General features: G+C 63.9%; 54 protein-coding genes (2 of these 54 cut by a window edge). 29 read left to right on the top strand and 25 right to left on the bottom strand.

Annotation, left to right across the window (positions count from 1 at the left end; all coding sequences use genetic code 11):
* From MTX23_RS17200 to MTX23_RS17175, 6 genes are all read right to left on the bottom strand, one after another.
* On the bottom strand, nt 1-144 hold the 5' portion of the coding sequence (locus MTX23_RS17200) for a pyruvate dehydrogenase complex dihydrolipoamide acetyltransferase (RefSeq protein ID WP_280977852.1). Its footprint begins 1206 nt before the window's first position; 144 of the gene's 1350 nt are visible here — the first part of the coding sequence; it begins with the start codon at nt 142-144; its stop codon lies off the left edge, out of view.
* 2 nt (nt 145-146) lie between these two features.
* Nucleotides 147-452: a DUF5076 domain-containing protein gene (locus MTX23_RS17195; RefSeq protein WP_280977851.1), complete on the bottom strand. Its 306-nt coding sequence runs from the start codon at nt 450-452 to the stop codon at nt 147-149.
* Nucleotides 453-459: 7 nt separating this feature from the next.
* On the bottom strand, nt 460-1863 hold the full coding sequence (locus MTX23_RS17190) for a pyruvate dehydrogenase complex E1 component subunit beta (RefSeq protein WP_280977850.1): 1404 nt from the start codon (nt 1861-1863) through the stop codon (nt 460-462).
* A gap of 46 nt (nt 1864-1909) precedes the next feature.
* Nucleotides 1910-2929, bottom strand: coding sequence for a pyruvate dehydrogenase (acetyl-transferring) E1 component subunit alpha (gene pdhA, locus MTX23_RS17185; RefSeq protein WP_280977849.1), 1020 nt, complete (start codon nt 2927-2929; stop codon nt 1910-1912).
* Between the two features lie 159 nt (nt 2930-3088).
* Nucleotides 3089-3406: a septum formation initiator family protein gene (locus MTX23_RS17180; RefSeq protein WP_280977848.1), complete on the bottom strand. Its 318-nt coding sequence runs from the start codon at nt 3404-3406 to the stop codon at nt 3089-3091.
* 81 nt (nt 3407-3487) lie between these two features.
* The gene (locus tag MTX23_RS17175) at nt 3488-4039 is read right to left on the bottom strand and encodes an NADPH-dependent FMN reductase (protein WP_280977847.1); all 552 of its coding nucleotides are present in this window, start codon (nt 4037-4039) and stop codon (nt 3488-3490) included.
* Nucleotides 4040-4332: 293 nt separating this feature from the next.
* Between MTX23_RS17175 and MTX23_RS17170 the strand changes: the two genes are divergently transcribed.
* On the top strand, nt 4333-5448 hold the full coding sequence (locus MTX23_RS17170; RefSeq protein WP_280978102.1) for a D-alanine--D-alanine ligase family protein: 1116 nt from the start codon (nt 4333-4335) through the stop codon (nt 5446-5448).
* A gap of 9 nt (nt 5449-5457) precedes the next feature.
* On the opposite strand, the gene MTX23_RS17165 is transcribed toward MTX23_RS17170, so the two are convergent.
* Complete coding sequence (locus tag MTX23_RS17165; RefSeq protein ID WP_280977846.1) at nt 5458-6597, bottom strand: zinc-binding dehydrogenase; 1140 nt, start codon at nt 6595-6597, stop codon at nt 5458-5460.
* Nucleotides 6598-6645: 48 nt separating this feature from the next.
* Nucleotides 6646-7929, bottom strand: a complete 1284-nt coding sequence (gene eno, locus MTX23_RS17160) for a phosphopyruvate hydratase (protein WP_280977845.1) — start codon at nt 7927-7929, stop codon at nt 6646-6648.
* A gap of 124 nt (nt 7930-8053) precedes the next feature.
* On the opposite strand from eno, the gene queF reads away from it, so the two are divergent.
* Complete coding sequence (gene queF, locus MTX23_RS17155) at nt 8054-8530, top strand: preQ(1) synthase (protein ID WP_280977844.1); 477 nt, start codon at nt 8054-8056, stop codon at nt 8528-8530.
* A gap of 10 nt (nt 8531-8540) precedes the next feature.
* Here queF and MTX23_RS17150 read toward each other — a convergent pair whose 3' ends face one another.
* On the bottom strand, nt 8541-9731 hold the full coding sequence (locus MTX23_RS17150; RefSeq protein ID WP_280978101.1) for an MFS transporter: 1191 nt from the start codon (nt 9729-9731) through the stop codon (nt 8541-8543).
* Nucleotides 9732-9765: 34 nt separating this feature from the next.
* Nucleotides 9766-10623 carry a 3-deoxy-8-phosphooctulonate synthase gene (gene kdsA, locus MTX23_RS17145; protein ID WP_280977843.1) on the bottom strand — a complete coding sequence of 286 codons (858 nt, stop codon included), beginning with the start codon at nt 10621-10623 and terminating at the stop codon, nt 9766-9768.
* Nucleotides 10624-10789: 166 nt separating this feature from the next.
* Between kdsA and MTX23_RS17140 the strand changes: the two genes are divergently transcribed.
* Nucleotides 10790-10963: a PAAR domain-containing protein gene (locus MTX23_RS17140; RefSeq protein WP_280977842.1), complete on the top strand. Its 174-nt coding sequence runs from the start codon at nt 10790-10792 to the stop codon at nt 10961-10963.
* 62 nt (nt 10964-11025) lie between these two features.
* Here MTX23_RS17140 and MTX23_RS17135 read toward each other — a convergent pair whose 3' ends face one another.
* Nucleotides 11026-11352, bottom strand: a complete 327-nt coding sequence (locus MTX23_RS17135; protein ID WP_280977841.1) for an NIPSNAP family protein — start codon at nt 11350-11352, stop codon at nt 11026-11028.
* Between the two features lie 185 nt (nt 11353-11537).
* On the opposite strand from MTX23_RS17135, the gene MTX23_RS17130 reads away from it, so the two are divergent.
* From MTX23_RS17130 to MTX23_RS17120, 3 genes are all read left to right on the top strand, one after another.
* Complete coding sequence (locus tag MTX23_RS17130; RefSeq protein ID WP_280977840.1) at nt 11538-12212, top strand: response regulator transcription factor; 675 nt, start codon at nt 11538-11540, stop codon at nt 12210-12212.
* Nucleotides 12209-13588 carry a HAMP domain-containing sensor histidine kinase gene (locus MTX23_RS17125; protein ID WP_280977839.1) on the top strand — a complete coding sequence of 460 codons (1380 nt, stop codon included), beginning with the start codon at nt 12209-12211 and terminating at the stop codon, nt 13586-13588. The genes MTX23_RS17130 and MTX23_RS17125 overlap by 4 nt, the downstream gene beginning before the upstream one ends.
* A gap of 102 nt (nt 13589-13690) precedes the next feature.
* A complete protein-coding gene (locus MTX23_RS17120) occupies nt 13691-14359 on the top strand; it encodes an rRNA adenine N-6-methyltransferase family protein (protein WP_280977838.1) in 669 nt (222 codons plus the stop codon).
* 214 nt (nt 14360-14573) lie between these two features.
* Here MTX23_RS17120 and MTX23_RS17115 read toward each other — a convergent pair whose 3' ends face one another.
* Nucleotides 14574-15017, bottom strand: a complete 444-nt coding sequence (locus tag MTX23_RS17115) for a cupin domain-containing protein (RefSeq protein ID WP_280977837.1) — start codon at nt 15015-15017, stop codon at nt 14574-14576.
* Between the two features lie 116 nt (nt 15018-15133).
* Here MTX23_RS17115 and MTX23_RS17110 point away from each other — a divergent pair, with 116 nt between their 5' ends.
* Entirely contained in the window at nt 15134-16681 is a 1548-nt protein-coding gene (locus MTX23_RS17110) for a winged helix-turn-helix domain-containing protein (protein ID WP_280977836.1), read from the top strand.
* A gap of 80 nt (nt 16682-16761) precedes the next feature.
* Here the strand turns inward: MTX23_RS17110 and MTX23_RS17105 are convergent, their stop codons facing one another.
* Together MTX23_RS17105 and secG are read right to left on the bottom strand one after the other, a co-directional pair.
* On the bottom strand, nt 16762-18393 hold the full coding sequence (locus tag MTX23_RS17105) for a CTP synthase (RefSeq protein ID WP_280977835.1): 1632 nt from the start codon (nt 18391-18393) through the stop codon (nt 16762-16764).
* Nucleotides 18394-18560: 167 nt separating this feature from the next.
* The gene (gene secG / locus MTX23_RS17100) at nt 18561-18956 is read right to left on the bottom strand and encodes a preprotein translocase subunit SecG (protein WP_280977834.1); all 396 of its coding nucleotides are present in this window, start codon (nt 18954-18956) and stop codon (nt 18561-18563) included.
* A gap of 205 nt (nt 18957-19161) precedes the next feature.
* Between secG and MTX23_RS17095 the strand changes: the two genes are divergently transcribed.
* Both MTX23_RS17095 and MTX23_RS17090 read left to right on the top strand, forming a co-directional pair.
* The gene (locus tag MTX23_RS17095; protein WP_280977833.1) at nt 19162-19728 is read left to right on the top strand and encodes an XRE family transcriptional regulator; all 567 of its coding nucleotides are present in this window, start codon (nt 19162-19164) and stop codon (nt 19726-19728) included.
* Between the two features lie 3 nt (nt 19729-19731).
* A complete protein-coding gene (locus MTX23_RS17090; protein ID WP_280977832.1) occupies nt 19732-20304 on the top strand; it encodes a GNAT family N-acetyltransferase in 573 nt (190 codons plus the stop codon).
* 33 nt (nt 20305-20337) lie between these two features.
* On the opposite strand, the gene tpiA is transcribed toward MTX23_RS17090, so the two are convergent.
* Nucleotides 20338-21090 (bottom strand): triose-phosphate isomerase, encoded by a 753-nt coding sequence (gene tpiA / locus MTX23_RS17085; RefSeq protein ID WP_280977831.1) that lies wholly within the window; start codon nt 21088-21090, stop codon nt 20338-20340.
* Between the two features lie 254 nt (nt 21091-21344).
* Between tpiA and MTX23_RS17080 the strand changes: the two genes are divergently transcribed.
* The 5 genes from MTX23_RS17080 (at nt 21345) to MTX23_RS17060 (ending at nt 28767) form a co-directional block, all read left to right on the top strand.
* Entirely contained in the window at nt 21345-23246 is a 1902-nt protein-coding gene (locus MTX23_RS17080; RefSeq protein WP_280977830.1) for a SurA N-terminal domain-containing protein, read from the top strand.
* A 93-nt stretch (nt 23247-23339) separates the two neighbouring features.
* Nucleotides 23340-24353, top strand: coding sequence for an anthranilate phosphoribosyltransferase (trpD, locus tag MTX23_RS17075; RefSeq protein WP_280977829.1), 1014 nt, complete (start codon nt 23340-23342; stop codon nt 24351-24353).
* Between the two features lie 63 nt (nt 24354-24416).
* Nucleotides 24417-25238 carry an indole-3-glycerol phosphate synthase TrpC gene (gene trpC, locus MTX23_RS17070; protein WP_280977828.1) on the top strand — a complete coding sequence of 274 codons (822 nt, stop codon included), beginning with the start codon at nt 24417-24419 and terminating at the stop codon, nt 25236-25238.
* Nucleotides 25239-25242: 4 nt separating this feature from the next.
* A complete protein-coding gene (gene moaC / locus MTX23_RS17065) occupies nt 25243-25761 on the top strand; it encodes a cyclic pyranopterin monophosphate synthase MoaC (protein WP_280977827.1) in 519 nt (172 codons plus the stop codon).
* A gap of 267 nt (nt 25762-26028) precedes the next feature.
* Nucleotides 26029-28767: an EAL domain-containing protein gene (locus MTX23_RS17060; RefSeq protein ID WP_280977826.1), complete on the top strand. Its 2739-nt coding sequence runs from the start codon at nt 26029-26031 to the stop codon at nt 28765-28767.
* A gap of 228 nt (nt 28768-28995) precedes the next feature.
* Here the strand turns inward: MTX23_RS17060 and MTX23_RS17055 are convergent, their stop codons facing one another.
* The 6 genes from MTX23_RS17055 to MTX23_RS17030 form a co-directional block, all read right to left on the bottom strand.
* Nucleotides 28996-30351, bottom strand: coding sequence for a S41 family peptidase (locus tag MTX23_RS17055; RefSeq protein WP_280977825.1), 1356 nt, complete (start codon nt 30349-30351; stop codon nt 28996-28998).
* A 592-nt stretch (nt 30352-30943) separates the two neighbouring features.
* Nucleotides 30944-31351, bottom strand: a complete 408-nt coding sequence (locus MTX23_RS17050; protein ID WP_280977824.1) for a cytochrome C oxidase subunit IV family protein — start codon at nt 31349-31351, stop codon at nt 30944-30946.
* Nucleotides 31352-31360: 9 nt separating this feature from the next.
* Nucleotides 31361-32083: a heme-copper oxidase subunit III family protein gene (locus MTX23_RS17045; RefSeq protein WP_280977823.1), complete on the bottom strand. Its 723-nt coding sequence runs from the start codon at nt 32081-32083 to the stop codon at nt 31361-31363.
* Between the two features lie 16 nt (nt 32084-32099).
* Nucleotides 32100-32804 carry a cytochrome c oxidase subunit 3 gene (locus tag MTX23_RS17040; RefSeq protein ID WP_280977822.1) on the bottom strand — a complete coding sequence of 235 codons (705 nt, stop codon included), beginning with the start codon at nt 32802-32804 and terminating at the stop codon, nt 32100-32102.
* Nucleotides 32801-34579: a cytochrome c oxidase subunit I gene (ctaD, locus tag MTX23_RS17035; protein ID WP_280977821.1), complete on the bottom strand. Its 1779-nt coding sequence runs from the start codon at nt 34577-34579 to the stop codon at nt 32801-32803. The genes MTX23_RS17040 and ctaD overlap by 4 nt, the downstream gene beginning before the upstream one ends.
* Before the next feature lie 74 nt (nt 34580-34653).
* Complete coding sequence (locus tag MTX23_RS17030; protein WP_280977820.1) at nt 34654-35487, bottom strand: cytochrome c oxidase subunit II; 834 nt, start codon at nt 35485-35487, stop codon at nt 34654-34656.
* A 529-nt stretch (nt 35488-36016) separates the two neighbouring features.
* On the opposite strand from MTX23_RS17030, the gene MTX23_RS17025 reads away from it, so the two are divergent.
* Nucleotides 36017-36913, top strand: a complete 897-nt coding sequence (locus MTX23_RS17025; RefSeq protein ID WP_280977819.1) for a DUF2189 domain-containing protein — start codon at nt 36017-36019, stop codon at nt 36911-36913.
* Nucleotides 36914-37085: 172 nt separating this feature from the next.
* Here the strand turns inward: MTX23_RS17025 and MTX23_RS17020 are convergent, their stop codons facing one another.
* Nucleotides 37086-38258, bottom strand: coding sequence for an NADH:flavin oxidoreductase/NADH oxidase (locus MTX23_RS17020; RefSeq protein WP_280977818.1), 1173 nt, complete (start codon nt 38256-38258; stop codon nt 37086-37088).
* A 318-nt stretch (nt 38259-38576) separates the two neighbouring features.
* Nucleotides 38577-39488, bottom strand: a complete 912-nt coding sequence (locus tag MTX23_RS17015) for an amino acid ABC transporter substrate-binding protein (protein WP_280977817.1) — start codon at nt 39486-39488, stop codon at nt 38577-38579.
* A 423-nt stretch (nt 39489-39911) separates the two neighbouring features.
* On the opposite strand from MTX23_RS17015, the gene MTX23_RS17010 reads away from it, so the two are divergent.
* The 12 genes from MTX23_RS17010 to MTX23_RS16955 all read left to right on the top strand — a co-directional run bounded on the left by MTX23_RS17010 (nt 39912) and on the right by MTX23_RS16955 (nt 51306).
* Nucleotides 39912-40148 (top strand): cation transporter, encoded by a 237-nt coding sequence (locus tag MTX23_RS17010; protein WP_280977816.1) that lies wholly within the window; start codon nt 39912-39914, stop codon nt 40146-40148.
* 45 nt (nt 40149-40193) lie between these two features.
* A complete protein-coding gene (locus tag MTX23_RS17005; RefSeq protein WP_280977815.1) occupies nt 40194-42650 on the top strand; it encodes a cation-translocating P-type ATPase in 2457 nt (818 codons plus the stop codon).
* Between the two features lie 72 nt (nt 42651-42722).
* Nucleotides 42723-43127: a heavy metal-responsive transcriptional regulator gene (locus MTX23_RS17000; RefSeq protein ID WP_280977814.1), complete on the top strand. Its 405-nt coding sequence runs from the start codon at nt 42723-42725 to the stop codon at nt 43125-43127.
* A gap of 106 nt (nt 43128-43233) precedes the next feature.
* Nucleotides 43234-43494, top strand: coding sequence for a thioredoxin family protein (locus tag MTX23_RS16995; RefSeq protein ID WP_280977813.1), 261 nt, complete (start codon nt 43234-43236; stop codon nt 43492-43494).
* Nucleotide 43495: 1 nt separating this feature from the next.
* A complete protein-coding gene (locus tag MTX23_RS16990; protein WP_280977812.1) occupies nt 43496-44191 on the top strand; it encodes a cytochrome c biogenesis protein CcdA in 696 nt (231 codons plus the stop codon).
* A 441-nt stretch (nt 44192-44632) separates the two neighbouring features.
* Nucleotides 44633-45387, top strand: a protein-coding gene (locus tag MTX23_RS16985) for an IS5 family transposase (protein ID WP_280972604.1) whose coding sequence is annotated in 2 segments (ribosomal slippage) — nt 44633-44966 and nt 44966-45387 — 756 coding nt in all. Because the reading frame shifts where the segments join, the coding sequence is not laid out codon by codon here.
* A gap of 78 nt (nt 45388-45465) precedes the next feature.
* Nucleotides 45466-46815 (top strand): IS701 family transposase, encoded by a 1350-nt coding sequence (locus MTX23_RS16980; protein WP_280972939.1) that lies wholly within the window; start codon nt 45466-45468, stop codon nt 46813-46815.
* A 587-nt stretch (nt 46816-47402) separates the two neighbouring features.
* The gene (locus MTX23_RS16975; RefSeq protein WP_280977811.1) at nt 47403-48029 is read left to right on the top strand and encodes an HAD family phosphatase; all 627 of its coding nucleotides are present in this window, start codon (nt 47403-47405) and stop codon (nt 48027-48029) included.
* Between the two features lie 28 nt (nt 48030-48057).
* Complete coding sequence (glp, locus tag MTX23_RS16970) at nt 48058-49269, top strand: gephyrin-like molybdotransferase Glp (RefSeq protein ID WP_280977810.1); 1212 nt, start codon at nt 48058-48060, stop codon at nt 49267-49269.
* A 224-nt stretch (nt 49270-49493) separates the two neighbouring features.
* Complete coding sequence (gene lexA, locus MTX23_RS16965) at nt 49494-50198, top strand: transcriptional repressor LexA (protein WP_280977809.1); 705 nt, start codon at nt 49494-49496, stop codon at nt 50196-50198.
* Nucleotides 50199-50499: 301 nt separating this feature from the next.
* Nucleotides 50500-50928 (top strand): hypothetical protein, encoded by a 429-nt coding sequence (locus MTX23_RS16960; protein ID WP_280977808.1) that lies wholly within the window; start codon nt 50500-50502, stop codon nt 50926-50928.
* Nucleotides 50929-51078: 150 nt separating this feature from the next.
* Entirely contained in the window at nt 51079-51306 is a 228-nt protein-coding gene (locus tag MTX23_RS16955) for a hypothetical protein (protein WP_280977807.1), read from the top strand.
* Here MTX23_RS16955 and MTX23_RS16950 read toward each other — a convergent pair.
* A complete protein-coding gene (locus MTX23_RS16950; protein ID WP_280977806.1) occupies nt 51303-53588 on the bottom strand; it encodes a ComEC/Rec2 family competence protein in 2286 nt (761 codons plus the stop codon). The two genes, MTX23_RS16955 and MTX23_RS16950, sit on opposite strands and share 4 nt — an antisense overlap.
* Nucleotides 53589-54099: 511 nt before the next feature.
* On the opposite strand from MTX23_RS16950, the gene MTX23_RS16945 reads away from it, so the two are divergent.
* Nucleotides 54100-54282: a hypothetical protein gene (locus MTX23_RS16945; protein ID WP_028339672.1), complete on the top strand. Its 183-nt coding sequence runs from the start codon at nt 54100-54102 to the stop codon at nt 54280-54282.
* Nucleotides 54283-54396: 114 nt separating this feature from the next.
* The gene (glnA, locus tag MTX23_RS16940; RefSeq protein WP_280977805.1) at nt 54397-55827 is read left to right on the top strand and encodes a type I glutamate--ammonia ligase; all 1431 of its coding nucleotides are present in this window, start codon (nt 54397-54399) and stop codon (nt 55825-55827) included.
* A 137-nt stretch (nt 55828-55964) separates the two neighbouring features.
* On the opposite strand, the gene MTX23_RS16935 is transcribed toward glnA, so the two are convergent.
* Nucleotides 55965-56193 carry the final stretch of a glutamine--tRNA ligase/YqeY domain fusion protein gene (locus MTX23_RS16935; protein WP_280977804.1) on the bottom strand. 1454 nt of this gene lie beyond the right edge of the window, so the window shows 229 of its 1683 coding nt (coding positions 1455-1683); its start codon lies beyond the right edge, outside the window; the stop codon is at nt 55965-55967.

The following is a 56193-nucleotide window of genomic DNA, read 5'->3' as shown; positions in this document are numbered from 1 at the left end:
GACCTCCATCGTCGCCTTGTCGGTCTCGATCTCCGCGATCACGTCGCCGGACTTGACCTTGTCGCCCTCTTTCTTGAGCCACTTGGCGAGGTTGCCCTTTTCCATCGTGGGCGACAGCGCGGGCATGAGAATATTGATCGGCATTGTCAGTGACCTTGTTGCGACCGCGGTTTGGTTTGACCCATGTCGGTCGGCCGGGCGATTTCGGCTTCGAACATCTCGACGATGCGCGCGAGCGCCTCGTCCTCGGTGTATCCGCTCTCGCGCGAATAGGCGCGCGCAGCGTGGCGGGCGATGTCGACGAGCATCAGCCCCCACATGTCCGGCTCCTCGAAGGCGCGCTGGAACGCGATCGAGAGTCCGCCGTCGACGACGAAGGCGCGCAGCACCTCGACGGCGTCGTCGCGGTCCATCACGTCAGGCGGCAGCGGCTGCTCCTTGGGACCGGCCATGGGCTTGTTACCGATAGGATACGGCCTTGGCGGCCTCGACCACCTCGGCGACGGAGGGAAGAGCGAGCTTTTCCAGATTGGCGGCATAGGGCATCGGCACATCCTTGCCGGAGACGCGCGCAACCGGCGCATCCAGGTAGTCGAAGGCGTGCTCCATGATCCGCGCGGCGACCTCGGCGCCGACGCCGCTCTGCTGCCAGCCCTCCTCCACCGTCACCGCGCGCCCGGTCTTCTTCACCGACGCGACGATGGTTTCAGTGTCCATTGGGCGGATGGTGCGGAGATCGACGACCTCGGCCTCGATGCCTTCCTTGGCGAGCTCATCGGCGGCCTTCAGCGCATACGACATGCCCATCGCCCAGGAGATGATGGTGACGTCCTTGCCGGCGCGCGCAATCCGCGCCTTGCCGATCGGCACCACGAAGTCGGGCAGCTTCGGCACCTCGCCGGTGTGACCGTACAGCACCTCGTTCTCGAGGAAGATCACAGCATTGGGATCGCGGATCGCGGCCTTGAGCAGGCCCTTGTAGTCAGCGGCCGAATACGGCGCGATCACCTTGAGGCCAGGGATCTGCGAATACCAGGCGGCGTAGTCCTGGCTGTGCTGGGCGGCGACGCGGGCAGCGGCGCCATTCGGGCCGCGGAACACGATCGAGCAGCCCATCTGTCCGCCGGACATATACAGCGTCTTGCCGGCGGAGTTGATGATCTGGTCCATCGCCTGCATGGCGAAATTCCAGGTCATGAATTCGACGATCGGCTTCAGCCCGGCCATCGCCGCGCCGATGCCGACGCCGGCAAAGCCGTGCTCGGTGATCGGCGTATCGATCACGCGCCGCGCGCCGAATTCCTGCAGCAGGCCCTGGGTCACCTTGTAGGCGCCCTGATATTCCGCGACCTCCTCGCCCATGATGAAGACGTCGCCGTCACGCCGCATCTCCTCGGCCATCGCATCGCGCAGCGCTTCACGGATGGTCTGCGTGATCATCTCGGTGCCTGCCGGGATCTCGAGATCGGGCGGCGCTTCGGTGGCGGGTGCGGCCGGCGCCTTCGCCTCGGGCTTGGGCTGCGGCGCTTCCGCCTTGGCTTCCGCCGGCGGAGCCGATTCAGCGGCCTTCTGCTGCGGCGCCGCCGCGGCCGGCGCCTTGGCGAGATCGGCGGCGCTTTCGCCGTCGGCCAGGATGGTGGCGATCGGCGTATTCACCGCGACGTCGGCGGTGCCTTCCGGGATCAGGATCTTGCCGAGCGTGCCCTCATCGGTGGCCTCGACCTCCATGGTCGCCTTGTCGGTCTCGATCTCGGCGATGACATCGCCGGACTTGATGGTCTCGCCTTCCTTTTTCAGCCATTTGGCAAGGTTGCCCTTCTCCATGGTGGGCGACAGCGCAGGCATCAGCACTTGAATGGGCATATCGGCTCCCGAAATCGGTCTTGAAGGTTCTTCTGCGCGGGTGGGATCAGCGGTACACGTCGGTGTAGAGCTCGGACGGGTCGGGCTCCGGATCGTGCTGCGCGAAGTCCGCGGCTTGGTTGACGATCTCGCGCACCTCAGCGTCGATCGCCTTGAGCTCCTGCTCGCTCGCACCACCGGCCAGCAAGCGGTTGCGCACCTGCTCGATCGGGTCCTGATCGTGGCGGACCTTCTCGACTTCCTCGCGCGTCCGGTACTTCGCTGGATCGGACATCGAGTGGCCGCGGTAGCGATAGGTCTGCATCTCCAGGATGATGGGGCCATTGCCGCCGCGACACCACGCCACAGCCTCGTCGCCGGCGGCCTTCACCGCACGCACATCCATGCCGTCGACCTGCTTGCCGGGAATGTTGAAGGAAGCGCCGCGCTTGGAGAAATCCTGCTGCGCGGACGCGCGCGACACCGAGGTGCCCATCGCGTAGCGGTTGTTTTCGACGACGTAGATCACCGGCAGCTTCCACAGCTCCGCCATGTTGAAGCTTTCGTAGACCTGGCCCTGGTTGGCCGCGCCATCGCCGAAATAGGTCACGCTGACGGCATCGTTGCCGCGATAGCGGTTGGCGAACGCCAGCCCGGTGCCGAGCGACACCTGCGCACCGACGATGCCGTGGCCGCCGTAGAAGTGCTTCTCCATGCTGAACATGTGCATGGAGCCGCCCTTGCCCTTGGAATAGCCGCCGCGGCGTCCGGTCAGCTCTGCCATCACGCCCTTGGCCTCCATGCCGCAGGCCAGCATGTGACCGTGGTCCCGGTACCCGGTTATGACCTCGTCGCCCAGCTTCAAGGCCATCTGCATGCCGACGACGACCGCCTCCTGGCCGATGTAGAGATGGCAGAAGCCTCCGATCGCACCCATGCCGTAGAGCTGGCCGGCCTTCTCCTCGAAGCGCCGGATCAGCAGCATGTCCCGCAGCGCCTTGAGTTCCTGCTCTTTGGTGAATTCCGGTGGAGAACCTGCCTTCTCCTGCCCTAATTCCTTTGCGACGCTTTTCTTGGGTGCGGCCATGGCAATTCCGGATGAGAGAAGTCGATGAACCCTCTCTAACCCAACTCAAATCGGCTTGGAAGGATTGCGTTCGCCCGATGGAATTTTGCTATGCCGCACTGCAACGCACCACGACATTTTTGTGATGCCCCGCGATCGAATTTGAAATTTGAGAACGCGTCAGTTCGGCTTGCTGATCCGAACGAGATCGTGCGGGTTGACGTAGTCGAGCTGGAAGCGCGCGCGCTCATCCAGCATGTCGGGATCGACGCGGTCCGAGCGCAACAGGGACACCCGCTGCTCGCCCTCGGCGCGCTCCTTCTTCAGCCGCGCCAGCTCCGAGGTCAGCGCGATGATCTCCTGATCGAGCTCCTGTCGCGCATTCAGGCCGTACTTGCCGGTATACGCATTGACTCCGAAATAACCGACCATCAGCGCCGCCAGCGTGTAAAGGGCGAGCCCGGTCAGGATCGATTTGAGTCGTGTGCGGGAAACCATGGCCGCCACCTTGCGGCGGCCATGTTAATGGACACTTAAGAGCAGGCTCTAAAGCAGCCTTGGCCGCTTATTACTGGCCGCTTACTTGTTGTGCGCTTCGACGTGGGCCGCGTACGCCGCGATGTACTGCTGCAACACGGTCTTCAGGGACTCCTTGACCAGTTCACCCTTCTCGTCGAAGGCGTCGCCGATGCCGTTCAGATAAATTTCCGGCTGCTGCAGGATCGGACCCGAGATGCCCGGCAGGATGTTCTGCAGGTGCTTGGCCGCGCTGACGCCGCCGAGCGGACCCGGCGAGTTGGAAATGATGCCGGTCGGCTTGCCGTTGAACGAGCTCTTCCCATAGGGGCGCGAGCCGACGTCGATGGCGTTCTTCAGCACGCCGGGGATCGAGCGGTTGTATTCCGGGGTCACGAACAGCACGCCGTGCGATTTCTGCAGCTTTTCGCGGAAGGCGAGCCAGTCCGCTGGCGGCGCCGCCTCGAGATCCTGGTTGAAGAAGGAAATGCCGTGGAGCGTCGTGACGTCGAGCTGCAGTGAGGCGGGCGCGAGCTTGGCCAGCGCGTTGGCGATCTTGAGCGACCAGCCCTCCTTGCGGAGGCTGCCGACGATGGTGACGATGTTATAGGCCATAGCATTTTCCTCGAATTGTGCGCGTGAAGCCGGACCGGCGGCCCTCACCTACCGGCGCGGCGAGAAGGATGCAAGTGCATGGATCATGCAATTCTGGAAACGCAGCGTTTTTGAATCTGCGCCGTCACGCTCCCCCGGCCTGCCCCAATTTGGCAAGGAGCCATGGTCGTGGACCTCATCGCTCTTGCGCAGAGAAAACGCGGCTGCGTCTGCGGCAAATTATCGACATGTTCGTCTCAATAAATTGCGAGCAGATTGTCGCATCATTCGGCCTATCGACGAGGCACGAGACAATGACAGAACACAAGACGCGGGTTGCGATCCTGTTCGGTGGACGCTCGGCCGAACATGACGTGTCACGGGCCTCCGCGGCCAACGTGCTGCGCTCCCTCGATCCGGATCGGTATGACGCCACGGCGATCGGTATCACCCGGGATGGTCGCTGGATTGTCGCCGGCGTGGGGAACGGTGCCGGCGCCGGAGGGGGCGCTCTGACCATTCCGGACGATGGTCTCCAACTGGCCCTGCTGCCGGGAGGACAAGGTCGCGCACTCGCGCTCGATGGTCATGCGGCCGGGGTTATGGAATTGCCGGCCTTTGATGTCGTCTTCCCGGTCTTGCACGGCCCGAACGGCGAGGACGGCACGGTCCAGGGCGCGCTTGAACTGTCCGATGTGGCCTATGTCGGCTCGCGCGTGATGGGGTCGGCGGCCGCGATGGACAAGGACGTCGCGAAGCGGCTGATGCGCGACGCGGGACTGCCGATCGTCCCATACGTCGCAATGTCGGCGGCAGACCCAATCACCTATGACGATGCGGTCGCTGCCGTTGGATCACCGGAGCTGTTCGTCAAGCCGGCCAACATGGGTTCATCGGTCGGCGTATCAAGAGCGCGAACCGCCGCTGAGTTCGACGCCTGCTGCAAATTGGCCTTTCGCTTCGACAGCAAGATCCTGATCGAGCGATGTATCGCACCGATACGTGAGATCGAGTGCTCGGTGCTCGAGGACGCCGCTGGCGCCATCCGCGCATCCCGGCTCGGCGAGATCGTGCCGTCCGACAAGCATGGCTTCTATTCTTACGACGCGAAGTACATCGACGCGGAGGGCGCCCTGCTTCAGGTGCCGGCCGATATTCCGTCGCCCGTCGCCGATCGCATCAGGGAGCTCGCAATCCGGACGTTTCGCGTGCTGGGCTGCGAGGGAATGGCGCGCATCGACTTCTTTCTGCACGGCGAGCAGGCGTTCGTGAACGAGGCGAACACCCTTCCCGGCTTCACCAATATCAGCATGTATCCACGGCTGTGGGAGGCCAGCGGACTGCCGCAGTCCGCGCTCATGGACGTCTTGATCGGCCACGCCCTGGAGCGTCACAGGCGCTCCAGGGCGCTCGCGTTCGAGCGCGAGTAACTTGCCGGCTCACGCCGCCTTGTTCGGATTGATCAGGAATTTCTCGCCGGTGGCGCGCTTGCCGTAGACGGCGATGTTGTCGAGCTGCAAGGCTTCCTGCAGCGACACCACCTTGGTGTAGTGGCTGGCGAAGGTGGTCTTCAATTCCGCCAGCACGCGCTGGCGCAGCTTGTTGCCCGCCTCCGGCCCGATCTTCATCAGGAACGGGAACAGCAGCCAGCCGCCGACGCCCCAGGCCATGCCGAAGCCGCGCGGCAGTTCGATCGGCCGGGTGTCGAGGCTGCCATAGACATAGACTTGCTTGTGCACGCTTGAGCCGTAGCGGCTGTAGGCCGTGGTACTCTTGTTGATCGCAGTCTCCATCGCGACCAGAATCTGGCCTGCGAGCTTGCCGCCACCGATCGCATCGAAGGCGATGGTCGCGCCGGTCTCCACCAGCGCGTTGGTGAGATCGTCCATGAAGCTCGGCACAGTGGAATCGACGACGTGCTTCGCACCGATCTTGTGCAGGATGTCGGCCTGCTCCTTGTTGCGCACGATGTTGACGAGACCAATCCCGTCCTTGAGGCAGATCTTGTTGAGCATTTGGCCGAGGTTGGACGCCGCCGCCGTATGCACCAGCGCCTTGTGACCCTCGCGCCGCATCGTTTCGGTCATGCCGAGCGCGGTCAGCGGATTGACGAAACAGGATGCGCCCTCCGCCGCCGTGGTGCCGTCAGGCAGTGGCAGGCATTCGTTGACTCGCAGCGTGCGGTATTGCGCATACATCGCGCCGCCGATCATCGCGACCGTGCGTCCCATCAGCGCCTTGGCGGCGTCCGAGGAGCCGGTCCGGATCACGACACCTGCGCCCTCGTTGCCGACCGGCATGGAATCATCGAGCCGCGCCGCCATGGCGGCTATCGCGGCCTCGGGGACCCGGGCGGTCACGACCGGCAACTCGCGCGTGCCGGAGACTTTCGCCGTCGACATGTCGGCCGGTCCGATCAGGAGACCGAGATCGGACGGATTGATCGGCGTCGCCTCGACGCGGACCACGACCTCGTCAGGGCCCGGTTCGGGGGTCGGGACGTTGACGAGCGATAGTTCGAGCTCGCCATTCCGCTTGAGCAGCGAGCGCAGCTGCAAACCGCTTTTGCCGTCACTCATCCCGACCTCCCTTTTTTGCGTTTATTCAAGTCTCGATCAGTTGGGGCGCTAGGCGAGCGCCTTCAAGGCCGACCTTCCCGCATATTTCGCCTGGGGGCCGAGCTGCTGCTCGATGCGCAGCAGCTGGTTGTATTTGGCGGTGCGGTCGGAGCGGGCCAGCGAACCGGTCTTGATCTGCCCGCAATTGGTGGCGACCGCGAGGTCGGCGATGGTGGAGTCTTCCGTCTCGCCGGAGCGGTGCGACATCACCGACGTATAGCCGTATTTGTGGGCGAGCTCGACCGCGGCCAGCGTCTCGGTCAGCGTGCCGATCTGGTTGACCTTGATCAGGATCGAATTGCCGCGGCCATTCTTGATGCCGTCGGCAAGGCGGGTCACGTTGGTCACGAACAGGTCGTCGCCGACGAGCTGGCACTTCTTGCCGATGGCGTCGGTCAACTCCTTCCAGCCGTCCATGTCATCCTCGGACATGCCGTCCTCGATGGTGACGATCGGATAGCGGCCGACGAGATCGGCGAGATACTTGACCTGCTCGGAACGCGAACGGGTCTTTTTCTCGCCGCCATAGACATAAGCCCCCTCCTTGAAGAATTCGGTGGAGGCGCAGTCGAGGCCGAGCATAACGTCGTTGCCCGCCTTGTAGCCTGCCTTGCCGATCGCGTTCATAATGAAGTCGAGCGCGGCATCGGCGGTCGGCAGATTCGGCGCGAAACCACCCTCGTCGCCGACATTGGTGTTGTGGCCGGCCTTTTTCAGTTCGCCGCGCAGCGTGTGGAAGATTTCCGAGCCACAACGCAGCGCTTCAGCGAAGGTGCTGGCGCCTACGGGAAGGATCATGAATTCCTGGAAGTCGATCGGATTGTCGGCGTGCACGCCGCCATTGATGATGTTCATCATCGGCACCGGCAGCGTCCGCGCCGAGGTGCCGCCGACGTAGCGGTAGAGCGGCATGTCGTGGGCTTCGGCCGCCGCCTTGGCGCAGGCGAGCGACACGCCGAGGATGGCATTGGCGCCCAACCGGCTCTTGTTCGGCGTGCCGTCGAGATCGATCATGATCTGGTCGATCGCAACCTGGTCCTCGACCGCGCAATCGCTGAGCGCCTCGAAGACCTCACCATTGACGGCCTCAACCGCCTTCTGCACGCCCTTGCCGAGATAGCGCGACTTGTCGCCATCGCGCAGTTCCACCGCCTCATGCGCACCGGTGGAGGCGCCGGACGGCACCGCCGCGCGGCCGATCGACCCATCCTCCAGCACGACATCGACCTCGACCGTGGGATTGCCGCGGCTATCAAGGATTTCGCGGCCGATGATGTCGATGATGGCAGTCATGAGAACCTCTTATGGCAGTGGTCGGGTCGGATGGCGGTGCTTCTAGCGCAATGCATCGGACCCGAAAAGGCCGGGTGACGGCCCCGCCGGCATTGGCTAAGAGAACGCCACGGAGACCACCCCAATGGCGAAAAAGTCCAGCAAATCGAAGCTCTCAGGCGACCTGCAACTCGGCCGCGCGGTGGAGTGGCCCGACGCGCCCGAGAAGGCGAGGCTCGACCGCGTCCCCAATCAGCAGGCTGATACCGATTATCTGGTGCGGTTCACCGTGCCGGAATTCACCTCGATCTGCCCGGTGACGGGACAACCCGACTTCGCGCATCTGGTGATCGACTATGCGCCGGGCCGCTGGCTGCTCGAATCCAAGTCGCTGAAGCTCTACGCCGCAAGCTTCCGCAACCATGGCGCGTTCCATGAGGACTGCACGGTCATGATCGGCCGGCGGATATCGGACGAGATCAAGCCGAAATGGCTGCGCATCGGCGGCTACTGGTATCCGCGTGGCGGCATCCCGATCGACGTGTTCTTCCAGACCGGACGATTGCCGAAGGGCCTCTGGGTTCCAGATCAGGGTGTCGCGCCTTATCGCGGGCGGGGCTAAGCGTTCGCGCTCACGGTTCCACGTCAGGCCGCGCCGCCGCATCGGCGGGCCGCCGCTGCTTCAGGAATTTGGCACAAACAAAGCCGAGCACGACCATCACTGTGGCGGCAGCGACCAACGTCGGTGTCTTGCCGGCGTGCTGGAGGCCAAAGCCGTAAGCGATCGGGCCGACAGTCTGCCCCATGAAAAAGAAGAACGAATGCAGCGACAGCGCCGTGGCGCGCGCCTCGACGGACAACTCGCTGGCGAATACCTGCAGGCAGCCGTGGATCATGTAGAAGCCCCACCCCATCACCAGGAGGCCGAGCATCTGCAACTTCCAGCCTGGTCCGAACGCGACGAAGCCGAGTTGCAGCCCGACCAGCGTGGCGCCGACGACCATCATCCCTCTGACACCGAGTCGCGGCAGCAGCCGCGACACCGTCAGCGTGTAGAACAGGCCGCCGATCGCGAAGCCGGCAATCACGATGCCGGCGATCGACAGCGAGGTTTCGCCGAGCTGGAACAGGAACGAGGCGATGAAGGGAAACAGCCCGAGCACGCAGCAGCCTTCAATAAAGACCGCCGAGTAGCAGAAGCGCGCGTTGGGGTTGGTGAAGATCGTGCGGTAGCCGTGGCGGAGCGTGGTGAGGCTCGTTCGCGCCGCATGGGTCAGCGCGGCACCGCGAAAGCCCGCGGCCACTGCAAGCGCGACGATGATCACGAGACCGCCGAGCACGGCGAGCACGCCGCGCCAGCCGAGCAAATCGCCGATCAGCCCCGAAGCCGTTGCACCGAGCAGGTTGCCCGTCATCGAGCCGGCGAGTGTCCGCCCGATCGCGATCTGCCGCTTGTCGGGCCCGACGAGATCGCTGGTCAGCGACAGCGCCACCGGAAACACGCCGCCCGAACCGATGCCGGCGAGCACACGGGTCACGAACAGGATCGGAAACGACGTCGAGAGCGCGCCGAGAACGTTGGCGAGGCCGAGCAGCATCAGGCAGATCGTCATCAGCCGCGCCTTGCCGAACAGGTCGGCGGCGGCGCCGATCGCCGGCTGGACGATCGCGAAGGTGAAGGCGAACACCGCAGCGAAGCTCGCAGCGGTCGCGATGCTGACGCCGAAATCCTCGGCGACGTGCGGCAGCACCGGATCGAGCGCACGCACCGACAGGCTCGCCGCGAACGTCGCCAGCGTGATGACGTTGAGAACTGGCGGCATGCCGCTCGTTGCGGTCACCTCGGCATCCGCCCTGTCAGGCTGTCGACTTCGCCAGCGTGTCGAAGGCCATCAGTCGCCTGACGAGGGATTCGAAATCGCGCAGCGGCACCATGTTCGGGCCATCGGACGGCGCATGATCCGGGTCCGGATGGGTCTCGATGAAGACGCCGGCGACGCCGACCGCGACGGCTGCGCGCGCAAGCACCGGCACGAATTCGCGCTCGCCGCCCGACGAGGTGCCCTTCCCGCCCGGCTGCTGCACCGAATGGGTGGCGTCGAAGATCACTGGCGCGCCAGTGGTGCGCGCAAGGATCGGCAGCGCGCGCATGTCGGAGATCAGCGTGTTGTAGCCGAACGATGCGCCGCGCTCAGTGACGAGGACATTGGCGTTGCCGGCGCCGGTGATCTTGGTGACCACGTTCGCCATGTCCCACGGCGCCAGGAACTGGCCCTTCTTGACGTTGACGACCTTGCCGGTCGCGGCCGCCGCCAGTAGCAGATCGGTCTGTCGGCACAGGAAGGCCGGGATCTGCAGCACGTCGACCGCCTGCGCCACTTCGGCGCACTGACCCGGCTCATGCACATCGGTGAGCACAGGCAACCCGAGCGAAGCGCGGATCTCGGCGAAGATCGGCAGCGCCTGCGCCAGCCCGATGCCGCGCGCGGCGGATGCGCTGGTGCGATTGGCCTTGTCGAACGAGGTCTTGTAGACCAGCCCGATCTTGAGCCTCGCGGCAATCTCCTTCAGCGCAGCGGCGACTTCGAGCGCATGCGCCCGGCTCTCGAGCTGGCAGGGACCGGCGATGATCTGTAGCGGCAGCGCATTGCCGAACTGGACCGATCCGACGGCAACGACGGGCGCGGCGGCCTGCGCGGAAACCTGATTAGTCAAAATGCAGCATCCTTTTGATCGGCGACCATGCAATCTCGTTCGTGATGGATCAAGTCACCTCCCGCGATGAAGGGGTTGCGCCGACGCCGTGGGTTGTCCCTGCTATCACAATCCTGCCTCAACCGCCCCTATACGCTTGATCTGGAACCGATACCATGAGGGAAGGATGCGCATATTGCTCCTGACGGCAGCTACAGTCGCCTTTTCCACGGTCTCAGGACTGGCCTGTGCGCAGAGCAGCAGCCAGCCCGGCGTGGTCACGAGCGGTGCCGCCGGCGTCTTCATCAACGGCAAGCCGATGGTCCGCGAAGGCGATCAGACATCGGGTTGCGCGAACTAGCGATTCTGTGGATTGGAGTGCGACGCGATCGGATCGCGTCGCACTCGTCCCTGAGCACCAGCTTACTTGACCGCAGAAAACGACGTCGGCACCAGGAGCTGGTTGACGATGTTGAGCACGATCTGGCCATCCTCCTCGGTCTTGGCGCGCGCAGTGATCCATTCCGGATCGTTCTGGAACGCGGTCCACTTCTTCTCGCGCTCGGCAAGAGACTCCCAGGCGAGCAGATAGGTCAGCTCCTGGTTGGATTCGCCGACCAGCGTCGTGAAGAAGCCGGCCTGCCTGATGCCGTGCTTGTCCCAGAGTTTGAGCGTGATGGTCTCGAAGCGCTTGAGCAGCGCCGGCAGCCGGCCCGGCAGGCAGCGATAGACGCGGGTCTCATAGATCATCGGCGATCCTCCCTGATGTGTTGCGCGGGCGGTTATAGCGAGCGGGTTCCCGGCTGTCTTGAGGGGTGGCAACATGGCACCCCTGCCGGCCGCAGCCGGACCATTTCCCGCAATGCTGCGGCAATGTTACTGGCCCTAAAACGGGCCGTTCGGGACATGCGGTTGAAGGTCTGGACCTTGAGGACATGCGGATTTTGCTGGTTGAAGACGAGGCGGAGATGGCGGCGGCACTGTCGCAGGCGCTGAAGGGCTACGACATGGTGGTCGACCATGTGCCGACCCTGGCCGAGGCCGAAGAGGCGATCTCCGCCGACGTCCACGGCGCGGTGCTGCTCGACCGCCAGCTCCCCGACGGCGACGGGCTTGCGCTGATCCCGAAGCTGCGCGCCCGGGCCGACGGCGTGCCGATCATCGTGCTGACCGCGCGTGGCGATCTCGCCGATCGGGTCGCAGGTCTCGACAGCGGCGCCGACGACTATCTGGCCAAGCCCTTCGCGGTGGAGGAATTGCTGGCCCGGCTGCGCGCCGTGCTGCGCCGTCCCGCCAGCCTGCAGCTCGACATCATCAGGGCCGGCCGCGTCGCCTTCGACACTGGCCATCGCGAGGTCAGCGTCGGCGGCCGCCCACTCGAGCTGCCGCGCCGCGAGCTGCTGGTGCTGGAGGCGCTGCTGCGGCGCATGGGCCGCACCGTGCTGCGCCCGGCACTGGAGGAAGCGGTCTACAATTTCGACGACGCGATCCAGTCGAACGCGCTCGATACCCACGTCTCGCGGCTGCGGCGAAAACTTGCCGACGCCGATGCCGGTGTCGAGATCCACAGCATTCGCGGCGTCGGCTATCTGCTCAAACAGACCTCATGAGCGAACAGCCGGATCATTATTGCCTCCGCTCGCAACTGAGCTGGCGGCTGGTCACGCTGCAGGCGGGGCTGCTGGCGGCGCTCGTCGTCGTCCTGATCGGCGCGCTGTGCGCCTCCGGCGTGCTGGTCGTTCCGCGCGACGAGGATCACGTCATCGCCATCGTGCAACGCGCGCTCGCACGTGACGCGCAGGGCGGCCTGCTGCTGCGCCCGACGGCGGAGCTGAAGGAGCTTCGCGAAGGCACGCCCGACCTCTGGTTCCTGGTGCGCGACCGCCAGGGACGTTCATTGTCCGAAGGCACAGTGCCGCCCGAATTTGCCAGGATCGGTGACGCGCTCGACCAGATCAGCCAGGCCCGGCTCGGCTGGCAGATGTTCGAGGACGATCCACGCAAGCAGCCGGCGCGATTGAAGCGCGTCAATTCCGACGCCGGCCCGGTGCAGGTGCTCACGGCAACGCAGGGGCCGATGACGGGCGCGAGGACGGTGCTCGCCACCGCGCTGGCTTTCCTCGCCATCGCCCTGCCCGTCCTGCTTCTGATGGCTGCCGCGACCTTCGTGGCGACGCCGATCGTGGTGAGGCGCGCCTTCGCCGGCCTCGACACGACGGCGGACCAGGCGCGCCAGATCGATTTCCGCGAGCGCGGAAGCCGGCTGTCGGCGGACCACCTGCCGCTCGAGGTCGCGCCGCTGGTCACCGCGATCAACGACGCGCTGAAGCGGCTCGATGACGGTTATTCGCGCCACCAACGCTTTGTCGCCGACGCGGCGCACGAATTGCGCACGCCGATCGCGATCCTCAACACGCGCCTGGAGTCGCTCCCCTCCGGTCCCGAGAAGACGCGGCTCATCGAGGATGCGGCGCGTCTGGCCACGCTGGCCGAGCAGTTGCTCGACATCCAGCGCTTCGACCAGTGCCGCAATCCGTTTGTACACGTCGATCTCGTCGCGGTCGCGCGCAACGTCGCGGCGGACCTCGCGCCGCTTGCAATCGCGGCCGGCTACGAGCTGTCGGTCGAGACCGACGGCGACCGCGTCGAGACGCTCGGCGACCGCGCCGCGCTGGAGCGTGCGCTGACCAATCTGGTGCAGAATGCGGTCCAGCACGGCGGCCGGCGCGGCGCCATCACCCTTCGTGTCGGCCGCCCCGCGACGATCGACGTGACCGACGAGGGTAATGGCATTCCACCGGACCAGCGTACGCTGATCTTCGATCCGTTCTATCGCCTGGCGCCGCTCGATCGCGGCGCCGGCCTCGGGCTCAACATGGTGCGCGAGATCGCGCGGCTGCATGGCGGCGATGTTTCGGTGCTCGACGGCCCGACCGGCGGCGCGTGCTTTCGCCTGACATTGCCTCCGGCTCCGAACACGAAGTGACGCTCTGCGCCATCACGCAATGCTGTCGCAATGCAGACCCTGCAAAACAGACCACGCCTCGCAATCGAAGCGGGGCGCGACGACACATTGCCGGGAATGCCCATGTCACACGATTTCCTCTCCTTCTTCACGGCCTGGATGGCGGCGCCTAGCCGCGTCGGCGCGATCGCGCCGTCGGGTGCCGCACTCGCCGAGCTGATCACCCGCGACATCACCGCCGACACCGGACCGATCCTGGAGCTTGGTCCGGGAACCGGCGCGTTCACCTATCAGTTGCTGAAGCGCGGCGTTCGCCAGCAGGATCTGACGCTGGTGGAGTATGGCTCGGATTTCATGCGGCTGCTGCAGCTTCGCTTTCCCGGCGCCCGCGTGCTGTGGATGGACGCATCGCGGCTGGCCTCGGAGCGGCTGTACCGGGGTGCGCCGGTCGGCGCCGTCATCAGCGGGCTGCCGCTGCTCAACATGTCGCCGCGCAAGGTGATCTCGATCGTCAGCGGCGCGTTCAGCTATCTCCGCCCCGGCGGCGCGTTCTATCAATTCACCTATGGCATGCGCTGCCCGGTGCCGCGGCCGATCCTCGACCGGCTCGGCCTGCGCGCCACGCTGGTCGATCGCGCGCTGCTCAACGTGCCGCCCGCCGCGGTCTACCGGCTGACGCGACGTCCGCAACCGAAGTTTGTCGCATCGAGTGCGGCGCCTCCGCTTCCCAAGAGGCAGCAGATCGCAGATCGGGGCGTCGGCCAGATACGGCCGAGCACGGTGCCTGCCTGACCCAGCGCTATCGCCTGCACGGCCGTCGTCACCGGAGCCAACAGCCGGTTTGGTATCGACGTCAAACGTGCCTCATTCTTCCGGCCATCACTCTGGTTTCCACACCGACCAGAGCAGCACCATAGCCGACCGCTGTTGGCGCGGGCCAAGCGAGACAGGCCTGGAGTCACTGCGCGCACACGAACCAAGCCTGTGCGCGCAGTCCAGACCAGTCCTACGGGACCTTTTGGTCCATTTCGGGCCGCAGGACGACACTTTCCTGCGCCGTTGCTTCGCTGCGTGCGCCGACGAACACGGCGGGTGCCGCACCTCGGTTCACCGCAACGTGCAACATGTTTGCCGGAACAAAGATGTAGTCGCCTGGATGTACGACGTCGCGATACTGAAGTTGATCGCCGGTCCACAATTCGATTTCTTCACCGCTGAGCATATAAAGCGCAGTTTCGTGGCACTCGTGAACGTGCGCCTTGGTTCGCTTCCCGGGCGGGAGCGTGATCACTCCGAGCCAGATTGACTTCGAGCCGACGGTCTCGGCGCTTACTCCGGGCTCGTAGTCGCTCCCCTGCTCTGCCCGATAACCAGCGCTGCTCCTGACCACCGCCCCTTTGCGCGGTGCAGTGATCGGCTTGTCGTTGCTCGTAGCCTCAAGGATCGTCATTGAAACCTCCTGTTCGACGTGTAAGCTGACGCCAATAATTCGAGGTCCAATCGCCAAAAGTCTTGAATGCAAAGCCGAAATGTTCCGAATTTTCGCAAAACCGGCTGGTCACAGGCATGTCCACAGACTTCGCTTTCGGCCCATTTGTCCTGGATAGGCAATACGGAAAGCTTCTTCGAGAAGGCCGGCCAGTACCTGTCAGCAGCAAAGGTCTGCAATTGCTGTCGGCGCTCACAGCGTCCTCCGGCAAGGTGCTGACCAAAGCCGAATTGATGCGGGCCGGATGGGGTGACGCAGCCGTCGAAGAGAGCAATCTTTCCGTTCAGATCGCGGCGCTCAGGAAGCAATTGGGGCCGACCGCCGAGGGCGGAGATTGGATCACAACGGTTCCGCGGGTTGGTTATCGCTTCGCCGGCGCCCTGAAAAAGGAGCCGACGGAAAGGATCGCTGAGCCCAGCCTGGCAGGGACTGAGCGTGAGCATCGACCGTCGATCGCCGTTCTGCCGTTCGTCGATTTGAGCGGCGAGAAGGAGCAAGAGTATCTTGCCGACGGCATCACTGAAGACATCATTACCGCTCTGACGCGGTTTCGCTGGCTTTTCGTCATCGCACGCAATTCGAGCTTTACCTATAAGCACAAATCGCTTGACGCAAAGCAGATAGCGCAAGAACTGGGTGTGGAGTATCTGATCGAAGGAAGCGTGCGCAAGTCCGCCCAAAAAATTCGAATTTCCGCGCAACTCGTCGAGGCCATATCGGGCAAACACATCTGGGCGGAGCGCTATGACCTGGAAATGACCGAAGTGTTTGCCATTCAGGACGATATTGCAGAGCGCGTGGTCGGCGCAATTGAGCCGGAGCTACTCAAGACAGAGGGTGCGCTGGCGGCTCGACACACCGGCAACATAACTGCTTGGGACACAGTGCGCCGTGGGACCTGGCATTTTCATCAGGTGACCCGCGAGAATCATCTGAAAGCCCGAGAACTGTTTCGTCAGGCTGCCAGGCTCGATCCCGAACTTCCGGAGGGGCATCTGTGGCTCGGCCGGGTCAGCGCCGGCCTGATTGCTTACGACTGGTCGGACAATCGCATTGCGGATTTGCAGGAGGGCACGGAAGCGGCCTTGAGAGCAGTTCAGCTTGATGAGCGAAATCCCTATGCGCATTACGCGCTTGCAATCGTCAGTGCGTATGCGGAACGCTTTGAGCAGTCGATTAGCGCCGCCAGAAAAGCGATTGAAATCAACCCCAGCTTTGCGTTGGGTCATCTCGTTTTGGGAATGGCGCTCCTGTTCAGCGGACACGCATCTGAAGCGATTGGACCAACAGAATATGGGCTACGACTGAGCCCATACGACCCGCAAAATTTCGTCTGGTTCAACATTCTTGCGCTTGCACGTCTTTTTTCCGGGCGCGCCGAGGCGGGTCTCGAGGCGGCGGCGCGTGCATTTCAGGTCCGGCCAAATTGGTGGGTCAGCCTGGAGGTCCTTATCTGCTGCTATACCGCACTGGGAAAATCGGACGAAGCACGACGTTGCGCGCAACAGATGGCAACCCTGACGAAGCAGCCCGGTGACGTGCTCGCTCCCCTCAAGGCTCACAACCCGGCGTGGATCGAGCAAATAACCAGTGCCCTGCGGACGAACACTTGGTGCAGCAGGTAAGCTGCGATTCGATTGGGCCCGATCGTCGTCGCGGCCAAACCAGAAGCTCTGGATTCCCGTTTTGACGCTGAAACAAGCGATCAGACCAATCGGCTCTGCTTCGCTGCCGCCTCGATGAAGGACGCGAACAGCGGGTGCGGCTCGAACGGCCGCGACTTCAGTTCGGGATGGAACTGGACGCCGATGAACCACGGGTGGTCCTCGTACTCGACGATCTCCGGCAGCACGCCGTCAGGCGACATGCCTGAGAAGCGCAGGCCGTGCTGTTCGAGCCGGTTCTTGTAGGCAGTGTTGACCTCGTAGCGATGGCGATGCCGCTCGGAGATCTCGGTCGCGCCGCCATAGACCTGCGAGACCCGGCTGCCGCGCGTCAGCGCCGCGGGATAGGCGCCGAGCCGCATGGTGCCACCGAGATCGCCGCTCTGCGAGCGCTTTTCGAGTTCGTTGCCCCGCAGCCATTCGGTCATCAGACCGACCAGCGGCTCCTTGGTCGGGCCGAACTCGGTCGAGTTGGCTTCCTCGATGCCGACCAGATTGCGGGCCGCCTCGATCACGGCCATCTGCATGCCGAAGCAGATGCCGAAATACGGCACGTCGCGCTCCCGCGCGAACTGCGCCGCGCGGATCTTGCCCTCGGCGCCGCGCTGGCCGAAGCCGCCGGGCACCAGGATGCCGTTGACGTGCTCGAGGAACGGTGCCGGGTCTTCGTTCTCGAACACTTCGCTCTCGATCCAGTCGAGATTGACCTTCACCTTGTTGGCGATGCCGCCATGCGAGAGCGCCTCGATCAGCGATTTGTAAGCATCCTTCATGCCGGTGTACTTGCCGACCACGGCAATCGTCACCGCGCCTTCCGGATTGCGGATGCGCTCGTTGATGACGTTCCAGCTCTGCAGCGCCGGCGGGACCTTGGCGGTGATGCCGAACGCAGCGAGCACCTCGTCGTCGAGGCCGGCGGCGTGATAGGCCTCGGGCACTGCGTAGATGTTGTCGACGTCGCGCGCCTCGATCACGGCGCTCTCGCGCACATTGCAGAACAGGCCGAGCTTGCGCCGCTCCTCCTTCGGGATTTCGCGGTCGGTGCGGCACAGCAGGATGTCCGGCTGGATGCCGATCGAGCGCAGCTCCTTCACCGAGTGCTGCGTCGGCTTTGTCTTGAGTTCGCCGGCACTTGGAATATAGGGCAAAAGTGTCAGGTGAATGTAGACCGCGTGATCCCGCGGCAGCTCGTTCTTGAGCTGGCGGATCGCCTCGAAGAACGGCAGGCCCTCGATGTCGCCGACCGTGCCGCCGATCTCGACGAGCACGAAGTCGTACCCGTCATTGCCGTCGAGCACGAATTCCTTGATGGCGTTGGTGACGTGCGGGACCACCTGGATGGTGGCGCCGAGATAGTCGCCGCGGCGTTCCTTGGAGATGATGTCCTGATAGATGCGCCCGGTGGTGATGTTGTCGGCCTTGGTGGCCGGCCGCCCGGTGAAGCGCTCATAGTGGCCGAGATCGAGATCGGTCTCGGCGCCGTCATCGGTCACGAACACTTCGCCGTGCTGATAGGGCGACATCGTTCCGGGATCGAGATTGAGATAGGGGTCGAGCTTGCGGAGGCGGACCTTGTACCCGCGAGCCTGCAACAGTGCGCCGAGCGCCGCTGAAGCCAGACCCTTTCCGAGCGAAGAAACCACGCCGCCGGTGATGAAGATGTACCGCGCCATGGGACTTTACCTTTAATCCGACTCCTGCGATTCGCAAAACGAATCGCCTGCTCCCGACAAACAACCTGCCGGGTTGTGGGTGACGTTAAATTGAAAGCGATTTCAGAGCATTGATGGGGGTTTTTGATGCAGGGTGCCAGAGCGTCATCCTGCATGGCCACCCTGCTTTATTGCGACCGCGGCGCCTGCGGACCAGCCGGGGCGTGCTGGCCCTGCTGCTCGTCCGCCTTCTTCAGCGAATCGAGGATGCCGCCGGAGGTCGGCGCGCTGATCGGAGCCGACGGAGTAGCCGGCTGCTGCGACTGCGCCGGCGCCCCGGTGCCGATGATCGAGCTCGGCTTGCGGTCGTAGCCTGCGTACCAGGACAGGAACAGGCTGGTGACGAAGAAGCCGACCGCCAGCACCGCCGTGGTCCGGGTCAGCAGATTCGCCGTGCCGCGGCTCGACATGAAGCCGGCGCCGCCCCCCATGCCGAGGCCGCCGCCTTCCGATTTTTGCAGCAGCACGGCGCCGATCAGCACGGCGACGATCATGAGGTGGATGACGATAGCAACAGTCTGCATTGCGAGCCTTCCGTCACAAGCCCGGAAGCGGCCGGGACAATCGGCGCTATCGGCTTTACGGGTTTTCGTGAAGTCGCGCCCTGTTACACGATTGCACCGGGCATTGTCACCCCCGAGATAGTCGCAGGATTGACGATAACAAGCGATCCGGACCCCTGCGCCCGAAGGCTTGATCGGGATCGTCAAATTCCAGTATAGTAGACATATGGATACTTTGATAGACGACCTGAGCCAGCGCCTGGCGCAGCGCATCAGGCTCGAGCGCGACGGCCGCGGCTGGTCGCTGGCCGAGCTCGCCGAACGCTCGGGCGTCTCCAAGGCCACCATCAGCAAGATCGAGCGCGCCGAGGTCAGCCCGACCGCGGTGGTGCTGGTGCGGCTCGCTGCCGCCTTCGATCTCACGCTGGCAGGGCTGATGCTACGGGCCGAGGGCCAGGGCGAGCGGTTGTCGCGCGCCGCCGCGCAGCCGATCTGGCGCGATCCAGAAACCGGCTATCTGCGCCGCCAGGTGTTCAGCCGCCCCGATCATCCGGTCGAGCTCGTGCGGGTCAAACTGCCGCCGAAGCAGGCCGTCACCCTGCCCGCCTCCTCTTACGCCCATATCCGCCAGCTGGTCTGGGTGCTCAGCGGCGGCCTTGTCATCACCGAGGGCGGCACCCGCCATGAGCTCGCCGCCGGCGATTGCCTCGGCTTCGGTCCGCCGGCGGACACGACCTTTGCCAACGAGACCAACGCCGGGTGCACCTATGTCGTGGCCCTGGCCCGGAGCTGATGCATGTCGACCTTTGCCATCAAGCCGCTCGATGATGCGCCGCCAATCCGCAGCGCGCTCGGCGAGTTGCTTGTCGAAACCGTCGCCAGCGGCGGCTCGGTGAGCTTCATGCATCCGCTGCCCTTCGATGACGCCTGCGCATTCTGGAGGGATTCGCTCGGCTCCGCCGCACGCGGCGAGCGCGTCGTGCTCGGCGCATTCGACGGCGAGGCGCTGATCGGCACCGTGACGCTGTTGTTGAAGCTGGCGCCGAACCAGCCGCATCGCGCGGAGATCGCCAAGATGATGACGCGCCTCAGCCATCGCCATCGCGGCGTGGCGACGGCCTTGATGCGCGCCGCCGAACAGCTTGCGGTCGCGCACGGACGCACCCTGCTCGTGCTCGACACCGCGGTCGATGACGGTGCCGCCCCGCTCTATGAGAAGCTCGGCTTTCAACTCACCGGCATCATTCCGGATTACGCGCTGAAGCCGCATGGCGGCCTCACCGGCACGATGATCTATTGGAAGCGGATCGGCGACGCGCGCGATCCGCGCTCCTCCAGCGACAAAGGCGAAGCCTTTGCGCGGGAGTAGCGGTAGGAGAGGTCAGTGTCCGGCGCGTGCCGCCTAACAGCCTGCCGCGATCGCGAGGAAGTCGGACGCCTTCAGGCTGGCGCCGCCGACCAGCGCGCCGTTGACATTGGCGACGGCCATCAGCTCCGCGGCGTTCGACGGCTTGACCGAACCACCATAGAGAATCCGGATCTTCTCGCCCTCGCCCTTGAAGCGATCGGTGAGCACACCGCGAATAAACCTGTGCACGTCCTCGACATCCTTGGCGGTCGGAGTGAGGCCAGTCCCGATCGCCCAGACCGGCTCATAGGCCACCACCAGATTGGCCGAGGTCGATCCGTCAGGCAGCGAGCCCTTGAGCTGGGTGCCGCAGATATCGAGCGTCTTGCCGGCGTCGCGCTGCTCGCGCGTCTCGCCGATGCAGACGATCGCGGTCAGGCCCGCCCGCCACGCGGCCTCCGCCTTCTGGCGGACCAGTGCATCGGTCTCGCCGTGGTCGGCGCGGCGCTCGGAATGGCCGACAATGATCGCAACAGCGCCGAGATCCCCAAACATTTCCGCCGACAGGTCGCCGGTGTGGGCCCCGGACGGCTTGGGATGGCAATCCTGGGCACCGACGGCGACCTTTCCGCCGCGCGCCATGTCGGCAAAGGCCCCGACCAGCGTCGCGGGCGGGCAGACCAGGAGGTCGGCCTTTCCGGCGAGGTCGCCGGCCCCCGCCAGGACAGCCTCGAACTCGGCCATGGAGGATTTCAGGCCGTTCATTTTCCAGTTGCCGGCGATCAGCGGCCGGATGGCATTGGTCATGTCAGGATTCCCATCGATCAAGCGTCCCCATGCGCTAGCAGAGGCCGTGGCGGACTTCCAGAGAGCGGCGTCGCCCCGGCCGCGCGGCGATTAACCGCTTCAATCCGGCCGCGAGCACAAGGTTGCGGGGGAATGGCCGCCACTTTATGATGGCTTTTCAATTCGGTGACGCCCTGCTGCGGGACATCAGCTTCGGCTAGAGCTCCCCCATTTGGGCACGACCCGGTTCCCCTCCTGCAAAACAAGTTGGACCTATGCTTCGAGGAATGCGGAAAGCCTCATCAAACTGGCTCGGCAAGACGATTATGGCCGTTGTGATGGGCGTTTTGATCGTCAGTTTCGGAATTTGGGGCATTGCCGACATTTTCAGGGGATTCGGACGGTCGACGCTGGCAAAGGTCGGTGGGACCGAGATTTCGACCGAGCAGTTCCGCCAGATCTATACCGACCGCCTGCAGCAGCTTGGCCGCCAGTTCGGCCGTCCGCTGACCCCGGAGCAGGCGCGCGCCTTCGGAATCGACCGCCAGGTGCTGCAGCAGACGCTCGCGGAAGCCGCGATGGATGAGGAAGCGCGCCGCATGGGCCTCCACCAGTCCGATGCCGAGGTGCTGCGCACGATCTACAACGATCCGACCTTCAAGGGCCTCAACGGCCAGTTCGACCCCCAGCGCTTCCAGGCCGTGATCCGCAACTACGGCTATACCGAAGGCCGCTACATCGCCGAGCAGCGCCGCGTCGGCCTGCGGCGGCAGATCGCCGGCACCATCTCGGCCGGAGTCGAGCCGCCGAAGTCGATGGTCGAGGCGCTGACCCGCTTCCGGAACGAGCAGCGCTCGATCGACTACATCAGCCTCGGCGCCGCCCAGGCCGGGACCATCGATCCGCCCTCGCCCGAGGCGCTCGCCGCCTATTTCGACGAGCACAAGGCCCAGTTCCGCGCGCCCGAATACCGCAAGATTTCCTTCGTTGCGGTCACGCCCGAGGCGATCGGCAAGTGGGAAACCGTCTCCGACGACGACGCCAAGAAAATCTTCGAGCAGCGCCGCGACCAGCTCAGCACGCCGGAGAAGCGCGAGATCTCACAGATCGTGTTTCCGAACATGGAGGAAGCACAGGCTGCGCGCGCCCGCATCACCTCCGGCACGTCGTTCGACGACATCGCCAAGGAGCGCAAGCTCAACCTGTCCGACGTCAATCTCGGATTGGTCCCGAAGTCTGCGATCCTCGACCCGGCCGTCGGCAATGCCGCCTTCTCGCTGCCTTCGGGCGAGGTCAGCCAACCGGTGAAGGGTGAATTCGGCGTGGCGCTGGTCAAGGTCGGCAAGATCGAGCCCGGTGTGACGCCGAGCTATGAGAGCGTCGCGGCGCAGATCAAGAGCCAAATCGCCACCGAGCGCGCCCGCGCCAAGGTCTCCGAGCTGCGCGACAAGATGGAAGACGAGCGGGGCGGCGGCGCCAGCGTCGTCGAGGCCGCGCAGAAGCTCGGACTGACGGCCGTCACCGTCGACGCGGTCGACCGCTCGGGCCGCCTGCCGAACGGCCAGCTCGCACCCAACATTCCAAAGGGCCTCGACGTGGTGACGCAGGCCTTCAACAGCGACGTCGGCGTCGACAACGACCCGATCCAGTTCGAAGGCGGCTATGTCTGGTACGACGTTCTCGGCATCACGCCGTCGCGCGAGCGCAAGCTCGACGAGGTCCGCGAACAGGTCGAGGCGAAATGGCGCGAGGACCAGATCTCGAGCCGGCTGCGCGCCAAGGCGACCGATATCGTCCAAAAGCTCGACAGCGGCAGCAAGCTCGCCGACGAAGCCGCCGCTGCCGGTGTCAAGGTCGAGACGGCCGCAGACTTCCGCCGCGATGCGACGCCGCCCGGCGTGCCGGCCGCCGTGGTCACCGCGGCGTTTCGCACCGCCAAGGATGGCGACGGGCAGACGCCGACCGCCGGCGGCAGCCAGTGGATCGTCTTCCGCGTCACCAACGTGACCGACCCACCGGTCGACTTCGCCTCCAACGCGGTCAAGCAGCTCACCGAGGCCGTGCGGCGCTCGATGAGCGACGAGCAAGTCGCGCAATACGTCACGAAAATCGAGTCCAATATCGGCATGAGCATCAACGAGGCCGCCTTCGCACAGGTGACAGGCGCGAATAATTGAGCATGATCCGGAAACGGGACGCCGGTTCTCCGCGCGACGCACGCGACGCGCTTGCGTGGAGATCAAGCTCCAACGAGAGACCTGGACCAGCGAATGGACGACCTGAAATCGATCATCGGAAAAGTCGCCACCGGCGCCACGCTGACGCGTGAGGAGGCGGCATCCGCCTTCGACAGCATGATGTCGGGCGAAGCCACGCCCTCGCAGATGGGCGGCCTGTTGATGGCGCTGCGGGTGCGCGGCGAGACCGTCGAGGAGATCACCGGCGCTGTTACGGCGATGCGCGGCAAGATGCTGCGGGTCAACGCCCCGCCGGAGGCCGTCGATATCGTCGGCACCGGCGGCGACGGCTCCGGCTCGGTCAACGTCTCGACCTGCGCGGCCTTCATCGTGGCGGGGGCCGGAATCCCCGTCGCCAAGCACGGCAACCGGGCGCTGTCGTCGCGTTCGGGCGCGGCCGACGTGCTGGCCTCGCTTGGGGTCAAGATCGACCTGACGCCCGATCAGGTCGGACGCTGCGTCAGAGAGGCCGGCATCGGATTCATGTTCGCGCCCTCACATCATCCCGCCATGAAGAATGTCGGCCCGACCCGGGTCGAGCTCGCCACCCGCACCATCTTCAACCTGCTCGGGCCGCTGTCGAACCCGGCCGGCGTCACGCGGCAGATGGTCGGCGTGTTCTCGCGGCAATGGGTGCAACCGCTGGCGCAGGTCTTGAAGAACCTCGGCGCGGACAAGGTCTGGGTCGTGCACGGCTCGGATGGACTCGACGAGATCACCCTCACCGGCCCGACCTTCGTCGCGAGCCTGGAGAATGGCGAGATCAGGACATTCGAGGTGACGCCTGATGATGCCGGCCTCGGCCGCGTCGGCGGCGAGGCGCTGAAGGGCGGCGACGCCGACGCCAATGCGATCGCGCTGTCGAACGTGCTTCAGGGCAAGCCGAGCGCCTATCGCGACGTCGCGCTGCTCAACGCCGCTGCCGCGTTGATCGTGGCCGGCCGCGCGAAGGACCTCAGGGAAGGTGTCGCGATCGGCGCGCAGTCGCTCGACAGCGGCGGAGCCGCCGCGCGGCTGAAACATCTGGTTGCCGTTTCCAACAGCTGACACATGATCCGACCAAGTGGGAACCGGTTTGTCGATAGGACCATGCTCTAAAGAGGGCCCGCGATGTCCGACATCCTGAGCAAGATCGAGACCTACAAGCGCGAGGAGATCGCCGCCGCCAAGCGTGCGCGTCCCCTCGCCGACATCGAGGCGCAGGCGAAAGCGGCCCCAACCCCACGCGGCTTTGTCCGCGCGATCCGCAACAAGCATGCCAGCGGCGACTACGCGCTGATCGCGGAGGTGAAGAAGGCCTCGCCCTCGAAGGGGCTGATCCGCGCCGACTTCGACCCGCCCGTACTCGCAAAAGCCTATGAAGCCGGCGGCGCGGCGTGCCTGTCTGTTCTCACCGATGCGCCGTCGTTCCAGGGCCACCTCGACTTCATGGCCGCGGCGCGCGCGGCAACCGGCCTGCCGGTGCTGCGCAAGGATTTCATGTTCGACACCTACCAGGTGGTGGAAGCCCGCGCCCACGGCGCCGACTGCATCCTGATCATCATGGCCGCGCTCGACGATGCCGCCGCCAAGGATATCGAGGACGCCGCGATCGCGCATGGCATGGACGTGCTGATCGAGATCCACGACCGCGCCGAGCTCGACCGCGCGCTGAAGCTCCGCTCGCCGATGATCGGCGTCAACAACCGCAATCTCCGCACCTTCGAGACCACGCTCGCGACCAGCGAAGCACTGGCGCCGCTGATCCCGCGCGACCGTCTGATGGTCGGCGAGAGCGGCATCTTCACGCCCGACGACCTCGCCCGGCTCGAGCGCGTCGGCATGTCGACCTTCCTGGTCGGTGAGAGCCTGATGCGGCAGCAGGACGTCACCGCGGCGACGCGCGCGCTGCTGACGCGGCAGGCTGCACCGCGCGCAACCGGCACGCGCTGACGCGATGGCACGGAAGCCGTCCAAGGCCAGATCGTCAGGGTCCGGCCCCGCCCTCACCCATATCGACGCGAAGGGCGATGCCCGGATGGTCGACGTCTCGGCCAAGCCCGCGACCGAGCGCACCGCGGTCGCCGAAGGCCGCGTCGTGATGAGCAAGGCCACCGTCGAACTGATCGCATCAGGTCAGGCCAAGAAGGGCGACGTGCTGGCCACCGCGCGGATCGCCGGCATCATGGCGGCGAAGCGGACCTCGGAGCTGATCCCGCTCTGCCACCCGCTGGCGCTGACCAAGGTCACGATAGACATCAAGACCGACCGGAAATTGCCGGGCTGCATTGTCCATGCGAGCGTGAAGGTGACCGGGCCGACCGGCGTCGAGATGGAGGCGCTGACCGCGGTGTCGGTCGCATGCCTGACGATCTACGACATGATCAAGGCCGTCGAGCGAGGCGTCCGCATCGAGGGCATCCATCTCGTCGAGAAGATCGGCGGCAAGTCCGGACACTATCGCGCAGACGAGTGATCGCCCGCACTGACGCGACCTCAGTGATGGAATTCGCGATTGATGCGCGGCCGAGGCCGAGGTTTGATCTGGCTCCTTCTGACCGCGGCGGCGCTCGGCGACCGCTTTCCGCCCCGCGATAGCTGCGACGAAATCTCGCCGCCACCGGCAACCGTTCATTAACCAGTCTTGCTAACGGCGGCTCCATTTCGTTTGGGTACGACTTTTCGCGGGCCGGAGGTGCGCGAACCTACTTCCGGGTGAAATACCTGGAAGCGATTGGGTCCTATGCATTCAGATGACGGCGCCACGTTCAACATCACGTCGATCCTGCGCAGCGGTCCGATCCGCTGGCTGATCGCCGGCGGCGCCCTCTTGATGGTCGCGATCGCGGTCGGCGCGACCATGATGGCCGGCACTTTCCGCGAGCGCGCACTGCACAGCAGCGAGCGCGAGCTGGAAAACACCGTGCTGCTGCTCGCACGGCATTTCGACCAGCAGCTCGAGGATTTCGAGGCCGTGCAGAAGGACCTGATCGCGTTCATGCACGACAACGCCATCGCGACGACACCGGAGACCTTCCGGCGCCGGATGTCTGGCCCGGACATCCATGCGATGCTCAAGTCAAAGATGGACGCGTTGTCCTATGCCGGCGGCCTGAACGTGTTCGACGCGGACGGCACGCTGATCAACAGCTCGAACGCCTGGCCGCTGCCGAAAGCCAACATCGGCGATCGCGACTACTTCCAGATCTTCAAGTCGAGCCCCTATTCACCCGACATGCTTGTTGCTCCCGTGTTCGGCCGGATCACCAGAGCCTGGACCACCGCCATCGTCCGCAAGGTCACCGGTCCGAACGGCGAGTTCCTCGGGGTGGTCGGTCGTGGCATCGATTCGGCCACCTTCGAGAAGTTCTTCGCCACGGTCGCGCTCGGCGAAGGCGCCGCGATATCGATGCATCATCGCGACGGCACCCTGCTCGCCCGCTATCCCCATGTCGAGGAGCTGATCGGGAAGAATTTCCGCTCCGGCCCGGCCAGCCAGCAGCAGGTGTTCGAACTGCCGCAGAGCACCTCGCGGCTGACCAGCCCGATCGACGGCAAGGACCGCCTGGTGTCGTCGCGGGCGCTCACCAAATTCCCGATCGTCGTCGTTGCGACGACGACCACGGCCGCGGCGCTCGCCAATTGGCGCGAGCAGATCAACATCCTGATCGCGGTGACCGGCCTGTCGGTGCTGGCGCTCGCGACCCTGCTGGTGCTCGTGGTGCGCAAGCTGCTGCAGCAACATTGGGCGCAGCAGCAGCGCCTGACGCTGGAGAAACTCAGGCTAGACACCGCCGTCAACAACATGACCCAGGGGCTGTTGCTGTTCGACTCGTCGAAGCGCCTGGTGATCTGCAACAAGCGCTACATCGAAATGTATGGGCTGTCGGCCGACGTGGTCAGACCGGGCTGCAGCTTCCACGACGTCATCGCTCATCGTCACCAGACCGGCTCGTTCAGGGGCGACGTCGACCGTTACGTCAACCTCGTGCTGCGCGACGTCGCGGTCCGCAACATGATGGTGATCTCGACGCCCGACGGGCGCTCGATCCAGGTCGTCAACGAACCGCTCGCCGACGGCGGCTGGGTTGCGACCCATGAGGACATCACCGAGCGGCGCCGCGCCGAGGAACGCATCACCCACCTCGCCCATTACGATGCGCTGACCGACTTGCCGAACCGCGCGCTGTTCCACGAGCAGATCAAGCGCGAATTGCCGCATGTCACAGCGGACAGCCAGCTAGCGGTGCTCTACATCGACATCGACGAGTTCAAGGGCGTCAACGACTCGCTCGGCCACATGGTCGGCGACGAGCTCCTGAAATCCGTCGCCCGAAGCCTGAGCGCCTGCGTGCGGGACACCGATTTCGTCGCCCGCCTCGGCGGCGACGAGTTTGCCATCGTGCAGACCGGAGTGAAGAGCTCCGACGAGGTCACCGGCCTCGTCGCTCGCATCTACGAGGCGATCCGCACGCCCTATCAATGTCTCGATCATCAGGTCACCACCGACGCCAGCATCGGCATCGCGCTGGCCCCGAAGGACGGCACCGATCTCGACAAGATCCTCAAGAACGCCGACCTTGCGATGTACGCGGCGAAGTCCGCCGGCCGCCGCACCTGGCGCTTCTTCGAGCCGGCGATGGATGCCGACGCCCGCGCCCGCCGCGAGCTCGAAATGGATTTGCGGCGCGCGATCGCCGACAACCGCGAACTGGAAGTGTATTACCAGCCCTGCCTCGACCTGCACACCAACGAGATCACCGGCTGCGAGGCGCTGGTGCGCTGGCGCCATCCGGAGCGCGGCATGATCTCGCCGGCCGATTTCGTGCCGATCGCCGAGGAAACCGGGCTGATCAACCAGCTCGGCGAATGGGTGCTGGCGACGGCCTGCAAGGAGGTCGTGAACTGGCCCGACCATGTCAGGCTCGCGGTCAACGTCTCGCCGGTGCAGTTCAGGAGCGGCACGCTGGCGCTCGAGGTGATCGCGGCGCTGGCGGCATCCGGCCTGTCCGCGGGCCGGCTTGAGCTCGAGATCACGGAAGCCGTGCTGATCCGCGACGACGAGGCGGCACTGGCAGCGCTGCATCAGCTCCGCGCCATCGGCGTGCGGATCGCGCTCGACGATTTCGGCACCGGCTACTCATCCCTGAGCTATTTGAAGCGCTTCCCGTTCGACAAGATCAAGATCGACCGCTGCTTCGTCACCGACATCGCAGACCCGCAAGGCTCGGCCGGCATCGTGGAGGCCGTTGTCAACATCGCCGCCGAACGCAGCATGACGACGACGGCGGAAGGCGTCGAGACCACGCAGCAGCAGCAATTGCTGCGCGAGCTCGGCTGCTCCGAAATGCAGGGCTATCTGTTCAGCGCACCGAAACCGGCCGCCGACATCAGGCAATTGCTGATCGCCCACCGAGAAGGCCGGCCCGCCGACGGCCAAGGCCGCGCCCGCCGGCGCAAACCGGTCGCCGGCTTGGCATAAAGGCAGCGGTACGCCCACGGGAGAGGCTACTGTGCGTAGCCCGGATGGAGCGCAGCGCAATCCGGGAACGGCATCGCCACGGGAGAGACGGCCCCGGATTTCGCTTCGCTCCATCCGGGCTACGGGAGTCCTCTTCCTCGCGCGAGCGCTAAGAAGGGCTAACGTCGCCCCATAAACCCGTCATGCCGGGCCTGGACCCGGCCACGACGTGAGGAAACGCCGGGCCCCTCAGTTCGGCACGGCCCGCTTCTGTGCCGTCTTGGTCTCGGCGTTCTTGGCGTCGGCGTTCACCGTGACGCCGCGAAGCTGCTTCAAGGCCGCGTTCAGCGCCTTGTCGTTCTTCTCGTCCGGCGGGACATAGGACTGCGAGCCGCTTTGCTCGGTGCCCTCCGCCGCGAGATGACCGCGCATCGAGGCCTCGCCCTTGATCTCCGAGCGGGTCTTGAACTCGTCAGGCACGTCCTGCAGCACCTCGATGTCGGGCTTGATGCCCTGGGCCTGGATCGAGTGGCCCGACGGCGTGAAATAACGTGCCGTGGTCAGCGCCAGCGCGCCGTTGCCGGCGCCGAGCGGAATGATCGTCTGCACCGAGCCCTTGCCGAACGAGCGGGTGCCAATCAGCGTCGCGCGCTTGTGGTCGTGCAGCGCGCCGGCGACGATCTCGGAGGCCGACGCCGAGCCGCCGTTGATCAGCACGACGAGTGGCTTGCCCTTGGTCAGGTCGCCGCCATGCGCGGTGAAGCGTTGGGTCTCCTCCGGATTGCGGCCGCGGGTCGAGACCACCTCGCCGCGCTGCATCAGCATGCCGCTGACCGAGACCGCCTGGTCGAGCAGGCCGCCGGGATTGTTGCGGAGGTCGATGACATAACCATCGAGCTTGTCCTGCGGGATCTCCTTCTGGATATCGGTGATCGCCTTGCGCAGGCCGTCGGCGGTCTGCTCGTTGAACGAGGTGATGCGGATATAGCCGATGTCGCCGCCTTCGGTGTGATACTTGACCGGGCGCACGCGGATGATCTCGCGGGTAATCGCGACCTCGATCGGCTTGTCGGCGTCCTTGCGGATGATCTTCAGCCGGATCGAGCTGTTGGGCGCGCCCTTCATCTTGTTGACGGCCTGGTCGAGCGTCATGCCCTGGATCGTCTCGTCGTCGATCGCGGTGATGATGTCGCCGGACAGGATGCCGGCGCGCGAGGCCGGCGTATCGTCGATCGGCGCCACCACCTTGACGAAGCCGTCCTCCATCGTGACCTCGATGCCGAGCCCGCCGAACTCGCCATGCGTGGTCTCCTGCATCTCCGCCCAGCCCTTCTCGTTCATGTAGCGGGAGTGCGGATCGAGCGAGGAGATCATGCCGTTGATCGCGCCTTCGACGAGCTTGCCGTCGTCGGGCTTCTCGACATAGTCGGTCCTGATCCGCTCGAACACCTCGCCGAACAGGTTGAGCTGCGAATAGGTATTGTCGGAGCGCGCGGCGGCCTTGGCAACCGCGAACAGATGCGCGCCACCCTGCGGCGAGGTCACGAGAAGGGTGAGACACGCCCCCGCAACCGTCCCGAGGAAAAAGCCAACGTTCTTGCGCATCATCCGCGATCCCTTTTCGCTATGGCCGGCAATGTTTCGCAACATTCGGCGGCCTCACCCCGACGGGGCACCACACAACGGCTTTTTGGTCGGATCAAGGCCGCAACCTGACCGGACCATTACGGGCCTCGGAGCACGATCCGGAAAAGTGCACGGCGGCTTTCCGAAAAGGTCTCGCTCAAACAACTAGATGGGATGATGGTGCGAATCCGGACGATCGCCTCATGATCCAGGACGCTCATATCTTGGGTGCCCTTATCGAGGGTGCCTTGCCAGCCTCCCGCAACCCGTTCTGCCAGGTCGACGGCTTGGTCCCGAATCCCCGCTTGGCCGCGTGCCCTGCCAATAGCCGAACTGCGGAGGCACGTTTCGGAACGGCCCGTCTATCCCCGGCTTTAGCGCGGCGTCCACCGGCCAGTTCAGGTTATTCAGGATTTCCCGGCCGACGGCGATCAAATCTGCTTGTTTATCGCGCAGGATCGTCGGCGCGCGCGGGCCACCGCCCGGCCGCAAACCGAGCAACGCAAGGACGGGCAGAACGAGGCGGGACTGGCGCATCGTTCAACCTTCGGGATGTCGGAGCGGCCGCAGGCTAGGTTGCCGGCGCGAAAAACACCATCCGGAGCAGATGCGTGTAGTCGGACTCGAACACCATGATCCCGACAAAAACCAGGACCAGCACCGGCGGCAACAGGATGGCGTAGGCCAAGGCCAGCCGCTCCCAGGCCATGTGCATGAAGACGGCGACGATCAAGCCGGCCTTGAGCACCATGAACAGCAGGATCAACGACCATCTGAGGTAGCCGTGAAGGCCGAAATAGTCGACGAGAAACGAGCACGTGCTGAGGACGAACAACCATCCCCAGACGACGAGGTAGAGCTTGATCGGGTGCTGTTGCTCCTTGGCGTGCGCGGCTCCTGATGCGACTGCATCATGCACATAGGTGTGCAGCGCATGTTGCGTGGCCTGCCTTTGCAAAGGTACCGCTGTGTTTGTCATGCGCCAACCTCACCAGAGATAGAAAAGAGCGAAGATGAAGACCCACACGAGGTCGACGAAGTGCCAATACAGGCCGGTGATTTCGACGATCTCGTAGTACCCCTTCCGGCTCGTGAAAAAGCCGCGCCTTTCGACGTCGAAGTCCCCTCGCAAAACCTTTCGCGCAATCGCGATCAGGAAGATGACGCCGATGGTGACGTGGGTGCCATGGAAGCCGGTGATCATGAAGAAGGAGGCGCCGAATTGCGCCGCACCCCACGGGTTGCCCCAGGGCCGGACGCCTTCCATGATCAGCTTGGTCCACTCGAACGCCTGCATTCCGACGAAGGTCGCGCCAAATGCCGCGGTGGCCAGCATCAGGGCAGCGGTTTTGATGCGGTCGTGGCGATAGCCGAAATTGACGGCCATCGCCATCGTTCCGCTGCTGCTGATCAGGATGAAAGTCATGATGGCGATCAGGATCATCGGGATGTGTGTATCGCCGATATTGAGGGCGAAGACTTCGCTGGTATTGGGCCACGGCACCGTCGTCGACATCCGCGTCGTCATGTACGACAGCAGGAAGCAACTGAAGATGAAGGTGTCACTGAGGAGGAAGATCCACATCATGGCCTTCCCCCAGGAAACGTTCTTGAAGGCGCGCTGATCCGAGGACCAGTCGGCGGCGATGCCGCGCCAGCCTGCCGGTCGCGCAGGCGGTTCGAGCGTACTTGTCAGCGCCGTCTCTGCCATCTGGTTTCCGTCCTTCCTAAGTGAGCAATTGACGACAGATGTTGACGAAGTTGTCGGTCCAGCCGGTCAGGAGACCAAGCAGGACCAGCCAGACCAACAACAGGAAATGCCAATAGATGGCACAGAGCTCCACGCTCAGCCGGGCCCGAGACGCCTCGACACTACGCCATAGCTTGGTGGTCGTTCTGCCCAAGGCCACCAGACCGCCCATCAGATGCAGCCCGTGCATCGCAGTGAGCAGGTAGAAAAAGGAATTGGCCGGGTTGGACGCCACGAAGAACCCGGCGACGTTCAACTGCTGCCACACCAGCAATTGCCCCGCGAGGAACGTGACGGCGGATACTCCGCCGACGAGCAGGCCGGCGAGTGAGCCGTCAATGTCGTCGTGTCGCGCCCGAATCACCGCGGACTGCAACGCGACGCTGCTCATGGCCAGAACGCCGGTGTTGAACCACAACAATTTTGGCAGGGGCAGTTCGCGCCAGTCCACACTGGCGTTGCGCATGGAGTAGGCGCTGATCAGGAGCGCGAACAATGAGCCGACGACCGCGAGAAACACGCCCAATCCGAGCTTCGCCGCCGGCAACGAAGGCCCCCTCTCCTCGCGGAGATCGACGACCATGCCCTCTTCCAGCCATGGCTTGGCAGCCAGCCGCTGGTGCGAGAGCCACCATCCCGCAATTGCGGCTATTCCAGCCATGAACAGGACAATGGCACTCACGAATGGGCCCCCTGCGCCTGTAATCCTGCTGGCGGCTCATTTTGCGGCACGAAATCCCTCGCGGCGCCAGGTACGCTGTAATCGTAAGCCCAGCGATAGACGATCGGGAGCTCCTTGCCCCAATTGCCATGCCCTGGAGGAGTCTCAGGTGTTTGCCATTCCAGCGACGAGGCTCCCCAGGGATTGCCGCCGGCCTCTCTCCCTTTGAACAGGCTCCAGACCAGATTGAACAGGAACACGAGCTGGGCGAAACCGACGATTAGAGCCGCCACGCTCATGAATGCATTGAGGTCATGGGCGGACGCCGGGACGAAGGCCGTGTCGCCGATGTCGTGATAGCGGCGGGGCATGCCCAGGAGGCCCAGATAGTGCATGGGGAAGAAGATCGCATAGGCCCCGATGAACGAGACCCAGAAGTGGAATCGTCCGAGCACTTCGTTCAGCATCCGTCCCGTGATCTTCGGATACCAGTGATAAATCCCGCCGAACACGGCCATGATCGGCGCAATACCCATCACCATATGGAAGTGTGCGACGACGAACATCGTATCGGACAGCGGAACGTCCACGACGACGTTGCCGAGAAACAGGCCGGTCAGTCCGCCGTTGACGAACGTGATGATGAACGCGAGCGCGAACAGCATCGGGATGGTGAGATGAATATCGCCGCGCCACAGGGTCAGCACCCAATTGTAAACCTTGATCGCGGTCGGGATGGCGATGATGAGCGTCGTGGTGGCGAAGAAGAACCCGAAATACGGGTTCATGCCGCTCACATACATGTGGTGCGCCCAAACGACGAAGCTGAGGGCGCCGATCGCCACGATGGCCCAGACCATCATCCGATAGCCGAAGATGTTCTTCCGCGCATGGACGCTGATCAGATCGGAAATGATGCCGAAGGCCGGCAAGGCGACGATATAGACTTCGGGATGGCCGAAGAACCAGAACAGATGCTGGAACAGGATGGGGCTCCCGCCGCTATACTTCGACACCGCGCCCATCTCGACGAGCGTCGGCATGAAGAAGCTGGTCCCCAGCAGGCGGTCGAGCAGCAACATCACCGAGGCGACGAACAGCGCCGGGAAGGCCAGGAGCGCCATGACGGTCGCCGTGAAAATGCCCCACACGGTCAACGGCAACCGCATCAAGGTCATGCCGCGCGTGCGCGCCTGCAGCACCGTCACCACATAGTTGAGCCCACCCATGGTGAAGCCGATGATGAACAGGATCAGGGAGGACAGCATGAGGATGATGCCCCAATCTTGCCCGCCAGGCGTGCCGGAGAGGATCGCCTGCGGCGGGTACAGCGTCCAGCCGGCGCCGGTGGGCCCTCCGGGCACGAAAAAGGTCGAGACCAGCACAAGGACCGCGAGCAGATAGACCCAGTAGCTCAGCATGTTCACATAGGGGAACACCATGTCCCGGGCACCGACCATGAGCGGGATCAGGTAGTTGCCGAAGCCTCCAAGGAACAACGCGGTCAGGAGGTAGATCACCATGATCATGCCATGCATGGTGATGAGCTGGAGATATTGGTTGGCGTCGATGAAGGAGAATGTGCCGGGAAATCCCAGTTGCAGCCGCATCAGCCACGACAGCACCAGCGCGACCATTCCGATCGACATCGCCGTGATCGAATACTGGATGGCGATGACCTTGGCGTCTTGCGAAAAGACGTACTTCGTCAACCAGCTCTTCGGATGATAGAGTTCGACGTCACTCACTTCGGCAGGCGGAACGCCTGCGATTGCATCATACGGGACATCGACCATCGGAATATCCTCCCTGGTCTTCTCTTCGGCGAGGAATTCGCCTCACGACGGATGGCGCCGCCTCGTCGTTACTGTCATTCGCTGCCTGTCCTGTCGGTTACCTTCGCGACGTTGTGCCGCTCCGACAGATCGGCAAACGTCCGCTGCTTCTCCAGCCACGCGTGATATTCTTTCTCGTCCTGAACCACGACATTGCTACGCATCTGCGCGTGCGCGACGCCGCAGAGTTCTGCGCAGAGAACCTCGAATGTCCCGGTGCGGGTCGGCGTGAACCAGTAATAGGTCACCGAGCCCGGGATCATGTCCATCTTCGCCCGGAACTCGGGCACGTAGAAATCATGCACGACGTCGATTGAGCGGAGCAGCACCTTCACCGGTTTTCCGACCAGCAGGTGCAGATCGTCGTTTTGAACAACGATGTCGTCCTTTCCGTCTGGATCGTCGGGATTCAACCCCATCGGATTGTCTGGACTGATGAGGCGGGCATCGGAGGTCCCAAGCTTGCCGTCTTTTCCGGGAAGCCGATAGCTCCATTGCCACTGCTGCCCCATGACCTCGACCTCGGTCGCGCCGGCCGGAACGGTGACGAACTGGTGCCAGACGACCAATCCGGGAGCCAACATGGCCGCGACGCCGATTGCAGTGCCGACGCTGAGCCACCATTCGAGCCGCTTGTTCTCGGGGTTATAGGCCGCCTGCCTTCCCTCCCTGTGATGAAAGCGGAGCACGCAGTAGGCCATGAAGCCCACGACCGCGACGAAGACCGCCCCGGTGATCCAGAATGTCAGGGTAATGGTGGCGTCGATGTAGCCCCAGTTCGAGGCAAGTGGCGTCCACCACCACGGGCTGAAAAGGTGAAACAGCACCGAAGCGACGGCAACCAGAAGCAGTATGAGCGCTACAGCCATCCCTCATTCCTCCTTGCCATTGAAGGCTGCGGAGAGGAACGAAAGGGCGGAGCTCACGTCAGAGGGATGGTGTCACATCCACCATCACCGCGCCTCTTGCCTCGCCCATTCTGCGGGTCGCGACGTCGGGACATCACCAAAGGCTCAATGTCACGACCGCAATCTCATCGGAGCTGGGGGCGTTCAACGATTTAAGATGGTCCCCGTCGAGCCCGGCGTCAATAGAGGAGTAGGTCCGGCGCGTGTTGGCCGGAATGCCTTTGCACGCCAAGGGAAGCCGATCGGCGTGACCATTCGATGGTGCGACGCAAAATCGTCCTGCGCAGAAGTACAACAACTCTCTCGACCGCGTTCGCTCTCTTGCTTCTACGCCGTATCGGACTAACTTCCCAGTACCGGATGTCGTCCGGCAAGCTTCTTCTCATTGAACCTGATTTGCCGGACTCAGTCGCGATTTTCGCGCATGAGGCGGATGCGCGTGCTTTGAGGCGCTCCGTTCCCTGCGGGCAAGAGCAAGGAGACCGGAGCCATGACCACAGTGTTCGCACGACCCAAACTGCACTTGTTTGGCGTCTCTACCGTCTATGACGTTCGCAAGATCAGCCTTTACGACCTCGGCAACGCGCTGCGCCTCGGCTGGGAAGATTTCAGTGCCATCCCGACCCACGCCATCGTCCTGTGCGTGATGTATCCTATCCTCGGACTTGTCCTGTTCAGGCTCGTCCTTGGCTATTCGGTGCTGCCGCTGCTCTTTCCACTTGCCGCCGGCTTTACCCTGATCGGTCCCTTCGCCGCGCTCGGCCTCTACGAACTGAGCCGCCGCCGCGAGCGCGGAGAGGAACCTGGAGCCTGGGATGCAATGGAGGTGCTGCGCGCACCGTCGTTCGGCGCCATGATCGAGCTTGGCATCCTGCTGTTCGTTCTGTTCGGGGTGTGGATCGCCGCCGCCAACGCGATCTACATTGCAACCTTCGGCTATGCTCCGGCTGCGAGCATCCCCGATTTCGCATTGCGCGTGCTGACGACGCCCGAAGGCTGGACTCTCATTGTCGTCGGATGCGGCGTCGGTTTCCTGTTCGCGGTGGTGGCGCTGTGCATCAGCGTTGTCTCGTTTCCCCTGATGCTCGACCAGCACGCGACGGCGATCGATGCGATCCGCACCTCGGTGCGAGCCGTGATGAAGAATCCAGTCGAGATGGCCGTGTGGGGATTCGTCGTTGCGGTCTTGCTGGCAGTGGGCTCGCTGCCGTTCTTTGTCGGGCTGTGCGTCGTCCTGCCGGTGCTCGGTCACGCGAGCTGGCATCTTTACCGGAAGGTCGTGGAGCCTGACCGGAATCCCCCACAGGAAACGCCTCGTCCGCCGATCGGTCACCGCTACGCGGCAGATTTCCCGGCCTCGCTTTTCCCGTGGAGCCGTGAGCGCTAGCCGAAGCGGCGGGTATGCTCAGCGTGCTTGGTTTCCGCGAGGGGGCGCACTCAGCCTCCCTCGCGGGCCAAGACTGTCGCATATGCGGCTTTCCGAAAGGTCTCGCTCAAACAAGTAGATGGGATGATGGTGCGAATCCCGATGATCGCCCCATAATCCAGGCCGCCCTCATCTAGGGTGCCTTGCCAGCCTCCTGCAATCCATTCTGCCAAGTCGACGGCTTGGTCCCGAATCCCCGCTTGGCCCGTGTGCCCAGCCAATAGCCGAACTGCGGAGGCACGTTTCGGAACGGACCGTCCACCCCGAGCTTTAGCGCGGCGTCCATCGGCCAGTTCGGGTTATTCAGGATTTCCCGGCCGACGGCGATCAAATCTGCTTGTTCATCGCGCAGGATCTGTTCGGCCTGGTCACCATGGATGATCAGGCCGACCGCCATGGTCATGATATCGGCGTGGCGCCTCACATATTCCGACAGCGGCACCTGGTAGCTGTATTTGATCTCCTTGCCCAGAATCGGCGCCATCTCGGTGATTCCGCCCGAGGAGCAGTCGATCACGTCGACGCCCTTCCCCTTGAGGATTTTCGCCAGCCGCGCGCTCTGTTCGGGTCCCCAGCCCGCATTGTCCTCGACCGACAGCCGCACCAACAATGGCTTGTGATCGGGCCAATGGACCCGCACGGCTTCGGTCACCTCGATCAGGAAGCGCATCCGGTTGGCTTCCGAGCCGCCATACGCGTCGCCGCGCTGGTTGGCGCGCTCGGAAAGGAATTCATGCACGAGATAGCCATGCGCCCCATGCAGCTCGAGCACGTCGAACCCGGCCTCGTTGGCACGCCGCGCCGCCTGCCCCCAGGCCTGCACCAGATCCTTCACCTCGCGCGTCTCGAGCGCCCGCGGCACCGGCCAGCGCTCGCTATGCGCGATCGCACTCGGCGCCACCGGCGTCCAGGCATCCCAGTCCTCGATGTCGGGCGTGCGCTCGAGCGGACGATCGCCCTCCCACGGACGGCTCGCGCGGGCCTTGCGGCCGGAATGCCCGAGCTGGATGCCGGCCACCGAATTCTGCTGCTTGATGAAGCTGACGAGACGGCCGAGCGGTTCGACGAACTTGTCGTCCCAGATACCGAGATCGCCGACCGTGCCGCAACCGCGCCGCTCGACCTTGGTCGATTCGACGATCACGAGGCCGGCGCCGCCGGCGGCGAACTTGCCGGCATTCATCAGGTGCCAGTCGGTCGGAAAGCCCCTGACGGCCGAATATTGATGCATCGGCGGCACCACGATGCGGTTCTTCAGCGTGACGCCGCGGATCGTGATCGGCGAAAACAGCAGCTGTCCTGACATGGCTTCCTCACATGGCGTCGTTACCCGGCTTCGCCGGGCCGATCTTCTGTTGCGGCGGACGATATACGTGCCGCGCGAAGGCCGATAGAGGCGCCGTCACGATGTGCCGTACTTCGCCAGAAACATCGCCACCGCGGATCTGACATGCGCCCGGATCTCGCGTTCCGCAGGTCGCTTCCAGTTGGGCCGGACAAGCAGATGCAGATGATATTGCGCCAGCATCAACGGCGATGTGAAGTATCAGGGCGCTTTGCGCGGCGCTGTGCTCTCCGGGTGATTGCAGGTGGCCGATGTTGATGAGAAGGCGCGCGGGGACTGCTACTTGGCGTCGGCGTATACATCCGGATCGAAGCTCGAGTTCGGATTGGCAAACGCATTGCGGAGCGCCGGCGACATCGGGACGTTGTAGTTGATCCCGTTCGGCGGGGTCGGCGATTCCAGCCACTTCTTGTACATGACCTCGATCTCCGGGCTCCGGTAAAGCTCCGCGGTGGCGCGGTCGGCGATCGCCTTGAACGGCGCATCCTCCCGGCGCAGCATGATCCCGTAAGGCTCCGGCTTCGAGAACGTCTCCGTGCTGATCATGTAGGCCGCAGGCTCCTTCGATCGCGCAATCGCCACGGCCAGTTGCACGTCGTCGAGCAGATAGGCCTCGACACGATCGGTCTCCAGCAGCAGGAACGCCTCGGCCTGGTCCTTCGCCGGGAGGATGCTGACGCCCAGCTTGCGCTCGGCGTTGACCTTGATGAGCTGCGCCAGGTTGACCGACCCGGCCACAGCCGTGACGGCCTTTCCTTTCAGATCGTCGATTGTGTTGATGTTGTGCGACTTCTTGGCGGCAAATCGCGTCGCGCTCAGGAAATGCGTGTTGGTGAAGGTCACCTGCTTCTGGCGATCGGCGCTGTTGGTGGTCGCCGAACAATGCAGGTCGATCGTGCCGTTGACCATCAGGGGAATGCGATTGGACGAGGTCACGGGCAGATAGTCGACCGCGATATCAGGCATGCCGAGGTCCTTCTTCACGGCATCGACGATCCTGAGACAGATATCGAGGGCAAACCCGACCGGTCGCTGATTGCCGTCGAGGTAGCTGAAGGGAACGGAGGCCTCTTGATAGCCGAGCGTGATCTTCTTCGTTTCCTTGATCTTCTGGAGGGTGCCGGACAGCTCTTCGGCTGTCGCGGGGCACGCGGCGAGAGAGACAACGAAGAGGACGGCGGGCAAGCGCATCGACTGCTCCTGTGCGATCATGGTTGCAGGCTCTACGTGCCCGAGCCATGCGAATGCCGAGCCGAGACACATTGATTGTGGTGATAGCCTATACGCCTGCCCCGAGGTAGGCGAGGATGTATCTACCAGCTATCGCACTTTGCGATGCGGCGGGCTTTTCGACGCAGGCGTGCGGGGTGCTGAACGCGATGGCCGCAGCAGCATTGGCGGCGCGGCCCGTACTGCAGGAAGGCGATGTGATTTCGCGCCTTGTGCCGCCAGGACCACGGTAACCCGACCGGCCAACGTTCCGATCGCAACGATCGCGAGCGGATTTCCGATCCGCGGCCGTGGTCAGTACTTGCGCTTGACCCTGGAGCTAGGTCCAGGGGTTACCTTGTGCTCAAGCCAAGAACAACGGCGGCAATCTTCAAAGGAACTTCAATGAAAACGACCATCTTCAAAATCGACGGCATGAACTGCGACGCATGCGCAAACACCATCAAGGACCGCGTCGAAAAGGAACCAGGCGTTCGCATGGCATCGGTCTCGTTCGCCGACCGGCAGGCGCGAGTCCTCTTTGATCCCCAAGCCGTTCAGGAAGACCGCCTTGTGAAGGTGATCCAAGGGGACCGATTTCGGGTCGTGTCCCGCGAGCCTGCCGACAAAACTGCCCGCTGATCCACGGCAGACGCAAGTGCGGGGCGAGCGCAAATGGAGGATGCAATGACCGTCGCGACTGGAACAGCTTCCACCTTCACGCCATGGAGCGACGAGCCTTCAACGAGACCAAGCCGACGGAAGATTCGCGCGCGGATTGGCGGACTGCACTGCTCCCTGTGCACCGGCACGATCGAGAAGGCGCTGGGCCGCATGCCCGGAGTGGACAAGGTGGCCGTAAGCCTGACGCACGAGCAAGCGCTCGTCGAATATGATCCGGCCATCGCCCGCCCCGAGGAGTTACTGCAGACGCTGCGTGACATCGGCTACACGATCTCCGATCCTCGCAAGCTCAGAGCCTTTGAGGAAGAAGAGCGGGACCTGGTACACGAGGCACGACGTTTTGTGCTGGCGGTGGTGTTGAGCGTCGCGTCGATCCCGATCATTGCCAATCAGTCCGTCGGTTGGATCGACTTCCTTCCGGCACTGGTGTGCCTGAGCCTCGGCGCTCTTGTTTTCCTGGTCCTGAGGTCGACCGGATTCTGGGTGGCAACAGCGAGCTTCATCGGCCTCGCGGTGATGGCGTTGACGCTGCTGTATCTCAACTTGCGCGGCTATCTGGTCAGCGCCGCTCCATGGTTGACCGGCGCCCTCGCTCTGGCGCTGGTCTTCGGGGTCGGGAGGCACATTCTTCACATGGCCGTTCAGGCGCTTCGCCGGGGCATTCTCAATCAGCATGTGCTGCTGGAGATCGGCGCGTTCGCGGGCATTGCGGGCGGCATCATCGGCCTCGTGCTCAAGCGGCCAGACTACCCGACGGCACCGTTCTTTGACGTCTCGGTGATGGTCGGCACCTATCACATTTTTTCGGAATGGCTGTCGCTCATCGTTAAGACGCGCAGCTCCCAGGCCGTCAAGCGGCTCCTTGATTTGCAGCCGGAGACCGCTCGCGTCGTCCGCAACGGCAAGGAGGTCGAATTGCCGATCGAGGTGGTCCTCATCGGCGACCTCGTGCGTGTTCGGCCGGGCGAGCGCATCCCTGCTGACGGCACCGTTCAGAGCGGCCGTTCCGGCGTCGACCAATCGCTCGTCACCGGCGAGTCAATCCCGGTCGGAAAGGCCGAGGGCGATTCAGTCATCGGAGGCTCGATCAACGGAACCGGCACGCTGCTGGTGCGAGTGACCGCGATCGGCGAAGGTAGCTTTCTCAGCCAGGTGATCCGGCATGTCGAAGATGCGCGGGCGCTGAAGCCGGGGATCTTGCATCTCGTTGACCGGGTGCTGCGCGTCTATACGCCCACGGTCCTTGGGATTGCCGCACTTGCTGTAGTCGGCTGGCTGATCTGGTCTTGGCTCGCCGGCGGACATCTGGATATTGAGCGAGCGGTCTTCGCTGGTCTGAGCGTGCTGGTGATGGGCTACCCCTGCGCGGTCGGCATCTCCGCCCCGCTCTCGATCGTGCGTGGAGCAGGTCAGGCCGCGGAGCGTGGCATTCTGATGCGCACCGGCGAGGCGTTCCAAGGCTTCCGCCTTGTAGAGCGGATCGTACTCGACAAGACCGGTACGTTGACGGAAGGGCGTCCAGTGTTGCGAGAGGCCACAGCCCTTGGCCTGGCCGAATCCGAACTGCTCGCCCTGGCGGCCGCCGCCGAGGCCTCTTCAGAGCATCCTCTCGCGCAGGCCGTCGTGACGGCTGCTTTTGAACGTGGCGTGACGCCCCCGGATGTCGAAAGCTTCGAGGCCTTGCCGGGCAAAGGCGTCGTTGCCCGGATCGGCGGTAGCGAGGTTACGGTCGGCAATCCGCGTTTCCTCGCCGATGAAGAGGTCGATCTCAGCCAGCTGCTGACACGCATCGCGGCTCTCGAGGCCACTGGGCTCACGGTGGTCGGCGTAGCGAGAGACGGACGAGCCCTGGGTATCATTGCGCTCGGTGACACGCTCCGAGCCGATGCCGTCGAGGCCATCCGCAGCTTGCATCGTGCGGGCCTCAGGACCGCGCTCGTGACCGGCGACAATGAGCGCGCGGCTCGATGGGTCGCTCGCGAGGTCGGAATCGATGAGGTTCATGCCGGCATATTGCCGCAGGACAAGGCCACGATCGTGCGCAAGCTTCAAGGTACAGGCCGGGTCGGCATGGTCGGCGATGGCGTCAATGATGCCCCTGCCCTCATGCAGGCCGATGTAGGTATCGCAATGGGCGGCGGAGCCGACATTGCGATCGAAGCGGCCGACATCATCATCCTCTCGAATCGGTTGAGTGCGCTCGTGGAGGCCCGCGAAATCAGTGGCCGCAGCTACCGCAAGATGGTCCAGAACGTTACGCTCGCGTTCCTCTTCAATGGCATTGGGATCCCCATCGCGGCGACCGGCGTGATCAACCCGGTCTGGGCAATGGTGGCGATGGCGGTTAGCGTCACGGCGATCTTCTGCAATTCCCTTTGGGGAACTCCGCGTCTGTTCTTCGATGCAATCCGTAGCGTCGGTCAGCCGATCGTGAATGTTCCGGCGCCGCGATCGCTCTAAAAGCCGCGCCAATTGGCTTGATCCTGGAGTATACTCCAGACTCCAAAACCAGCCTCCGGAGAGGCACGCGGCATGATTACGATCGGCAAATTGGCCGGCCTGACGAACGTCAGTAACGACACCCTCCGCTACTACGAGGAGGAGGGCCTCATCAGCCCGGCCGGCAAAAGCCCTGCTGGATACCGGCTGTACGACCGGGATTCCGCCCGGCGCATCCACTTCATCAAGCACGCCCAGCAGTGCGGGTTCACGCTGGCCGAAATCCGGGATCTCCTCGACCTGCGCAGTCGCGACAAGGCCTGTTGCGGGGACGTTCGCACGCGAGCCATCGAGAAGAAGTTGCAGGTCGAAGGCAGGATCCGAGCGATGAAAGCGATGTCGAAAGCCCTCGATCAACTGATCTCTGAGTGTGCGAACGAGAAGCGGCCGGTCAAAGAATGCACGATCATCGCCGCGCTGGAGCAAGCCAACGGTTAGGAAAGGGTGCAGTGAAACATGAAGGTGGAGATGTTCCATAGCCCAGGCTGCGCCGCCTGCGGGGAGCGATCTTTGGACGATTGCCCAATATTGGCCGTGCTCGAAAATGAAGATCGAACTATTCTACGCACCCGGCTGCACGAAGTGCGCTGACGACAAGGATGCGCTAAGGGCGACGGCGATCGAGCTGGTTCCCGGTCTTGTTTGGCGCGAGCTAAATATACTCGACCAACTGGACTATGCGGTTGAAGTCGGCGTGATCACGCTTCCATCGATTGTAATCGATGGCGATGTCGTCTTTGCCTCGTTGCCCACGTGCGGACAATTGCGCCGCGAACTGGTTAGGCGAATCAACAAGAGAGCCTGACATGGACATGGATACGCTCAGCCAGGCCGTCGAACACGCGAGTTTGTTAGCGCTCGGCGTCGCCTTCATCGCTGGTCTTGTCTTCAGCTTCAATCCGGTAGCGCTCGCGTCAATTCCGGTTTCACTCGCCTATGTCACGCGAGCGCGGAGCGCACAACAGTCGGCGCTCTTCGCTGTTGCTTTCACAGCAGCCATGATTCTTGCCCAGGTCGCCCTCGGCTTTGTCGCTGGTCTTGGCGGAAGTTGGGCCGTACACTTGATCGGACGCCAATGGGGACTCTTGCTTGGGCCAGTTCTCATTGTCCTGGGTCTCATGTGGCCTGGGTGGGTTCGCTTGCGTTTGCCATCGTTTGCGCCGCGCGCGAAACGTCCGAAGACTGCGTGGGGAGCGTTCGCGCTCGGGATTGTCTTTGCAGTCGCGGTCTGTCCGGTCTGCACGCCCGCACTGGTTATTTTGCTCGGTGCAGCGGCGGCAATCGCATCGCCGTTCTTCGGTGCGGCGCTGTTGCTCGCGTTCTCAGTTGGTCGCGCAATTCCGATTGCGTTGGGAGCATGGGCCGCTGGATGGTTGGAAAACCTCAGCGTACTCAGCAACTATCATAAGAGCTTTGAGATTGCGGGCGCCGTCACGCTGATCGCGTCCGGGCTCTACATGCTGAATGCGTACTACTTCTGGATCCCCTCCCTCGCGATGTGAGGACACGGCCACCACTGATGTCTGCATGCTTCTGAGGGTCGTGCGAACGTGACCGGCCTATCAGACTTTCCGGACTTGCGACCACAGGCGCTCTTCACCCCCCGCGCTGGCCCGGCGTGGCGTTCGCGTGGAATCGTGTTGCCGATTGGACACGACGGGCAACTCAGTAAAAACCGTCAAGTCCTCGCGCGCAAAATATTTCTGTTTTGCAGAAATCAAATTCAGTCTATGATCCCGCTCGTCTCACCCGCCTGAGGGGCGCTTCGCGATCGTCACGAGTATTGGGTCGAGATGCGGTGGACGCCGAGCGCGTGACTGACGAGCACGCATGAGGCGGACGGCGAAATCGTGCAGGCCTGACGCCCTAAGGTTTGTACTCAATCAGATGTATAATTTTACGTGGAGATATGATTCAAGCTCTGCATTTGCGGGGCTTGGATCATGGCGGGCGAGTTTTGGTTGAATGATCGGCAGTGGGCAGCAATCGAGCCCTTGCTGCCGCAAAATCAGCCCGGCGCTCGTCGAGTCGATGATCGCCGCGTGATCAGTGGCATCATCCATGTGTTGAAGTCCGGCTGCCGCTGGCGCGATTGCCCGGCAGTGTTCGGCCCTTACACGACCGTCTACAATCGCTGGAACCGCTGGTCGCGGCGCGAGGTCTGGCGCAATCTGTTCGAAGCACTTCGGGGCCTGTCGCCCGATGACGACTTCCAGGCCATCGATTCCACGACCGCCAAGGCGCACCGTGCGGCGGCCGGTGGAAAAGGGGGGCGGAGGCTCAGGCCATCGGTCGTTCCCGCGGTGGCAGGACCACCAAGATCCACGCCGTCTGCGACAGTCTCGGACGCGCCATCGCGCTCGAAGTAACGCCAGGTCAGCGTGGTGACATCCGCGCGGCGCTGCCCCTGCTCAGCTCTCTGCCACCACCGCGTTGCTGTGCGGCCGACACGGCCTATGACGCGAACGAACTGCGGCAATTCCTCATCGAACGGGGAACAACCCCGGTCATCCCAAACAATCCCACCCGAAAACGCTTCCATCCGTTCGACCGCGCCGCATACAAGCGGCGCAACCTCGTCGAGCGCATGTTTTGCAGGCTCAAGGACTGGCGGCGCATTGCAACCCGCTATGACAAGCTCGCCAGAAACTTCCTCTCGGCCGTCAATCTTGCTGCCGCTATCATTTGGTGGACCTGATTGAGTCCGGACCTTAGCACTACTTTGGCAGATTATCGCTTTTACTGCGTTTTTTAGGATTCCCGAATCGATTTTTCAATGATTCATGGGTGGTCGGCTCTCGGAGGGCTGACCATGGCGGAGTGGGAAGACGAACTCGAACGCTGGCTGAAGCCGTTCCTGGATCGGTTGGGTCATAGGACCCGGCGGCGGATGTGTCCATTGTACGTTGCGGGATTGATCGGTCCCGGCGACCGCAAAAGCGTTCAGCCGATGGCGGAGCGCCTTGCCGCGGGCAACTACGATCAGTTGCACCATTTCATTGCCGACGGTGTCTGGGACGCGACTCCGCTGGAATCTGAACTGTTAAATCAGGCCGACCGGCTTGTCGGCGGCAAGGACGCGGTGCTCGTTATTGACGACACCGCAATGCCGAAGAAGGGCGAACGCTCGGTTGGCGTCGCGCCTCAATATGCGTCCTCTCTTGGCAAAACGGCAAATTGCCAAACGCTGGTGTCGCTGACCCTTGCGCGCGGCGAAGTGCCAGTAATGGTCGCGCTGCGTCTCTTTTTGCCCGAAAGCTGGACGAGCAATGTGTCTCGTTTGAAGCGTGCTCGCGTGCCGATCGAACACCGAACGGCACGATCCAAGCCGGAAATTGCTTTGGCCGAGGTTGACCGAGCGATGGCAGCCAACGTGCGCTTTGGATGCGTGCTGGCGGATGCAGGATACGGGCTTAGCGCACCGTTTCGACAGGGGCTAACAGAACGCGGCCTGGCCTGGGCCGTCGGCATCCCTCGGCATCTCAAGGTGTATCCGGTTGATGTACAGCTCATTTGGCCGATTACCAAAGTCCGCGGGAAGCCACGAAAGCACCACGTACCAGATGTCTTATCGATTGCGGCAGAACAAATGCTGGCCAGCGCCAAATGGAAAACCGTGAGTTGGCGCAGCGGAACGAAAGGTCGTCTGACAGCCCGATTTGCTGCTGTCCGTGTCCGCACCGCCGACGGCCCTCCGCAGCGGATTTGGGACAAGGGTCAGCAGCATCTCCCAGGCGACGAGGCCTGGCTCATTGGCGAGCAACGCGCCTCCGGGGAGAAGAAATACTATCTCGCCAATCTCCCGGCGGCGACGGATCTGCGCACGCTGGCCGCAACCATCAAGGCACGGTGGATTTGTGAGCAGGCGCATCAGCAGTTGAAGGAGGAGCTTGGACTGGATCACTTCGAAGGGCGATCATGGCAAGGTCTTCATCGCCACGCCCTGATGACCATGATTGCCTACGCCTTCCTGCAACATCGTCGCCTCGCACACGCGGGGCGGAAAAAAAAGAATCAACGGGCCTCCGCCTCAACCAACCATGCCCGCCGTACGTCACGCCATCGTCGATCTCATCCTTCGGCCGCCGTCTCAGCAGTGCCCATATTGCCGAAAGCAAATCCTTGAAAAGCAGTCGCGCAAACACATTCTGCCAAAGTAGTGTTAGTGGCAGGTGTCTCCTTGCAAAGCGCGCAGCGCTTTTGCAAAGACGGTGACAACAAAGCCCAGTCTCGCCGGGGAGAGCACGTATAAGCCGTAAACCATCGCGCAGGGAAAGCCGGGATTGCTCCGGTTTCACCTGTGGTCCTACCTCCCGTGCTTTCCATTCGCACGGGACCCATGGGTGCGATCGGCACCCGGCTTTCCCTGCGCCCTCTGCTCAAGAGAGGGCGAAACGAACGGCAAAAGCTCGGACAGATCATGTCGCGGGAACGCGAAGCCATATCTCCACGACTGTCATCGCCCGCGAAAGCGGGCGATCCAGTATTCCAGAGGCAGCAGTGATTGATCCGGGAGGCCGCAGCGTACTGGATATCCCGCATGCGCGGGGTATGACGGCGGGGCGATGGATTGCTTCCGCCCTCGCCAAGGCTTCGGCGGACAAGTCGTCGCGGTCGCTCCTCGCAATGACGTGAGCTGAGGGAGCCATCATCGAGGACGCCCCAATCGAAGACATTGCTGCCTGCCCGCAATTTTCGTACACCGTTCATGCAATGACCACGCAACTCTCCCCCAATTCCGTCGACGTGCTGCTGTTCGATATCGGCCGCGTCGTGCTCGACATCAGCTTCGACAGGGTGATGGCGAACTGGGCGGGACACGCCGGCTGCGCGCCTGCCGATCTCGCACGGCGCTTCGTCGTCGACGACAGCTTCAAGCATCACGAGACCGGCAAGGTCGACGACGCGGCGTTCTTCGCGAACCTGCGCCGCTCGCTCGGCATCGACCTCACCGATGCGCAGTTCCTCGAGGGCTGGAACGCGATCTTCACCGGCGAGATGCCGGGTATCGCGCCGCTCCTGGCGACAGCCGCGAAGCGGATGCCGCTCTATGCCTTCTCGAACACCAACCCGGCCCACATCGCGCATTTCTCGGTCGCCTATGCCGATCTGCTCAGGCATTTTCGCAACGTGTTCCTGTCGTCGGCGATCGGCCTTCGAAAACCGGACGCCGAGGCCTATGATCATGTGGTAAGAGCGATCGGCGTGCCGGCGTCACGGATCCTGTTCTTCGACGACACGGCGGCCAATATCGAGGGTGCGCGGGCGCGCGGCCTTCATGCCATCCATGTGACATCGACGGATGACGTGGCAAGGGCACTCACCGCACTTGGAATATGAAGACCTTGGGATTTGAGGAGCCCTGCCCGTGGCCCTGATGCCGGTTGCCGATGCCCTGTCAGCCATTCTCGCCGGCGCCGAACCGCTGCCGGAGGAGATTGTCGCACTTGATGCCGCCTACCACCGCACGCTGGCGCGCGACGTCGCGGCCCGGCGCACGCAGCCGCCGCAGGCCATGTCGGCGATGGACGGCTATGCGGTGCGCGCGGCCGATGCGTCCGACCTGTCGGCCAGGCTGAAGGTGATCGGCGAAGTCGCCGCTGGACGGCCGTTCGAGCGGACGGTCGGCGCGGGCGAAGCGGTGCGGATCTTCACCGGCGGCGTGATCCCTGACGGCGCCGACGCCGTCATCATCCAGGAAGACACCCGGGCTGACCGCGACCACATCACGATCACCGAAGCCGCTGCGAAGGGGCGGCACATCCGTCCCGCGGGCGTCGACTTCCGCCAAGGCGACGTGCTGCTTGCGGCCGGCAGCCGCCTCTCCGACCGCGCGCTCTCGCTCGCTGCGGGCATGAACTATCCGGAACTCGCCGTGCGCCGTCGTCCAAAGGTCGCGGTGCTGGCGACCGGCGACGAGCTGGTGATGCCTGGCTCCTACCCCGGCCCCGGCCAGATCGTCTATTCCAACGGCTACGCACTGCGGGCGCTGGCCCGCGCCGAGGGCGCGGAGACCGTCGATCTCGGGATCGCCGCCGATACGGTGGCCGCCACCACGGCGGGTGTCCGCCGGGCGCGGGAGGCCGATGCCGACATCCTGATCACCACCGGCGGCGCCTCGGTCGGCGACCATGATCTCGTCAAGCAGTCGCTCGAGGCTGAGGGCGTCCAGATGGCGTTCTGGCGGATCGCGATGCGGCCGGGCAAGCCGATGATGCATGGCCGGCTGGGAACAATGCGGGTGATCGGCCTGCCCGGAAATCCGGTGTCGTCCTATGTCTGCGCCTTCCTGTTTCTGGTGCCGTTGATTCGCGCCCTGAGCGGGCGAAAAGTGATCCATCATGTCCGCGACAGCGCCCTGCTTGGCCGTGACCTCGCCGCCAACGATCAGCGCGAGGACTATCTCCGTGCGCGGCTCGAAGAGCGCGACGACGGCACGCTGATCGCGACACCCGTCACCCAGCAGGACAGCTCGCTGTTGGGGAATCTTGCTGCGGCACGGGCACTTGTGATCCGTCCGCCGTTCGCGCCGGCGGCCGTCAAAGGCGAGGCGTGCGAGATCCTGACACTGCCTGAGTGAGGCTTTGCGACCGCACCAATCTGGCGCGAGCGGCTGCATTCACCGGAAATTAAGTGGTTGCGGAACACATATCGAACATATAGTGTCCGTTCATGATTTGTTTCGAGTACTGGTGTCTACAAATGGGAGCGCACTGAGGAGTGTCGCAAGTCTCGCGCTCCCGAGGTCAGGCTCCCTGAAGGTCTCGGAATCGAACGACGCTATCAACCGGGGGAATACTCGAGATGCTCACGCGCAAACAGTACGAACTTCTGCGTTTCATCAATGAACGTCTGAAGGAGGCCGGCGTCCCGCCCTCTTTCGACGAGATGAAGGATGCGCTCGACCTGCGCTCGAAGTCCGGTATCCACCGCCTCATTACAGCGCTGGAGGAGCGCGGTTTCATCCGCCGCCTGCCGAACCGCGCCCGCGCCATCGAGGTGATCAAGCTTCCCGAACTCTCTGCCGGCGGCGGCAACGGCCGCCGCGGCTTCACCCCGAGCGTTATCGAGGGCACGCTCGGCAAGCGCTCCAGCACGCCGCAGATCGCCGAGGATGACGGCAACCGTCCGGTCGCCGTCCCTGTCATGGGCCGGATCGCGGCCGGTACGCCGATCGAGGCGCTGCAGACCCGCAGCCACACCATCAGCGTGCCGCCGGACATGCTCGGCGCCGGTGAACATTACGCGCTGGAGGTACGTGGCGACTCCATGGTCGACGCCGGTATCCTCGACGGCGACATGGCGCTGATCCAGCGCAATGACACCGCCAATACCGGCGACATCGTGGTGGCGCTGATCGACGAGGAGGAAGCGACGCTGAAGCGCTTCCGCCGCCGCGGCGCGTCGATCGCGCTGGAGCCTGCCAACACCGCCTATGAAGTGCGCATTCTGCCGCCAAATCGCGTACGGATCCAGGGCAAGCTGATCGGGCTCTATCGCAAATACTGACCGCGCGGCATGTCCAGGCCGTGACCGCGTGCAGCGCGGCGTGCCTTCGTGCAGTCGAACATGTGTTGTGAGGGAACGAGCGAGGCGCAGCGCCGTTGCTTCATGGACTGCGCTGCGTGAGTGCCTCCGGCGCGTCCCAATACCACCGGGACGCTGTAGCGCGTTTGTGATCGGAGCCTTCCGCAGCCAGTCGTACAATCGCCCAGAAACGAGAACATACTCGTTTGCTGTCGTCCACTCTGGTAGAGGCCTGCGCCTCAGGAGAGGCACGGGTCGCTATCTCGAAATGAGGAGCCATCCGATGTGTGACTATAGTCTGCACGCCGTGGCATCGCGCCCCGCCGTTGTCGGAGAGACGCTGATCACCACGACATTCCGCGGCACGTCAACCCGCGGCTTTGCTTCGGAGAGCGATCCAAATGTCGCGGTCTGCATGCTTCCCGGCACCGAGCTCGCGTTCGTCGAGAACGTGCGCTACGACAGCCGCTGGATCTGGACCAAGACGATCGGCTTCCGCGTTGGCGTGTTCAACGAAGTCGAGCCCGACGTTCCCGATCGCCATCATGATGCGGTCGAATTCCCCGACGGCAGCCATGTGCTGGTGACCCAGCTCGTCGAAGGACAGCACGTCACCGTACTGCAGCTACCCGCTCTTCACCCGCCTGTCGTCGAGAAACCGAAGGTGGTCGAGCGGCGGCCCTCTGCATTCGCGTCGCTGTTTTTGGGTTGAGCGCATCATGGCCGCAGGATGAGTTTGGACCTGCGGCATGTGACCTAACCGATTTCGAGCGACCCCGGACTTCGGGTTCCGGGGCGCGTCTGGGGATTTGCGTCGGACGGCGCCTTGGCGCATCATCGCTCACGGACAAGGACGTGCTCGGTGGTCGACAAGGTCACATGGCAAAAGGCTGGACGCGTCACGGAGCCGGGCCGCTACATGTTCCGGTTCGGCTGGCTGACGGTGACGGCTGACGACCTGAAGGTCTGGCAGCAATTCCCCGAAGCGACGTTTACCCTAGTCAAGAAGCCCGACGCCGATCCTGACTCGGACGAGTATCACCTCGGCGCCTTTGACCTGCCGACCCATCCCCTCCCCGATCAGCACTAATCGTCGCCCTGCAGATCGGCCTCCGCCGGGGTCGCATCCACCGCCGGGCGCGGCGCGCGGCCGGGCGGGCGCAGCGCGGTCTCGCTCTCGGTGTCGCCGGGAACCGCCGGCGACCATGGCCGGTCGATCCCGCCGGGCCTGACCGCATCGACGGCAAAGCCATCGCGAGTGCGACGCAGCACCAGCGCGCCGTGGCGCCGCAGCCGTTCGGCATCGATCACCGAGGCCGCGCAGCCCTGCGGCGCCGGCCGTGCCGTCACGATCAGCGCCGCACGCTCGCAATCGTCGGCCAGCGCCGCGGGCCGCATCGCCAGCGAAACGAGCATGCCGCCCGCGCCCTGGGTCACACAGCCGTTCTCGTCGCAGGAGACGCCGTCCGCGAGCGAGGGGTCGGCCGCCGTGCGCGCGTCGGCATCCGCCGCCAGCCATTCTTTGACCAGGAAGGCGTCCTTGCCGCTCCGCATCAGATGCAGCCGCCCGTCGCCGCCGCGGACCGCCACATTGCGGCCGTCGGCCGCGACCAGCACGTCCGGCTGCGGCACCCGCACCGCCCAGATCAGCGCCACCGCAAGCAGGGCCGCGCCGGACCAGCGCAACGGCGTGCGCAACAACCCGAGCAGGACGAGGCCGGCGCTCGCCACGATCAGCGGTCCGGTGCCGAACGCGGCCATGCGGCCGACCGCGCCCGGCAGGCCGGCGACCCATTGCGTCACCACGATCATCCAGTCGATGCCAACGCCCATGATCGCCCAGAACACGCCGTCGAACCCGAACGGCATCGCGGCGAGCCCCAGCAGGCCCGCCGGCATCACCACCGCCGACACCACCGGCATCGCCGCGAGATTGGCGAGCAGCCCGTAGGGCGTGACGCGATGGAAATGGAACGCGGCATAGGGCGTCGTCGCGAGCCCGGCCACCAGCGAGGCCAGCACCAGCATGGCGATCTCGCGCCCGCCCCACAGCGCCACCCGCGCCGTCACCGAGTGATCGGGTGACGCCAACAGGCTCGGCATCCCGATCTGCACCAGCGCCACCAACCCGAGAGTGGCCGCAAACGACATCTGGAAGCTCGGATGAACCAGCGCTTCCGGCGCGATCACGAGCACGATCAGCGCGGCCACCGCCAGCGTGCGGAAGGTGATCGCGCGGCGATCGACGATCACAGCAATCAGCACCACCGCGGTCATGAAGAAGGATCGCTGGGTCGCGACCTCCGCCCCCGACAGCATGAGATAGAACGCGGCGGCGACGAGGGCTGAGGCGGCCGCCCATTTCTTGATCGGATGCCCCGCCGTCAGCGCCGGGAACAGCGCGAGCAGCGCACGCACCGCGAAGAACACCACGCCCGCGACGACCGCCATGTGGTAGCCGGAGATCGACAGCACGTGGCCAAGCCCCGAGATGAACATCGCATCGTTGACCGGCGTCGTGATCGCATCCCGCCGGCCGGTGAGCAGCGCGGTCGCGATCGCGCGCTGGTCGCCGTCAAGCGTGGTGCGAATCCGCGCATCGATGGCGTCGCGCAGGCCTTGCATGAAGGCGGCGTAGCGCAGCGCGAAGCCGCCGCTCGCCGGCGGCTCCGTCGTCTTGACGGCACCCATCACGAAGCCCGAGGCGCCGATGCCCTGGAAATAGAGGTCACGGCCGAAATCATAGGAGCCCGGGCGCTGCGGCCCGAGCGGCGGGAGCAGCCGCGCCTTCAACGCGACGAAGCTGCCGACTTCGGGCGCGGTGCCCTTCTTGACCGAGAGCCGCACGCGATCGAGCCTGGTCGCGTCGCGCGGGCTCTCCATCGAGACGACGCGCAGCACGAAACGGTCGGTCTTCTCGCGGATGTCGCGGGTCTCGACGAAGCCGGTCAGCGCTACCGAGAACATCGGCCGGGCCAGCACGGTGTGCGCGACGTGCGCCGTCCTCCACGTCGCGGTGGCAAAGCCCGCAGCCACCGCCGCCACCATCACGATCGCGGGAAACAGCCGCTGCCGCCGCAGCATGAACGCCAGAGCACACAGTGCGATCGCGACTGACGCCGCGACCCACAGCACCGGCTCGTGTTCGGCCGCGAAATAGAGCGCGATACCGGTACCGAACGCCACCGGCACCCAGGGCAACAGCCGCCCGGCGCCGGCCTCGGCGCGGGCCCACTGCCGCAGTGTCTCGACGAAAGACGGCCAGATGCTGAGACGCGCCGGGATGTACCCGCCAGCCGGGACGGCCGCGCGCGGCGGCCACGTCCCCGCGTAGCCGCGTTTACCGCCCGGCGTCGTGCCCTGCTCCGCCATCTCGCTTGCGATCCCTGCCGGGACGCAAGGCTAGCGGAAGCCGCGGTCAGCCGACTAGCGGAACGAATGCAGAATACGGACAGACAAGGCCGGCCACTAGGATCCAACGGCCGCCCGCAATCGCCCCATGCCAGCCACAGCCCCCCTGCTGAGGGGCGGTTGCCCCCTACAGCAAGTGACATGATCCGCCCTCGGCAAGTGCGGGACGATATTTCCGGATCGCCCCGCCGCGCCATCCTTCTGCGAGATTTTCTCGCAGATGTCGGTGCGTCAACGCGGGCTCAGGGAATCCGATTGACACAACTCCCGCCTCTCCTCCCGCCAGCGGATGGCGGCTGGGCCAGTAGCTCGGTCGGCTTGCCTACACGGTAAGCACGACGCCCGGAGAGCGCTCTTGCAATCGCGCTGCAGCAAGATGCACACTGTCTGCGCTTGATGAGGTGTCAACGTCTGCTGTTCGCGGTCCGACCGGTGCTCACGGTTGCGCTCGGGACGAGAGGAGTATGACGCCATGCGAGAAATCGAAATCCACAACTATGCGCGGCAGTTGCTCGAGGCACATGGCGCCAAGGCCATTGCGGAAGCGGCCCAAAACGCCATCGAGCTCGAAGCAAAAGGCGAGGCCGAGCTGGCCAGAACATGGCGGCATATCGAAGACGCCATGAAGTTGATGCGCGGGCCGCACCAAAGCTGAGGCTGCCAGCGCGCGGCGCAAAACGTAGAGCAGGATCCGTCTCAAGCCGCCTTGTGACGGCTGAACGACAGCACAATCTCAACGACGCGGCTCTCCATGACAGGAGTTGAAGCCATGTTTCCGAAGTGTGCGACAGCCGAAGATCTCGTGAAGGCGATCACGGACGAGAAAGTGCAGATGATCGATCTGCGATTCACCGATTTGCCGGGGGTGTGGCAACATTTTTCTGTCCCGCCGAGCGCGGCGAGCCTCGACGCCCTCAGCGAAGGGATTGGATTCGACGGCTCATCAATCCGCGGCTTTCAGGAAATCCAGGAAAGCGACATGCTGGTCGTCCCGGACCCGACCACGGCTTTCCTCGACCCCTACTCCCCTGCATCCACCCTGGTCTTGATCTGCAACATCCGCGACCCCGTAACAGGTCAATCCTATAGCCGTGACGCCCGCTATATCGCCCAGAAGGCCGAAATCCACCTGAAGGCCACGGGCCACGCCGATACCAGCTACTTCGGTCCGGAGGCGGAGTTCTTCGTGTTCGACAGCGTGCGCTACGCACAGGGCATCAATTACGCCTTCCACGAAATCGATTCCAGTGAAGGCAGCTGGAACACGGGCACAGAGGAAGCGCCCAATCTGGGACACAAGCCGCGCCCGAAAGAGGGATACTTTCCGGTTCCCCCCACGGACAGCATGCAGGCACTCCGCACCGAAATGGTGTTGACCATGGAGCAGCTGGGCATCCAGATCGAAGCCCATCACCATGAAGTCGCGACCGGCGGGCAGAACGAAATCGACATGCGCTTCGCCACGCTCACGCGCATGGCGGACAATCTGATGATCTACAAATACGTGGTGAAGAACACTGCCCGCCAGAACGGTATGACCGCGACATTCATGCCAAAGCCGCTGTTCGAGGACAACGCATCCGGAATGCATGTTCATCAGTCGCTGTGGAAGGGCGAGACCAACCTGTTCTACGACAGGGGCGACTATGCCGAACTGAGCCAGCTCGCCCGCCACTATATCGGCGGCCTGTTGACCCATGCCTGGGCATTGTGTGGGCTTTGCGCCCCAACCACCAACTCCTATCGACGTCTGGTGTCGGGCTATGAGGCTCCGATCAACCTGGTCTATTCCCAACGCAACCGATCGGCCTGCTGCCGCATTCCGATGTATTCACCGAACCCGAAGGCCAAGCGCGTCGAATTTCGCTCACCGGATCCCTCCTGCAATCCCTATCTGGCCTTTGCCGCGATGCTGATGGCAGGCCTCGACGGCATCCACAACAAGATCGACCCGGGCAGCCCAATCGACAAGAACCTCTACGACCTGCCACCCGCCGAGGCCAAGGAGGTGAAGTCGACGCCGGGGTCACTGGACCAGGCGCTGGATGCGCTCGAACGCGATCACGCGTTCCTGCTACGGAGCGATGTCTTCACCGCGGACGTGATCGAAACCTGGCTCGACTACAAACGGAAGAAGGAGGTCGATCCCATCAGATTGCGACCTCATCCCTACGAATTCCATTTGTATTACGATATCTAGCGGCGGCCGGCAGCACCGGCTCGTGCTCGGCCGCTAAATTGAGCGCTCAACCTAATCTCATCACGCGCTAGCAGAACGAAGCGGTAGTTCGTGCGGATCGGAGCACCGGCGCCTGTCGAGACGCGAGGCTGAAAGGCCTAGCCCTTCCCGCCGACTTCCTTGGCAAAGGTGTCGCGCAGGCCGATCGTGCGGTTGAACACGAGCTTGTCCGGGGTGGAGTCCGGGTCGCGCACGAAATAGCCTTGCCGCTCGAACTGCATCGCGTCGGGCGAATTGCTTTCGGCGATCGCGGGCTCGACACGGGCGTCAGTCAGCACTTCGAGCGACTGCGGGTTGAGGTCGGCGGCGAAATCGGCGGCGTTCGGG

The organism is Bradyrhizobium sp. ISRA436, assembly GCF_029910015.1.
In the GTDB taxonomy this organism is placed as follows: Bacteria; Pseudomonadota; Alphaproteobacteria; order Rhizobiales; family Xanthobacteraceae; genus Bradyrhizobium.
The sequence above is the reverse complement of the archived record's forward strand: the minus strand, read 5'-3'. Positions and strand labels throughout refer to the sequence as shown.

Excerpts from the sequence above, each read along its gene's own strand:
- MTX23_RS16975 (WP_280977811.1), top strand. The coding sequence starts at position 47,403 with ATGACCACGCAACTCTCCCCCAATTCCGTCGACGTGCTGCTGTTCGAT.
- MTX23_RS17140 (WP_280977842.1), top strand. The coding sequence starts at position 10,790 with ATGCGCATATTGCTCCTGACGGCAGCTACAGTCGCCTTTTCCACGGTC.
- MTX23_RS16995 (WP_280977813.1), top strand. The coding sequence starts at position 43,234 with ATGAAGATCGAACTATTCTACGCACCCGGCTGCACGAAGTGCGCTGAC.
- MTX23_RS17105 (WP_280977835.1), bottom strand. The coding sequence starts at position 18,393 with ATGGCGCGGTACATCTTCATCACCGGCGGCGTGGTTTCTTCGCTCGGA.
- MTX23_RS17165 (WP_280977846.1), bottom strand. The coding sequence starts at position 6,597 with ATGAGTGACGGCAAAAGCGGTTTGCAGCTGCGCTCGCTGCTCAAGCGG.
- MTX23_RS17055 (WP_280977825.1), bottom strand. The coding sequence starts at position 30,351 with ATGCGCAAGAACGTTGGCTTTTTCCTCGGGACGGTTGCGGGGGCGTGT.
- MTX23_RS17175 (WP_280977847.1), bottom strand. The coding sequence starts at position 4,039 with ATGGCCTATAACATCGTCACCATCGTCGGCAGCCTCCGCAAGGAGGGC.
- MTX23_RS17090 (WP_280977832.1), top strand. The coding sequence starts at position 19,732 with ATGTCGACCTTTGCCATCAAGCCGCTCGATGATGCGCCGCCAATCCGC.
- MTX23_RS16950 (WP_280977806.1), bottom strand. The coding sequence starts at position 53,588 with ATGGCGGAGCAGGGCACGACGCCGGGCGGTAAACGCGGCTACGCGGGG.
- MTX23_RS17095 (WP_280977833.1), top strand. The coding sequence starts at position 19,162 with ATGGATACTTTGATAGACGACCTGAGCCAGCGCCTGGCGCAGCGCATC.
- MTX23_RS17150 (WP_280978101.1), bottom strand. The coding sequence starts at position 9,731 with ATGCCGCCAGTTCTCAACGTCATCACGCTGGCGACGTTCGCGGCGAGC.
- tpiA (WP_280977831.1), bottom strand. The coding sequence starts at position 21,090 with ATGACCAATGCCATCCGGCCGCTGATCGCCGGCAACTGGAAAATGAAC.
- MTX23_RS17080 (WP_280977830.1), top strand. The coding sequence starts at position 21,345 with ATGCTTCGAGGAATGCGGAAAGCCTCATCAAACTGGCTCGGCAAGACG.
- MTX23_RS17030 (WP_280977820.1), bottom strand. The coding sequence starts at position 35,487 with ATGGCTGTAGCGCTCATACTGCTTCTGGTTGCCGTCGCTTCGGTGCTG.
- MTX23_RS17190 (WP_280977850.1), bottom strand. The coding sequence starts at position 1,863 with ATGCCCATTCAAGTGCTGATGCCTGCGCTGTCGCCCACCATGGAGAAG.
- MTX23_RS17025 (WP_280977819.1), top strand. The coding sequence starts at position 36,017 with ATGACCACAGTGTTCGCACGACCCAAACTGCACTTGTTTGGCGTCTCT.
- MTX23_RS17060 (WP_280977826.1), top strand. The coding sequence starts at position 26,029 with ATGCATTCAGATGACGGCGCCACGTTCAACATCACGTCGATCCTGCGC.
- MTX23_RS17045 (WP_280977823.1), bottom strand. The coding sequence starts at position 32,083 with ATGGCAGAGACGGCGCTGACAAGTACGCTCGAACCGCCTGCGCGACCG.
- MTX23_RS16990 (WP_280977812.1), top strand. The coding sequence starts at position 43,496 with ATGGACATGGATACGCTCAGCCAGGCCGTCGAACACGCGAGTTTGTTA.
- moaC (WP_280977827.1), top strand. The coding sequence starts at position 25,243 with ATGGCACGGAAGCCGTCCAAGGCCAGATCGTCAGGGTCCGGCCCCGCC.
- MTX23_RS17005 (WP_280977815.1), top strand. The coding sequence starts at position 40,194 with ATGACCGTCGCGACTGGAACAGCTTCCACCTTCACGCCATGGAGCGAC.
- MTX23_RS17195 (WP_280977851.1), bottom strand. The coding sequence starts at position 452 with ATGGCCGGTCCCAAGGAGCAGCCGCTGCCGCCTGACGTGATGGACCGC.
- MTX23_RS17180 (WP_280977848.1), bottom strand. The coding sequence starts at position 3,406 with ATGGTTTCCCGCACACGACTCAAATCGATCCTGACCGGGCTCGCCCTT.
- MTX23_RS16980 (WP_280972939.1), top strand. The coding sequence starts at position 45,466 with ATGATTCATGGGTGGTCGGCTCTCGGAGGGCTGACCATGGCGGAGTGG.
- MTX23_RS17000 (WP_280977814.1), top strand. The coding sequence starts at position 42,723 with ATGATTACGATCGGCAAATTGGCCGGCCTGACGAACGTCAGTAACGAC.
- eno (WP_280977845.1), bottom strand. The coding sequence starts at position 7,929 with ATGACTGCCATCATCGACATCATCGGCCGCGAAATCCTTGATAGCCGC.
- MTX23_RS17020 (WP_280977818.1), bottom strand. The coding sequence starts at position 38,258 with ATGTCAGGACAGCTGCTGTTTTCGCCGATCACGATCCGCGGCGTCACG.
- lexA (WP_280977809.1), top strand. The coding sequence starts at position 49,494 with ATGCTCACGCGCAAACAGTACGAACTTCTGCGTTTCATCAATGAACGT.
- MTX23_RS17125 (WP_280977839.1), top strand. The coding sequence starts at position 12,209 with ATGAGCGAACAGCCGGATCATTATTGCCTCCGCTCGCAACTGAGCTGG.
- MTX23_RS17170 (WP_280978102.1), top strand. The coding sequence starts at position 4,333 with ATGACAGAACACAAGACGCGGGTTGCGATCCTGTTCGGTGGACGCTCG.
- MTX23_RS17015 (WP_280977817.1), bottom strand. The coding sequence starts at position 39,488 with ATGCGCTTGCCCGCCGTCCTCTTCGTTGTCTCTCTCGCCGCGTGCCCC.
- MTX23_RS17115 (WP_280977837.1), bottom strand. The coding sequence starts at position 15,017 with ATGACGATCCTTGAGGCTACGAGCAACGACAAGCCGATCACTGCACCG.
- queF (WP_280977844.1), top strand. The coding sequence starts at position 8,054 with ATGGCGAAAAAGTCCAGCAAATCGAAGCTCTCAGGCGACCTGCAACTC.
- MTX23_RS16960 (WP_280977808.1), top strand. The coding sequence starts at position 50,500 with ATGTGTGACTATAGTCTGCACGCCGTGGCATCGCGCCCCGCCGTTGTC.
- MTX23_RS17130 (WP_280977840.1), top strand. The coding sequence starts at position 11,538 with ATGCGGATTTTGCTGGTTGAAGACGAGGCGGAGATGGCGGCGGCACTG.
- MTX23_RS17135 (WP_280977841.1), bottom strand. The coding sequence starts at position 11,352 with ATGATCTATGAGACCCGCGTCTATCGCTGCCTGCCGGGCCGGCTGCCG.
- MTX23_RS17010 (WP_280977816.1), top strand. The coding sequence starts at position 39,912 with ATGAAAACGACCATCTTCAAAATCGACGGCATGAACTGCGACGCATGC.
- MTX23_RS17110 (WP_280977836.1), top strand. The coding sequence starts at position 15,134 with ATGTCCACAGACTTCGCTTTCGGCCCATTTGTCCTGGATAGGCAATAC.
- trpD (WP_280977829.1), top strand. The coding sequence starts at position 23,340 with ATGGACGACCTGAAATCGATCATCGGAAAAGTCGCCACCGGCGCCACG.
- MTX23_RS16945 (WP_028339672.1), top strand. The coding sequence starts at position 54,100 with ATGCGAGAAATCGAAATCCACAACTATGCGCGGCAGTTGCTCGAGGCA.
- MTX23_RS17050 (WP_280977824.1), bottom strand. The coding sequence starts at position 31,351 with ATGACAAACACAGCGGTACCTTTGCAAAGGCAGGCCACGCAACATGCG.
- secG (WP_280977834.1), bottom strand. The coding sequence starts at position 18,956 with ATGCAGACTGTTGCTATCGTCATCCACCTCATGATCGTCGCCGTGCTG.
- pdhA (WP_280977849.1), bottom strand. The coding sequence starts at position 2,929 with ATGGCCGCACCCAAGAAAAGCGTCGCAAAGGAATTAGGGCAGGAGAAG.
- trpC (WP_280977828.1), top strand. The coding sequence starts at position 24,417 with ATGTCCGACATCCTGAGCAAGATCGAGACCTACAAGCGCGAGGAGATC.
- glnA (WP_280977805.1), top strand. The coding sequence starts at position 54,397 with ATGTTTCCGAAGTGTGCGACAGCCGAAGATCTCGTGAAGGCGATCACG.
- MTX23_RS17120 (WP_280977838.1), top strand. The coding sequence starts at position 13,691 with ATGTCACACGATTTCCTCTCCTTCTTCACGGCCTGGATGGCGGCGCCT.
- ctaD (WP_280977821.1), bottom strand. The coding sequence starts at position 34,579 with ATGGTCGATGTCCCGTATGATGCAATCGCAGGCGTTCCGCCTGCCGAA.